The organism is Dactylosporangium sp. NPDC051087 (genome assembly GCF_055586325.1).
On record NZ_JBVJIJ010000001.1, the window covers coordinates 287790 to 343127 of the forward strand.

At 70.2% G+C, this 55338-nt stretch carries 56 protein-coding genes, 1 pseudogene and 1 riboswitch (2 of these 58 running past the window's edge); of the genes and pseudogenes, 31 read left to right on the forward strand and 26 right to left on the reverse strand.

Annotation, left to right across the window (positions count from 1 at the left end; translation table 11 throughout):
- A protein-coding gene (gene valS / locus ACZ6TV_RS01345) for a valine--tRNA ligase (protein ID WP_465294884.1) crosses the window boundary here: on the reverse strand, nt 1-213 show its 5' end (the start). It extends 2244 nt beyond the left edge of the window; the window shows 213 of its 2457 coding nt (coding positions 1-213); the start codon lies at nt 211-213; its stop codon lies off the left edge, out of view.
- A gap of 36 nt (nt 214-249) precedes the next feature.
- Here valS and ACZ6TV_RS01350 point away from each other — a divergent pair, with 36 nt between their 5' ends.
- Complete coding sequence (locus ACZ6TV_RS01350) at nt 250-1668, forward strand: fused MFS/spermidine synthase (protein ID WP_465294076.1); 1419 nt, start codon at nt 250-252, stop codon at nt 1666-1668.
- Nucleotides 1669-1737: 69 nt separating this feature from the next.
- On the opposite strand, the gene ACZ6TV_RS01355 is transcribed toward ACZ6TV_RS01350, so the two are convergent.
- The 3 genes from ACZ6TV_RS01355 to ACZ6TV_RS01365 all read right to left on the reverse strand — a co-directional run bounded on the left by ACZ6TV_RS01355 (nt 1738) and on the right by ACZ6TV_RS01365 (nt 5010).
- Nucleotides 1738-2586 carry an NAD(P)H-binding protein gene (locus ACZ6TV_RS01355; protein ID WP_465294078.1) on the reverse strand — a complete coding sequence of 283 codons (849 nt, stop codon included), beginning with the start codon at nt 2584-2586 and terminating at the stop codon, nt 1738-1740.
- Complete coding sequence (locus ACZ6TV_RS01360; protein WP_465294080.1) at nt 2586-3581, reverse strand: cobalamin B12-binding domain-containing protein; 996 nt, start codon at nt 3579-3581, stop codon at nt 2586-2588. The genes ACZ6TV_RS01355 and ACZ6TV_RS01360 overlap by 1 nt, the downstream gene beginning before the upstream one ends.
- A 103-nt stretch (nt 3582-3684) precedes the next feature.
- Nucleotides 3685-5010, reverse strand: a complete 1326-nt coding sequence (locus ACZ6TV_RS01365) for a PP2C family protein-serine/threonine phosphatase (protein WP_465294082.1) — start codon at nt 5008-5010, stop codon at nt 3685-3687.
- Nucleotides 5011-5146: 136 nt separating this feature from the next.
- Between ACZ6TV_RS01365 and ACZ6TV_RS01370 the strand changes: the two genes are divergently transcribed.
- Nucleotides 5147-5488 carry an STAS domain-containing protein gene (locus ACZ6TV_RS01370; protein ID WP_465294084.1) on the forward strand — a complete coding sequence of 114 codons (342 nt, stop codon included), beginning with the start codon at nt 5147-5149 and terminating at the stop codon, nt 5486-5488.
- Between the two features lie 7 nt (nt 5489-5495).
- Here ACZ6TV_RS01370 and ACZ6TV_RS01375 read toward each other — a convergent pair whose 3' ends face one another.
- Nucleotides 5496-5879, reverse strand: a complete 384-nt coding sequence (locus tag ACZ6TV_RS01375; RefSeq protein ID WP_465294086.1) for an ATP-binding protein — start codon at nt 5877-5879, stop codon at nt 5496-5498.
- A gap of 144 nt (nt 5880-6023) precedes the next feature.
- Here ACZ6TV_RS01375 and ACZ6TV_RS01380 point away from each other — a divergent pair, with 144 nt between their 5' ends.
- Nucleotides 6024-6404 carry a TraR/DksA family transcriptional regulator gene (locus ACZ6TV_RS01380; protein ID WP_465294088.1) on the forward strand — a complete coding sequence of 127 codons (381 nt, stop codon included), beginning with the start codon at nt 6024-6026 and terminating at the stop codon, nt 6402-6404.
- Nucleotides 6405-6459: 55 nt separating this feature from the next.
- On the opposite strand, the gene ACZ6TV_RS01385 is transcribed toward ACZ6TV_RS01380, so the two are convergent.
- Nucleotides 6460-6687 carry a hypothetical protein gene (locus tag ACZ6TV_RS01385; RefSeq protein ID WP_465294090.1) on the reverse strand — a complete coding sequence of 76 codons (228 nt, stop codon included), beginning with the start codon at nt 6685-6687 and terminating at the stop codon, nt 6460-6462.
- Between the two features lie 74 nt (nt 6688-6761).
- Here ACZ6TV_RS01385 and ACZ6TV_RS01390 point away from each other — a divergent pair, with 74 nt between their 5' ends.
- The 5 genes from ACZ6TV_RS01390 (at nt 6762) to ACZ6TV_RS01410 (ending at nt 12035) form a co-directional block, all read left to right on the forward strand.
- Nucleotides 6762-9446: a response regulator gene (locus tag ACZ6TV_RS01390; RefSeq protein WP_465294092.1), complete on the forward strand. Its 2685-nt coding sequence runs from the start codon at nt 6762-6764 to the stop codon at nt 9444-9446.
- On the forward strand, nt 9424-9801 hold the full coding sequence (locus ACZ6TV_RS01395) for a response regulator (protein ID WP_465294094.1): 378 nt from the start codon (nt 9424-9426) through the stop codon (nt 9799-9801). The genes ACZ6TV_RS01390 and ACZ6TV_RS01395 overlap by 23 nt, the downstream gene beginning before the upstream one ends.
- A gap of 103 nt (nt 9802-9904) precedes the next feature.
- The gene (locus tag ACZ6TV_RS01400; RefSeq protein ID WP_465294886.1) at nt 9905-11539 is read left to right on the forward strand and encodes a sodium:solute symporter family protein; all 1635 of its coding nucleotides are present in this window, start codon (nt 9905-9907) and stop codon (nt 11537-11539) included.
- An 18-nt stretch (nt 11540-11557) separates the two neighbouring features.
- Nucleotides 11558-11842 (forward strand): hypothetical protein, encoded by a 285-nt coding sequence (locus ACZ6TV_RS01405; protein WP_465294096.1) that lies wholly within the window; start codon nt 11558-11560, stop codon nt 11840-11842.
- A gap of 43 nt (nt 11843-11885) precedes the next feature.
- Nucleotides 11886-12035 carry a hypothetical protein gene (locus tag ACZ6TV_RS01410; RefSeq protein WP_465294098.1) on the forward strand — a complete coding sequence of 50 codons (150 nt, stop codon included), beginning with the start codon at nt 11886-11888 and terminating at the stop codon, nt 12033-12035.
- Here the strand turns inward: ACZ6TV_RS01410 and ACZ6TV_RS01415 are convergent.
- Nucleotides 12032-12346: a hypothetical protein gene (locus ACZ6TV_RS01415; protein WP_465294100.1), complete on the reverse strand. Its 315-nt coding sequence runs from the start codon at nt 12344-12346 to the stop codon at nt 12032-12034. The genes ACZ6TV_RS01410 and ACZ6TV_RS01415 overlap by 4 nt on opposite strands.
- Before the next feature lie 3 nt (nt 12347-12349).
- Here ACZ6TV_RS01415 and ACZ6TV_RS01420 point away from each other — a divergent pair, with 3 nt between their 5' ends.
- Genes ACZ6TV_RS01420 through ACZ6TV_RS01430 form a run of 3 tightly spaced genes read left to right on the forward strand, consistent with a single transcriptional unit; the run spans nt 12350 to nt 15486 of the window.
- Nucleotides 12350-13357, forward strand: coding sequence for a hypothetical protein (locus tag ACZ6TV_RS01420; protein ID WP_465294102.1), 1008 nt, complete (start codon nt 12350-12352; stop codon nt 13355-13357).
- A gap of 18 nt (nt 13358-13375) precedes the next feature.
- Entirely contained in the window at nt 13376-14071 is a 696-nt protein-coding gene (locus tag ACZ6TV_RS01425) for a response regulator transcription factor (RefSeq protein ID WP_465294104.1), read from the forward strand.
- Nucleotides 14068-15486: a sensor histidine kinase gene (locus ACZ6TV_RS01430; RefSeq protein WP_465294106.1), complete on the forward strand. Its 1419-nt coding sequence runs from the start codon at nt 14068-14070 to the stop codon at nt 15484-15486. Before ACZ6TV_RS01425 ends, ACZ6TV_RS01430 begins: the two co-directional genes overlap by 4 nt.
- Here the strand turns inward: ACZ6TV_RS01430 and ACZ6TV_RS01435 are convergent, their stop codons facing one another.
- Nucleotides 15487-18300: a carbohydrate-binding protein gene (locus ACZ6TV_RS01435; protein ID WP_465294108.1), complete on the reverse strand. Its 2814-nt coding sequence runs from the start codon at nt 18298-18300 to the stop codon at nt 15487-15489.
- A gap of 248 nt (nt 18301-18548) precedes the next feature.
- Here ACZ6TV_RS01435 and ACZ6TV_RS01440 point away from each other — a divergent pair, with 248 nt between their 5' ends.
- Nucleotides 18549-19019: an alpha/beta fold hydrolase gene (locus ACZ6TV_RS01440; RefSeq protein WP_465294110.1), complete on the forward strand. Its 471-nt coding sequence runs from the start codon at nt 18549-18551 to the stop codon at nt 19017-19019.
- Here ACZ6TV_RS01440 and ACZ6TV_RS01445 read toward each other — a convergent pair.
- From ACZ6TV_RS01445 to ACZ6TV_RS01465, 5 genes and pseudogenes are all read right to left on the reverse strand, one after another.
- Nucleotides 19000-20088, reverse strand: coding sequence for a TolB family protein (locus ACZ6TV_RS01445; protein WP_465294112.1), 1089 nt, complete (start codon nt 20086-20088; stop codon nt 19000-19002). The genes ACZ6TV_RS01440 and ACZ6TV_RS01445 overlap by 20 nt on opposite strands.
- Nucleotides 20085-20602, reverse strand: a pseudogene (locus tag ACZ6TV_RS01450) (SigE family RNA polymerase sigma factor). The gene ACZ6TV_RS01445 and the pseudogene ACZ6TV_RS01450 overlap by 4 nt, the downstream one beginning before the upstream one ends.
- A gap of 237 nt (nt 20603-20839) precedes the next feature.
- Complete coding sequence (locus tag ACZ6TV_RS01455; RefSeq protein WP_465294114.1) at nt 20840-21304, reverse strand: Rieske (2Fe-2S) protein; 465 nt, start codon at nt 21302-21304, stop codon at nt 20840-20842.
- A gap of 16 nt (nt 21305-21320) precedes the next feature.
- Nucleotides 21321-21899, reverse strand: coding sequence for a DUF6529 family protein (locus ACZ6TV_RS01460; protein ID WP_465294116.1), 579 nt, complete (start codon nt 21897-21899; stop codon nt 21321-21323).
- Nucleotides 21900-21915: 16 nt separating this feature from the next.
- A complete protein-coding gene (locus ACZ6TV_RS01465) occupies nt 21916-22632 on the reverse strand; it encodes a hypothetical protein (RefSeq protein WP_465294118.1) in 717 nt (238 codons plus the stop codon).
- Nucleotides 22633-22776: 144 nt separating this feature from the next.
- Here ACZ6TV_RS01465 and ACZ6TV_RS01470 point away from each other — a divergent pair, with 144 nt between their 5' ends.
- The 8 genes from ACZ6TV_RS01470 to ACZ6TV_RS01505 all read left to right on the forward strand — a co-directional run bounded on the left by ACZ6TV_RS01470 (nt 22777) and on the right by ACZ6TV_RS01505 (nt 32131).
- Nucleotides 22777-24684, forward strand: a complete 1908-nt coding sequence (locus ACZ6TV_RS01470) for an adenylate/guanylate cyclase domain-containing protein (protein WP_465294120.1) — start codon at nt 22777-22779, stop codon at nt 24682-24684.
- Nucleotides 24681-25337 (forward strand): Crp/Fnr family transcriptional regulator, encoded by a 657-nt coding sequence (locus ACZ6TV_RS01475; RefSeq protein ID WP_465294122.1) that lies wholly within the window; start codon nt 24681-24683, stop codon nt 25335-25337. The genes ACZ6TV_RS01470 and ACZ6TV_RS01475 overlap by 4 nt, the downstream gene beginning before the upstream one ends.
- A gap of 210 nt (nt 25338-25547) precedes the next feature.
- A complete protein-coding gene (locus tag ACZ6TV_RS01480; protein ID WP_465294124.1) occupies nt 25548-27893 on the forward strand; it encodes an immune inhibitor A domain-containing protein in 2346 nt (781 codons plus the stop codon).
- A gap of 51 nt (nt 27894-27944) precedes the next feature.
- Nucleotides 27945-28394, forward strand: a complete 450-nt coding sequence (locus tag ACZ6TV_RS01485) for a hypothetical protein (RefSeq protein WP_465294126.1) — start codon at nt 27945-27947, stop codon at nt 28392-28394.
- Nucleotides 28395-28428: 34 nt separating this feature from the next.
- Nucleotides 28429-28947 carry a peroxiredoxin gene (locus tag ACZ6TV_RS01490; RefSeq protein ID WP_465294128.1) on the forward strand — a complete coding sequence of 173 codons (519 nt, stop codon included), beginning with the start codon at nt 28429-28431 and terminating at the stop codon, nt 28945-28947.
- Nucleotides 28944-29498 (forward strand): DsbA family protein, encoded by a 555-nt coding sequence (locus ACZ6TV_RS01495; RefSeq protein WP_465294130.1) that lies wholly within the window; start codon nt 28944-28946, stop codon nt 29496-29498. The genes ACZ6TV_RS01490 and ACZ6TV_RS01495 overlap by 4 nt, the downstream gene beginning before the upstream one ends.
- Nucleotides 29499-29946: 448 nt before the next feature.
- A complete protein-coding gene (locus ACZ6TV_RS01500) occupies nt 29947-30573 on the forward strand; it encodes a GOLPH3/VPS74 family protein (protein WP_465294133.1) in 627 nt (208 codons plus the stop codon).
- 112 nt (nt 30574-30685) lie between these two features.
- On the forward strand, nt 30686-32131 hold the full coding sequence (locus tag ACZ6TV_RS01505) for an APC family permease (protein ID WP_465294135.1): 1446 nt from the start codon (nt 30686-30688) through the stop codon (nt 32129-32131).
- A 66-nt stretch (nt 32132-32197) separates the two neighbouring features.
- Here the strand turns inward: ACZ6TV_RS01505 and ACZ6TV_RS01510 are convergent, their stop codons facing one another.
- From ACZ6TV_RS01510 to ACZ6TV_RS01520, 3 genes are all read right to left on the reverse strand, one after another.
- Nucleotides 32198-32392, reverse strand: a complete 195-nt coding sequence (locus ACZ6TV_RS01510; protein ID WP_465294137.1) for a hypothetical protein — start codon at nt 32390-32392, stop codon at nt 32198-32200.
- Entirely contained in the window at nt 32392-33459 is a 1068-nt protein-coding gene (locus ACZ6TV_RS01515) for a LacI family DNA-binding transcriptional regulator (protein WP_465294139.1), read from the reverse strand. The genes ACZ6TV_RS01510 and ACZ6TV_RS01515 overlap by 1 nt, the downstream gene beginning before the upstream one ends.
- Nucleotides 33460-33599: 140 nt before the next feature.
- Nucleotides 33600-34709: an MBL fold metallo-hydrolase gene (locus ACZ6TV_RS01520; protein WP_465294141.1), complete on the reverse strand. Its 1110-nt coding sequence runs from the start codon at nt 34707-34709 to the stop codon at nt 33600-33602.
- Here ACZ6TV_RS01520 and ACZ6TV_RS01525 point away from each other — a divergent pair.
- Both ACZ6TV_RS01525 and ACZ6TV_RS01530 read left to right on the forward strand, forming a co-directional pair.
- On the forward strand, nt 34708-36570 hold the full coding sequence (locus ACZ6TV_RS01525) for a helix-hairpin-helix domain-containing protein (protein WP_465294142.1): 1863 nt from the start codon (nt 34708-34710) through the stop codon (nt 36568-36570). The genes ACZ6TV_RS01520 and ACZ6TV_RS01525 overlap by 2 nt on opposite strands.
- Nucleotides 36570-37622, forward strand: coding sequence for an OmpA family protein (locus ACZ6TV_RS01530; protein ID WP_465294143.1), 1053 nt, complete (start codon nt 36570-36572; stop codon nt 37620-37622). The genes ACZ6TV_RS01525 and ACZ6TV_RS01530 overlap by 1 nt, the downstream gene beginning before the upstream one ends.
- Nucleotides 37623-37680: 58 nt before the next feature.
- On the opposite strand, the gene ACZ6TV_RS01535 is transcribed toward ACZ6TV_RS01530, so the two are convergent.
- A complete protein-coding gene (locus ACZ6TV_RS01535; protein WP_465294145.1) occupies nt 37681-39279 on the reverse strand; it encodes an alpha/beta hydrolase in 1599 nt (532 codons plus the stop codon).
- Nucleotides 39280-39424: 145 nt separating this feature from the next.
- On the opposite strand from ACZ6TV_RS01535, the gene ACZ6TV_RS01540 reads away from it, so the two are divergent.
- Together ACZ6TV_RS01540 and ACZ6TV_RS01545 are read left to right on the forward strand one after the other, a co-directional pair.
- Nucleotides 39425-40210, forward strand: coding sequence for an RNA ligase family protein (locus ACZ6TV_RS01540; protein WP_465294147.1), 786 nt, complete (start codon nt 39425-39427; stop codon nt 40208-40210).
- On the forward strand, nt 40207-41337 hold the full coding sequence (locus ACZ6TV_RS01545) for an AAA family ATPase (protein ID WP_465294149.1): 1131 nt from the start codon (nt 40207-40209) through the stop codon (nt 41335-41337). Before ACZ6TV_RS01540 ends, ACZ6TV_RS01545 begins: the two co-directional genes overlap by 4 nt.
- Here the strand turns inward: ACZ6TV_RS01545 and ACZ6TV_RS01550 are convergent.
- From ACZ6TV_RS01550 to ACZ6TV_RS01560, 3 genes are all read right to left on the reverse strand, one after another.
- Nucleotides 41327-42070: a hypothetical protein gene (locus ACZ6TV_RS01550; RefSeq protein ID WP_465294151.1), complete on the reverse strand. Its 744-nt coding sequence runs from the start codon at nt 42068-42070 to the stop codon at nt 41327-41329. The two genes, ACZ6TV_RS01545 and ACZ6TV_RS01550, sit on opposite strands and share 11 nt — an antisense overlap.
- A gap of 83 nt (nt 42071-42153) precedes the next feature.
- Nucleotides 42154-42435, reverse strand: coding sequence for a hypothetical protein (locus tag ACZ6TV_RS01555; protein WP_465294153.1), 282 nt, complete (start codon nt 42433-42435; stop codon nt 42154-42156).
- Nucleotides 42436-42464: 29 nt separating this feature from the next.
- Complete coding sequence (locus ACZ6TV_RS01560) at nt 42465-42746, reverse strand: hypothetical protein (RefSeq protein ID WP_465294156.1); 282 nt, start codon at nt 42744-42746, stop codon at nt 42465-42467.
- A 145-nt stretch (nt 42747-42891) separates the two neighbouring features.
- Between ACZ6TV_RS01560 and ACZ6TV_RS01565 the strand changes: the two genes are divergently transcribed.
- From ACZ6TV_RS01565 to ACZ6TV_RS01575, 3 genes are read left to right on the forward strand one after another with little or no spacing between them, the layout of a single operon-like run.
- Nucleotides 42892-43935, forward strand: coding sequence for an App1 family protein (locus tag ACZ6TV_RS01565; protein WP_465294158.1), 1044 nt, complete (start codon nt 42892-42894; stop codon nt 43933-43935).
- Between the two features lie 41 nt (nt 43936-43976).
- Nucleotides 43977-44402: a MarR family winged helix-turn-helix transcriptional regulator gene (locus tag ACZ6TV_RS01570; protein WP_465294160.1), complete on the forward strand. Its 426-nt coding sequence runs from the start codon at nt 43977-43979 to the stop codon at nt 44400-44402.
- The gene (locus ACZ6TV_RS01575; protein WP_465294162.1) at nt 44399-44791 is read left to right on the forward strand and encodes a hypothetical protein; all 393 of its coding nucleotides are present in this window, start codon (nt 44399-44401) and stop codon (nt 44789-44791) included. The genes ACZ6TV_RS01570 and ACZ6TV_RS01575 overlap by 4 nt, the downstream gene beginning before the upstream one ends.
- An 80-nt stretch (nt 44792-44871) precedes the next feature.
- On the opposite strand, the gene ACZ6TV_RS01580 is transcribed toward ACZ6TV_RS01575, so the two are convergent.
- Nucleotides 44872-45801, reverse strand: a complete 930-nt coding sequence (locus ACZ6TV_RS01580) for a DHH family phosphoesterase (RefSeq protein ID WP_465294164.1) — start codon at nt 45799-45801, stop codon at nt 44872-44874.
- Between the two features lie 87 nt (nt 45802-45888).
- Nucleotides 45889-46863: a coiled-coil domain-containing protein gene (locus tag ACZ6TV_RS01585; RefSeq protein ID WP_465294167.1), complete on the reverse strand. Its 975-nt coding sequence runs from the start codon at nt 46861-46863 to the stop codon at nt 45889-45891.
- Between the two features lie 69 nt (nt 46864-46932).
- Nucleotides 46933-47076, reverse strand: a riboswitch (cyclic di-AMP (ydaO/yuaA leader).
- 419 nt (nt 47077-47495) lie between these two features.
- On the opposite strand from ACZ6TV_RS01585, the gene ACZ6TV_RS01590 reads away from it, so the two are divergent.
- Both ACZ6TV_RS01590 and ACZ6TV_RS01595 read left to right on the forward strand, forming a co-directional pair.
- Complete coding sequence (locus tag ACZ6TV_RS01590) at nt 47496-48629, forward strand: hypothetical protein (protein ID WP_465294169.1); 1134 nt, start codon at nt 47496-47498, stop codon at nt 48627-48629.
- Nucleotides 48630-49257: 628 nt separating this feature from the next.
- Nucleotides 49258-50373, forward strand: a complete 1116-nt coding sequence (locus ACZ6TV_RS01595; protein ID WP_465294171.1) for a glycoside hydrolase family 19 protein — start codon at nt 49258-49260, stop codon at nt 50371-50373.
- A 13-nt stretch (nt 50374-50386) separates the two neighbouring features.
- Here the strand turns inward: ACZ6TV_RS01595 and ACZ6TV_RS01600 are convergent, their stop codons facing one another.
- The 3 genes from ACZ6TV_RS01600 to ACZ6TV_RS01610 all read right to left on the reverse strand — a co-directional run bounded on the left by ACZ6TV_RS01600 (nt 50387) and on the right by ACZ6TV_RS01610 (nt 53710).
- Nucleotides 50387-51619 carry a reverse transcriptase family protein gene (locus tag ACZ6TV_RS01600; protein ID WP_465294173.1) on the reverse strand — a complete coding sequence of 411 codons (1233 nt, stop codon included), beginning with the start codon at nt 51617-51619 and terminating at the stop codon, nt 50387-50389.
- 161 nt (nt 51620-51780) lie between these two features.
- A complete protein-coding gene (locus tag ACZ6TV_RS01605) occupies nt 51781-53106 on the reverse strand; it encodes an NAD(P)/FAD-dependent oxidoreductase (protein WP_465294175.1) in 1326 nt (441 codons plus the stop codon).
- A gap of 97 nt (nt 53107-53203) precedes the next feature.
- Nucleotides 53204-53710: a mycothiol transferase gene (locus tag ACZ6TV_RS01610; RefSeq protein WP_465294177.1), complete on the reverse strand. Its 507-nt coding sequence runs from the start codon at nt 53708-53710 to the stop codon at nt 53204-53206.
- 125 nt (nt 53711-53835) lie between these two features.
- On the opposite strand from ACZ6TV_RS01610, the gene ACZ6TV_RS01615 reads away from it, so the two are divergent.
- Nucleotides 53836-54192 carry a hypothetical protein gene (locus ACZ6TV_RS01615; RefSeq protein ID WP_465294179.1) on the forward strand — a complete coding sequence of 119 codons (357 nt, stop codon included), beginning with the start codon at nt 53836-53838 and terminating at the stop codon, nt 54190-54192.
- A 43-nt stretch (nt 54193-54235) separates the two neighbouring features.
- Here the strand turns inward: ACZ6TV_RS01615 and ACZ6TV_RS01620 are convergent, their stop codons facing one another.
- A complete protein-coding gene (locus ACZ6TV_RS01620; protein WP_465294181.1) occupies nt 54236-55090 on the reverse strand; it encodes a hypothetical protein in 855 nt (284 codons plus the stop codon).
- Nucleotides 55091-55118: 28 nt separating this feature from the next.
- On the opposite strand from ACZ6TV_RS01620, the gene ACZ6TV_RS01625 reads away from it, so the two are divergent.
- Nucleotides 55119-55338, forward strand: partial view of a GNAT family N-acetyltransferase gene (locus tag ACZ6TV_RS01625; RefSeq protein WP_465294183.1) — the 5' portion only. Its footprint extends 215 nt past the window's final position; the window shows 220 of its 435 coding nt (coding positions 1-220); it begins with the start codon at nt 55119-55121; its stop codon lies off the right edge, out of view.

Sequence of the window (55338 nt, forward strand, 5' to 3'; positions counted from 1 at the left end):
GCCGCGCATGCGCTGATAGCGGGCGATCGCGTCGGTCTGCGTGTAGGAGAACACGTGACCGATGTGCAGCGCCCCGCTCACCGTCGGCGGCGGCGTGTCGATCGAGAAGATGTCCTCGCGCGTCGCGGTCCGGTCGAACCTGTAGGTCCCCTCGACGTCCCATACCTTTACCCAGCGCGCCTCGAGGCCATCGAGGGTGGGCTTGGCGGGTATGCGCGTCGAATCGGACATGTGCCCCATGCTAGAGCGGTGACTGCCGCGACACCCCTCAATAACCGCATCGCCGCCGGCCTGGTGTTCCTGACCAGCGGCGCCGTGCTCGTCCTGGAGATCGTCGGGCTGCGGCTCGTCGGCCCGTACGTCGGCGTGACGCTGTCGAGCAGCACGGCCATCATCGGCGTGGCCCTTGCCGCCATCGCATACGGCGCCTGGACCGGCGGCTGGCTCGCCGACCGCCGCATCGACCAGCGCAAGCTGCTGTCGCCGCTGCTGCTGCTCGGCGCGGCCGCGACCGCCGCCACCCTGCCGATCATCAGGGTCGCCGGCGAGTGGCTGCGCGGCACCGAGCCCACCAGCGTGCTGCTCCTGGCGGCGATGGCCCTGTTCGTGCCGGCCGCGCTGCTCTCGGCGGTCACGCCGCTGGTGGTCAAGCTGCAGCTCGCTGACCTCGCGCACACCGGACGGGTGGTGGGCCGGCTGTCCAGCGTCGGCACCCTCGGCGCGATCACGGCGACGTTCGCGACCGGGTTCGTGCTGGTGGCCACCGTGCCGACCAGCGTCATCCTGCTCGGCCTGGCAGGTGTGCTGGCCCTTGCCGGGTTCGCGTTCGGCGGGTACTGGCGGCGCCGCGGCAACCTGTCGGCCGCCTTCGCGTTCGTCGCCATCGGCGTGCCCATCGGGATCGTCACGCCCAACCCGTGCGACGTGGAGACCGCCTACACCTGCGCCGCGGTGAAGGACGGCACCCTGTTCCTCAACGGCGCCCAGCACTCCTATGTGGACGTCGACGACCCGACGCACCTGGAGTACTCCTACACCCAGTGGATCGGGTCCTACGTGGACGGTCTGCCGCCGGGCCCCCTGCAGGTGCTGCACCTGGGCGGCGGTGGGTTCACGCTGCCGCGGTACGTCGCCGCGACCCGGCCCGGCAGCGACAACCTCGTCCTGGAGCTCGACCCGGCACTCGTCGACCTCGACCGGCGCAGCCTCGGCCTGCGGACCGGGCCGCTGCTGCGGGTCGAGACCGGCGACGCCCGCGCCAACCTGCGCCGCCTGCCGTCCGCGTCGCGGGACGTGGTCATCGGCGACGCCTTCGGGCACCTCGCCGTGCCATGGCACCTGACCACCCGCGAGCTGGTCACCGACGTCCGCCGGGTGCTGCGCCCGGGCGGCGTCTACGCGCTCAACGTCATCGACGGCCCGGCCCGCCGCTTCGTCCGCGCCGAGGTCGCCACGATCGCCGCCGTGTTCCCGTTCGTGACGCTCGTGGCCCCGGCGGCGGCGCTGCGCGGCGAGACCGGCAGCAACTTCGTCGTGTTCGCCTCCACCGCGCCCCTGCGCCCCGCGCCGGACTCGCTGACCGGCGCCGAGCTGCGCGCCTTCACCGGCGACGCGACGGTGCTCACCGACGACCACGCGCCGGTCGACCAGCTGCTCACCTGGGACTGAAAGGCCTCGCGGTGTTGCTCATCGGGTGCTGAAGGGTTTTCGGCCCGGCCCGTCAGGCGCGGGTGGTGCTCATCGGGTGCTGAGGGGTTTCGCGGCCCGGCCCGTCAGGCGTGGCACGTCGTCGCTTACGGCCGCGAGCTCGCCGTTGGCGATCGCCTCGTAGGAGCTGACCCACCCGGCGACCTCGAACGCCGGGGCGCCGTAGTGGGCGCGGTCGCTTACGGCCGCGAGCTCGCCGTTGGCGATCGCCTCGTAGGAGCTGACCCACCCGGCGACCTCGAACGCCGGGGCGCCGTAGTGGGCGCGCGACGCGTAGGCCTCCTCGACGGTCTCCGGCTCGTAGCGGACCCCGAGCCGCTCGGCGACCTCGTGCATGCTCAGCGCCTCGGGACCGGTCAGCTCGTAGGTCCTGCCGTCGTGACCGTCGCCGGTGAGCGCGGCGACCGCGCAGGCGGCGACGTCGTCGTAGCTGACCGCGGCGAGCCGGCCGTCGCCCGCCGGCCCGCGGATCACGCCGTCGGCGCCGGTCAGCGCCGGCAGCATCTCCTGGTAGAGGTTGTCCCGCAGGAACGTCCAGCGCAGGCCGGTCTGCCGGATGTGCTGCTCGGTGTGCCAGTGGTCCCGGCCGAACGTGAACGTGCAGTCCGGTGCCGCGCCGGCGAACGACAGGTACACGATCCGCTGGACGCCCGCGCCGACCGCGGCGTCGACCGCGCTGCGGTGCTCGGTGAGCCGGTCCGCGGACTCCCGCCCGGATACCAGGAACAGGGTGCCGACCCCGTCCAGCGTCTGGCGCATCCGGTCCGTGTCGCGGTATTCGGCGTCCTTGCGCGTCAGCCGCCGGGCGACGGGCAGCGCCGCGGCCACCCTGCCACCGACCTGGCCGGCCGAGCCGGTGATCGCGATCGACGGGACCATCACAGCGACTTCAGGTGCCGGGCCGCCTCGGGCAGCGGCTCGCCGACGGTCTGGTGCAGCGACCGCCACAGGCTCTCCACCGCGCCGACCGGCTCGCCCCGGGCCGCGAACAGGGCCGTCAGCCAGTCGCTCGCCTCCCGCAGCAGCCTCGGGTCGTCGGTGAGCAGCGCCGCGGACAGCGAGTGCAGGGCGTGGTCCATGGCGTCGTCGGCCAGGCCGTGCCCGTCCGACGGGTCGCCGGGCGCGTCGAGCCAGCGGTGCCGGGCGGCGGCGCGGAACTCGGCGAAGCGGATCACCATCTCGGCGTGCTCGTCCGCGCCGGCGTGCCGGGTGCGGTCCGTGGTCCAGGCCGCCGCCTCGCTCGCGGCGACGATCTCGGCGAGCACGGTCGCCGCGCCGCGGGCATCCCTGGCCCAGCCGGAAGCGCCCAGCGCCCTGGCCCGGGTGTCGTCGGGGCCGAACGCGCCGCCGCCGACCAGCACCGGCAGGCCCGCCTCGCGGGCGGCGTCGATGAGCCGTCGGGCGGCGGGCAGTGACGCGGCGACGGAGCAGCTGATCGCGACCGCGTCGGCGTCGACGTCGTCGAGGAACCGGGCGAACTGCCGGGCCGGCATCGACGCGCCGAGGAACGTGGTCCGCCAGCCGGCCGCCTGCAGGCAATAGCCGACCAGGCGGGCGGGCAGCCCGTGCCACTCGCGCTCCGCGCAGGCGAGGATCACGTGCCCGAGCGGGGCGGCCGGGACGGGGATACGGGCGCCGACGGCCACCGCGACGGACTCGCTGATCGCGGTCGCGGCGTGCTCGTGCGCGACGGTCCACGAGCCCTCCGCCCAGCGCAGGCCGACCTGCTCCTGCGCGGGGGCGACCACGTCGAGCAGCACGCCGACCGGGTCGGCGCCGCCGTCGATCAGGTCGAGCACGTGCCGCACGGCGCCGTTCGCGTCGCGGCGCTCGAGGTGGTCGAAATACGGCCGGAAGTCGAGTGCCGGGGTCACGAGCCGCCCATCCGCAGCGTCAGGCCGCCCGGAGCTTTCCCGGTCGCGAGGCGGCCGTTCGGGGCGCGCTCGGTCGCGTGCCGGGTGCCTGCGGTGCTCCTGGTCACGAGTCGGCCGCCCGGAGTGCCAGGACGGCCAGGTCGTCGCGCTGCATGCCGTCGGAGCCTTCGAGCACCGCGATCTCGATCGCCTCGACCAGCGCGGCGAGGTCGACCTGCGCATACTGCGCCAGCAGGTCGGCGAGCCGCCGGGTGCCGTCGCGGACGCTGTGGTGCCCGGCCTCGGTGACGCCGTCGGTGTAGAGCACGAGGGTGTCGCCGGGCGCGAGGATCACCTGGGCCGGCGTGTATTCGACCCCGGCGACGAGACCCGCGGCGAGGCCGCGCACCCGCACCTCCTCGACGTCGCCGGACGCGCGGACCACCAGCGGCGGCGGATGGCCGGCGGAGGCGACCGTCACGTGCAGCCCGCCGCCGGCGGACCGGCGGACGCGGCCGTAGAGGGCGGTGACATAGCGGCCGGAGGTGGTGCCGTCGAGCATCGTGTTGAGGGCGCGGAGCACGGCGGCCGGCTCCCGGTCGACCGCGGACGCGCCGCGGACGGTGTGCCGGGCCTGACCGGTGACGACGGCCGCCTCGACGCCCTTGCCGGAGACGTCGCCGAGGACGAACGCCCAGTCGTCGGACTCGCCCCACGCGTCATAGAAGTCGCCGCCGATCTCGGCGTCGCCGGAGGCCGGACGGTAGCGGGCGGCCAGCAGGCTGCCCTCCAGGTTCGGCAGCTCCGGCGGGCGGAGGCTGGCCTGCAGGACGGTCGCGACGTTGGAGCGCTCCGCATAGCGCCGGGCGGCGTCGATCGCCAGCGCGATGCGCACCGCCAGCTCCTCGGCGACGGAGATGTCCTCGGCGACGAACCCGTAGCCGGAGCGCCGGGCGAGGGTCAGTGTGCCGAAGGTGGTGCCGCGGGCGGTCAGCGGCAGGCCCAGCACGTCGGCCGGGCGCAGCGCCGCGACCTGCGCGCGCATCTGCTCGTCGGGCACGAGGGCGACCAGGCCGTCGGGCTCCAGCGGGTCCTGGTCCAGCGAGACGTGCAGCAGCTCGGGGCGACCGGTCATCAGCAGCCTGACCTGCCCGCCGACCCCGTCGAGGTCCGGGTGGCGCCGGGTGGTCGACGTCGTGCCCGACCTGCCGACGACGAGGCCGGTGTACGCCGCGCTGTCCTTCCCGATGATCATGATCTGCGCGAAGTCGGCGAGGTGTGGCACGCACGCGGCGAGCGACCGCCGCACGGTGTGCGGCAGGTTGAGAGAGCCGGAGACCTGGAGGCTGGCATCGGCGAGGAACTGGGCCCGGCGCTGCGCGACGGCCAGCATCGCAGCATCGTCGAGCGAGGTCGGGGCCCGCCCCACGAACTCGAGATCGCTGCTCATCCCCCGAGTCTGCGTCGTTGCCCGGACCGGGTCAAACGGTGTGAGCGTTTGAAGTCCACCCAATGGGTACCACACACTGTTGACCAGCGATCAGTAGCAGGTCCGCAGCTCGGTTCGCGAAAGGACATGGCGCAACGTGGTCAACGACGAGACAGTCTGGGAGCTGTCGGTGCACCGCGAGGGTGAGCGGGCACGACTCGACGCGGTGGGTGACCTGGATCTGGACACCGCACCGAAGCTGCTCACCGAGGTGGTCGAGCAGCTGGACGCCGGCGCGACGGAGCTGGTCATCGACCTGACCGCGCTGGCCTTCATCGACTCGAGCGGGCTCGGCACGCTGGTCGGCTGCTGGCGCCGGGCACAGCAGAAGGGCGCGACCCTGATCGTCGCCAACCCCAACGACGACGTGTCGATGACGCTGGAGATCACCGGGCTGGACCAGATCCTGCCGATCCGGGACGAGCGGCAGGCCGCCTAGGCGACGGTCAGCCGAGCTCGGCCCAGACGATCTTGCCGGTGGGTAGGGTGCGCACGCCCCACGAGCGGGCCAGCCGCGACACGATGAACATGCCCCGCCCCGAGGTGCTGGTCTCGTTGTCGATCTCGGCGATCCGGGGCATCGCGGGACTGCCGTCCCCGACCTCGATGAGCAGCACGCCGTCGTGGCGCAGCAGGCGCAGCGCCGCCGGGGGCATGCCGTGGCGCAGCGCGTTGGCGACGAGCTCGTGGCCGACCATCACCGCGGTCCGGGTGAGATGTGGCAGGCCCCAGGCGTTCAACGCGCGCGTGATGACCCTCCTGGCCTGACGGGCCTCACCGGCCGGCACCTCGACGGTGACCGCTTCGGTGTGGGGATCCACGGTGAACACGTCACTCATGGTGCCCGGTCGGGGCGGTGTTGAACAGTGACACGGCCTGCAGAGTCGGCCAAGAGACAGGTTTGCGCCACGTCACGGAGGGGCAAACCGGAACCCAGCCGAACGCGGTGACCGCGCGATTACAGGGGGCCCACGATGCTCGTCCAGCCAGAAATGTCGATTGCCGGCGGCGCGCAGCGCTCTTCGGACCTTCGTGCCGCACTGGCCGCGCGCCACCAGGAGCTGTCCGGCGAATACGCCGAGGCGGTCGCCGAGATGACGCTCGCCGGGGTGGCCGACGCCGGTGACGATGTCGCCGATCTGGGCACCAAGGCGTTCAGCCGGGACCAGGAGTTCGCGCTCGCGCTGACCATCCGGGGCCGGATGGACCAGGTGGAGCGGGCCTTGGAGCGGCTCGACGAGGGCACCTACGGCCGCTGCGAGCGCTGCACCGAGGACATCCCGGTCGCGCGGCTGACCGCCTTCCCGTCGGCCACGCTCTGCGTGCGCTGCAAGAGCCTGACCGAGCGCCGCTGACCCGCCGAGGCGAAGGCGGCCCCGCCTGGCGAACGCCGCACGCAGCCGGGCCGCCTCAGCGAGCGCCGCTGGCGCTGAGGCGCTCGACGACACCGAGCGCCCGGTGCGCGGCCCTGGTCAGGTGCGGGAGGTAGTCCGCGGCCGCCGGGTTGTCGCCGAGATCCTCGGCCAGAAACGCCACATAGTTGAGAATCGCGCCCAAAGCATTGGAAAGGTCGTGGGCGCCGTCGGCGATCTCGGCCCGGAGCAGGGCGAGCTCGTCGGCCGGTTCTGTCTCGCCCATCCGTCCCCCTGGCTAGAGTGAGTCCCGTTCGAATCGTTACGGGGCGTAGTCGAATGATAACTCTAGTCACAGCTGTGCTGGTATTCGCGGTGTTCCTGCGCGCGCTCGGTGGTTATGTCGCCAGCCGGGATCCCATGCAACGGGACATCACGCTCATCTTCCTGCCGCAGGTGGCGGTGGGCGTCAACGGGCTGGTCCGCGAGATCGTCGACCGGCCGCTGCCGATCGCGGTGAACGCCACCGCGACCGCGTTGCTGATGCTGCAGCCGTACCTGACGCTGCGGCTGACCGCCCGGCTGCGGCACGTGCCGGTCTGGCTGGACCGCCTCCTGCTGATCTCGCTGGTGGCGAGCATCGTGGCCGTCGCGGCGGCGCCCCGCCCGCTCGACATCGGGTATTTGCTGCTGGCGTCCGGCACGTTCACCGCGACCGAGCTGATCGCCGGCACCTTCCTGCTGCTCGGCGCGCAGTCCCGCTCCGGCGCGGCCCGGGGCAGGCTCCGGCTCGCGGCGGCCGCGACCTACGCCTTCGTCGTGATGATGCTGATGCTGTACACGGGCGCGGCGCTGTACCCGGACGAGACCAGCTGGCTCGCCCCGGCCGGGCGGATCGTCGCGCTCGTCTCCGCCATCGGCTACCTCATCGCCTTCATGCCGTCGGCCTGGCTGCGCCGGATGATGTCGGCGACCGTCTGGTACGAGGCGACCGAGGACCTCCAGCGGCTGCCGGCGGCGGTGAGCACCGGCCAGGTGTGGCGCCGCTTCGTCCAGGTGGTGCACGAGACCACCGGCACCGACGCGGTGGTGCTGCTCCGCGTCACCCACGGCGGCGCGGTCGAGCAGGTCGCCGCGGTCTGCCGGTCCGGCACCAGCCTGCCGCACGGCCCGATGCCGCACGTGGCCGGCTCCGAGCTCGACCCGTTGCTGGCCGTCCGGCAGCCGATCGCCGCGACCCGCAGAGCCGCACCGGCGCTGGCCGCGTACTACGGCCAGCAGACCGGGGCCCGGCTGGTGACCGCGCTGGACCTGCCGCTGGGTGACGACGAGCGCGGCGCCGTGCTGCTGCTGGACCGGTACCAGGCCCTGTTCACCGCCGATGACCTGCGCCTCGCCGTGGTGCTAGGCGCGCAGGCGCAGGTGCTCGCGGAGCGCAGCGAGATCTCCGCCGAGCAGCGCCACCTCGCCGAGCAGCTGACCGAGTCCGTCGACGCCCTCACCCACGCCAGTCAGGCCAAGAGCGACTTCCTGGCGGGGATGAGCCACGAGCTGCGCACCCCGCTGAACGCGATCATCGGCTTCAGTGACCTGATGCGGGCCGAGCAGCCCGAGGGTGACCGGCGCTCGGTGCCCGCCGACTGGGTCGACCACATCCACAACAGCGGCCGGCACCTGCTCGGCCTCATCAACGACATCCTCGACCTGGCGAAGGTCGAGGCGGGCCGGCTGGAGCTCAACCCGGAGCCCCTGGCCCTGGACGCCGCGGTCAACGACGTGATCACCGGGCTGCGCCCGCTCACCGACCGCAAGCGCCTGGAGGTGGTGGTGGAGGTGCCGCAGCTGGCGGTCCGCGCCGACCCGCTGCGCTTCCGGCAGATCCTGGACAACCTGCTGTCCAACGCGATCAAGTTCACCCCGGAGGGCGGCCGGATCACACTGACCGCCGAGCAGGAGACCGGCGAGGTGGCGCTCTGCGTCGCCGACAGCGGGATCGGCATCGCCGCGGAGAACCATGCCAAGGTGTTCGAGGAGTTCCAGCAGGTCGGCAACGCCGCGCAGCGGCAGGCGGGGACCGGGCTCGGGCTGGCGCTGACCCGCCGGCTGGTCGAGGCGCACGGCGGCTCCATCGTGCTGCGGTCCAGCCTCGGTGAGGGCAGCCGGTTCACCGTACGACTGCCGGACGCGACCGCCGAGATGCCCGCCGCCGCGCCGGCCGCCCCACTGGCCGCGGAGCTGATCGGCACCGCCCGTGGCCGGGTGCTGATCATCGACGACGACGCCAGGTCCGCCGAGCTGCTGCGGACCTACCTCGCCGCGGCCGGCTACCAGGTGCGCGTCGCCCCCAGCGGCGAGAACGGCCTGGCCGTCGCCCGGGCCTGGGTGCCCGACGCGATCCTCCTCGACGTCGTCATGCCCGGCATCGACGGCTGGGACGTGATCCGGGAGCTGAAGCGGGAGGAGGCGCTGTGCCGGATCCCGGTCTTCTTCGCCTCGATCATCGACGACCGGAAGGCGGGCATGTCGCTCGGCGCCACCGACTTCTTCGTCAAGCCCGTCGATCATGACCACCTGCTCGCGCAGCTCGCCCGGCACGTGGTGCCGGCCGGGGCGGGGCCCGCGTCGGTGCTCGTGGTCGACCGCGACGACCAGACCCGGCAGGTGGTCGAGCAGCACCTGCGCGACGGTGGGTTCGACGTCGTCACCTGCGACGACGGGCCGGAGGGGCTGCGATTGTCCCGGGACCGGCGCTTCGACCTGATCATCTGCGACCTGCAGATGGCCGACATCGACGGGTTCGCGCTGCTGGCCGGCCTGGAAGGGGATCCGTCGACGCGCGGGATACCCGTCCTGGCGCTGGCCGAGCCGGACCTGTCCGACGCCGACCGGGTCCGGCTGACCGGCAAGGTCATCGGCACCATGCCCCGCAGCGCCGCCGCGTCCGACGGCGTCCGCGAGTGGGTCGACCTGGCCGCGGTGGCCAGCACACTGTCCGAGGCGAGGGGGAACGGGGGCAGCAGGCGTGAGCAAGGTCTTGCTTGTTGAGGATGAGGAGCTGAACCGGGTGCTGGTGCGGGCGATCCTGGCCCGCGCGACCGACGACGCGATACGCGAGGTCGAGCTGCTCGAGGCGGGCAGCCTGGAGGTGGCCCGCGACACGCTCGCGGCCGACGCCGTCGACGTGATCCTGCTGGACGTCAACCTGCCCGATGGCAACGGGCTAAGCCTCGCCGCCGACCTCAGCACCCAGCCCGACCGCCCGCAGGTGATCGCGCTGACCGCGAGCGTCCTGCCGCACGAGCGGGCCGCGGCGATGAGCGCGGGCTGCGACGCCTTCCTCGACAAGCCCTACGGCGCGCAGGACCTATTGAAGATTCTCGCTACTCATCTCCCCTCCTGACGGGGTTTGAGCATCACCTACCGGTGGGTAGGTGGGTTGATGCTCACTCGTCGTCGCAGGGGAGGAACGGGTGGAGACGCTCGCTGAAGGTCTACGCCTGCAGATGGACGCGCTGGACTACGTCCTCCTGTCGCTCTACTTCATCACCGTCCTCGGCGTGGGCCTCGCCGCCCGCCGCTCCATCAAGAACAGCGCCGACTTCTTCCTCTCGGGCCGCTCGCTGCCCGCCTGGGTGACCGGCCTCGCGTTCGTCTCCGCCAACCTGGGCGCCCTGGAGATCCTGGGCATGGCCGCCAACGGCGCCAAGTACGGCATGATGACCGTCCACTACTACTGGATCGGCGCCGTGCCGGCCATGGTGTTCCTCGGCATCGTGATGATGCCCTTCTACTACGGCTCCAAGGTCCGCAGCGTCCCCGAATATATGCGGCGCCGCTTCAACCGCCCGGCCCACCTGCTCAACGCCCTGTCGTTCGCCCTCGCCCAGGTCCTCATCGCCGGCGTGAACCTCTACGCCCTGGCCCTGATCATGCAGGCGCTGCTCGGCTGGCCGCTGTGGACCGCCATCGTGGTCGGCGCGGCGATCGTCCTGGCGTACATCACCCTCGGCGGTCTCTCGAGCGCGATCTACAACGAGGTCCTCCAGTTCTTCGTGATCATCGCCGGGCTGCTGCCGATCGCGATCATCGGCCTGGTGAAGATGGGCGGGATCGACGGGCTCTTCGACGCGGTCCGCGACACGAAGCTCGGCGAGGCCGGCCTGCACACCTGGGCCAACACCGGCGGCAGCGACAACCCGCTCGGCGCGTCGTGGTGGGGCATCGTCTTCGGCCTCGGGTTCGTGCTGTCGTTCGGCTACTGGACGACGAACTTCGCCGAGGTCCAGCGCGGTCTGTCGGCCCGCAACATGAGCGCCGCCCGGCGCACGCCGATCATCGCGGCCTACCCGAAGCTCCTCATCCCGTTCGTCACCGTCATCCCCGGCCTCGTCGCCCTCGTCACGGTCAAGGGGCTCGGCGCGGACAAGGGCGACCTGCAGTACAACAACGCCATCCCCCTGCTGATGCGCGACTTCCTGCCCAACGGGGTCCTCGGCATCGCCGTGACCGGTCTGCTCGCGTCCTTCATGGCGGGCATGGCGGCCAACGTGTCCGGGTTCAACACCGTCTTCACGTACGACATCTGGCAGGAGTACGTGAAGAAGGACAAGCCCGACGGCTACTACCTGAGCATCGGCCGGTGGATCACCGTCGTCGGCGTCATCATCGGCATCGGCACCGCGTTCATCGCCTCCGGCTACAGCAACATCATGGACTACATCCAGGCGCTGTTCTCGCTGTTCAACGCCCCGCTGTTCGCGGCGTTCATCATCGGCATGTTCTGGAAGCGGATGACCGCCTGGGCGGGCTTCTGGGGGCTGCTCACCGGCACGCTGGCGGCGTTCTTCGTCTATGCGGGCTACAAGTGGTGGGGCATCTTCACGTTCGGCTCCGACCTCGACGAGTCGTTCTGGGGGGCCGGCATCGCGTTCGTGACCGTCGCGATCGTCTCCGTCGTCGTCACGCTCTTCACCACCAGCAAGACCGACGAGGAGCTCAGCGGCCTCGTGTACGGCATCGGCAGCCACGACCTGAAGGCCGGCGCGATCGCGGGCGACCAGGCCTGGTACCGGTCCCCGGTCCTGCTCGGCGTGGGTGCCCTGGTCCTCGCCGTCGCGTTCTACCTGCCGTTCCTGTAGTGGAGAGGGTGTCTGCACATGTCTGACCAGACGACGAAAGCGGAGACCGCCAGGGCGGCCCGGCTGTTCGACGTGCGCCGCGTGATCGGCGGGCTCTTCACCGTGTACGGGGTGATCGTCACGATCCTCGGCATCTTCGACTCGCAGGAGGAGATCGACAAGGCCGCCGGGGTCAGGATCAACCTCTGGATCGGGCTCGGCATGCTCGCCCTCGGGCTGCTGTTCCTGCTCTGGCAGTGGTGGCGCCCGGCCGAGGCGCCACCGGAGAGCGACATCCCCCCGGCGGACCAGATTCGGGAGTAACGACGACTACCGGCTTCCGGGGCGGCGGTGCACACTGCGCGGCATGAAGATCGTGCTTGCGGACGCCGCTCCGGAACCGTCGTTTCTGGCCGGCACCGCCATCGTCGTGGCGCTGGTGTGCGTCGCCGCCGTCGCCGGGCTCACGGTGCTGATCGTCTGGCTGGTGCGCCGGACCAAGAACTCCCGGTACTAGAGCAGCAGCAGTCCCATGAGGACCGACACGGCGTTCGCCCCCAGGCTCGTCACCAGCAGCAGCACCGGGTCGCGGCGGCAGGCCAGCCACAGCACGGCCGCCTCCACCACCACGACCGCCGCCTCCGCGCCCCAGAACCGGCCCGCCGACGGGCGCGGCGCGAGGAACCACCACAGCACCGGGTGCGTCAGCAGGTTGACGAGCACGCCGAGCAGCACGGCCTTCCGCCAGGTCGCGAGGCCGAGCGCGGTGAGCGCCGACGCGTACAGCGGCACCTCCACGGCGAGGGTCAGCAGCAGCGCCCGGATCACCCGATGAAGGTAACCTGGCCGTTCGTGCTCGCCGCCGCGGCGGCGCTGGCCGTCGCGCTCGGCGCGCCACTCGCCACGACCGTGCTGGGACTGATCGCGTTCGGGGTGCTGCACAACGTCCTGGAGCTGCGGTACGTCGCCGGACGGTTCGCACCGGTGCTCAGCGGCAGGTTCCTGGCCGTGCTGTTCGGGCTGATCAGCGCGATCGTGCTGTGCCGGGTCGCCGCCATGTTCGTCGGGCAGCCCGCCCGGATCGCGGAGATCCTCGTCGGCTACGCGGTCCTCGCCGCCGGATGCGCGTACGCGCTGCGCGGATGGCTCCTCGGCCTGTCCGGTGCGGCCCTCGCGGTCGCCTGCGCGGTGTCGCTGACCTGGCCGGCGTACCACTTCGTGGTCCTCGCGCACCTGCACAACGTCGTGCCGCTGTTCTTCCTGTGGGAATGGGCCGCGGCGCTGCCGACCGTGACCCGCCGCTGGTTCCGGTCGATCCAGGTCGGCTGGGTGCTCGTGCTGCCCGCGGCCGTCCTGCTCGGCGCTTTCGACGTCTCCTCGGTCGCCCCGTCGACGGTGGCGGCCTTCGCCGGCGAACCCGCGAAGATCGTCGCGCTCAGCGCGCCGCCGGGGTCCTCCGTGGAGATCGGCGCCAGGTTCCTGGTGGTCTTCGCGTTCCTGCAGACCATGCACTACTTCGTCTGGGTCTGGTTCCTGCCCCGGCACGCCCCGGACGCGGCCCGCGCCTTCGAGGCCCGGGTCCCCTGGCTGCGCGGCCCCCGGGCCTGGGCGCTCGGGGCCGGGCTGGGCGCGTGCCTGGCGGTGCTCTTCGCCGTCGACTACGCCTCCGGGCGGGCGCTTTACAGTGCATTTGCCTCATATCACGCCTACCTGGAGTTTCCCGTGTTGCTCGCGTTGCTGCTCGGCACCGGTGCAGCGCGTTCACAGCTGGTTTTCAGGGAAACCGCATCCGGCGGTCAGCAACCGGCGGCACTCTCGACGGTGACAAGGCAATCCTGACGGAACTGGGAGCGAATCATGACGCGGCTGCTTGTGGTCGACGACGAGCCGGACATCGTCGAGCTGCTGTCCGCGAGCCTGAAGTACCACGGCTACGACGTGTCGAGCGCCACCAGCGGCCGGCAGGCGATGGAGGAGGCGCGCCGCTTCCGCCCCGACATGATCCTCCTCGACGTCATGATGCCCGAGCTCGACGGCTTCGAGGTGCTGCGCAAGCTGCGCGGCGAGGGCACCCGTGTGCCCGTGCTCTTCCTGACCGCCCGCGACGCCACCGAGGACAAGATCAAGGGGCTGACCCTCGGCGGTGACGACTACGTCACCAAGCCCTTCAGCCTGTCGGAGATCCTCGCCCGCATCCAGGCCGTCCTGCGCCGGGTTGCCGACCCCGCCGGCGGCGCCGCCACCCAGGCGTCGCGGCTGACCTTCGCCGACATCGAGCTCGACGAGGACACCCACGAGGTGTTCAAGGCGGGCCAGGAGGTCCAGCTGTCGCCGACGGAGTTCAAGCTGCTGCGGTACTTCATGACCAACCCGGGCCGCGTGCTGTCCAAGGCGCAGATCCTCGACCACGTGTGGCAGTACGACTTCGGCGGCGACGCCGGCGTCGTCGAGTCCTACGTCTCCTACCTGCGCAAGAAGATCGACACGTCCGAGCCCCGCCTGCTGCAGACCCTGCGCGGCGTCGGCTACTCCCTGCGCCTCCCGCGGACATGAGGTCCTGGCCCCTGCGGGTCAAGCTGGTCGCCCTGATGATGCTGCTGCTGACCGCGGCGTTGACCATCGCCGGCAGCATCAGCCTCTACAGCACCCGTGAATACATGGACTCAAAAGTCGACAGCCAGCTCGCCGACAGCCTGCCCCGAGCCGGCATGGACTGCAGCTACGGCAAACCGACGGACCCCGGTCGCGGCTCACCCGCGCCGCGGATCGGCTACTGGGTCGGATGCGTCAAGTCGGGTGCCATCACCGAGGCGAACTTCGCGCCGCGCACCTCGCAGCAGGGCAAGCCGGACATGCCGGCCACGGTCGCCGACCTCCCGGGAAGCGGTCCGTATTTCACCGTGCCCGCCGTGGACGGCAAGGGCCATGACTGGCGGGTGCTGCTGGGCCGTGACCACAACCAGTTCGTGCTGGTCGCGGTCAGCCTGGACGAGGTCGACGACACCGTCAACCGGCAGATCTGGGTCACTGTCGGGGTCGGGGCGGGGGTGCTGCTCGTGCTCGCGGTCGTGGCGTACATGCTCGTGCGGTCCAGCCTCAGGCCGCTGGTCGAGGTGGAGGAGACCGCCGAGGCGATCGCGGCCGGTGACCTGACCCGGCGGGTACCAGAGGCGGATCCACGGACCGAGGTCGGCGGGCTGTCGATGGCGCTCAACACGATGCTCGGACAGATCGAGACGGCGTTCGAGGAGCGGCGGTCGTCGGAGGAGGCGGCCCTCGCGTCGGAGGAGCGGATGCGGCGGTTCGTCGCCGATGCCAGCCACGAGCTGCGCACCCCGCTGACCTCGATCCGCGGGTTCGCCGAACTGCACCGCCAGTCGGGCGGCGAGGACGAGAGCATCGGCCGGATCGAGCACCACGCCACCCGCATGGGTCTGCTCGTCGACGACCTGCTGCTGCTCGCCCGGATGGATCAGCAGCGGCCGCTGGAGAAGAAGCCGGTCGACCTGCTCGCCCTGGCCACCGACGCGATGATCGACGCCAGGGTCACCGCGCACCACCACAAGCTGCGGCTGCGCACGCAGGGCGGGGACGACGACGACGTCGAGCCGGCGATCGTCGAGGGCGACGAGCCGCGGCTGCGGCAGGTGCTGCAGAACCTGATCGCCAACGCGATGATCCACACCCCGCCGGGCACCGAGATCACCGTCTTCGTCGGCACTGAGGGCCGGGACGCCGTTCTGGAAGTCGCCGACAACGGCCCCGGCATGACCGCGGAGGACGCCGTCCTCGTCTTCGAGCGCTTCCACCGGCTCGAAAAAAGCCGGACCCGCGTCGTCAGCGGGTCCGGCTCGGGACTGGGTCTGTCGATCGTGAGCGCCCTGGTGGCCGCGCACGGTGGCAAGGTGACCCTGCGCACGGCGCCCGGCGAGGGCGCCGCGTTCAGGGTCACGCTGCCGCTGATGTAACTAGGGGTGCGTCCAGGTCTGGGCGCCCGTGCCGTTGCAGTCGTAGATCTGCAACTGGGTGCCGTTGGTGGTGGTCGAGCCCGGGATGTCCAGGCACTTGTTGGCCTGGGGGTTGCGGATCGCGTTGTTCGACTCGATCACCCACTGCTGGGCGTTGGTGCCGTTGCAGGTGTACAGCTGCACCAGCGTCCCGTTGGTCGTCCCGCTGGCCTTCACGTCGAGGCACTTGCCGGCCAGGCCGGTGATCGTGCCGTTGGCGTTGATCGTCCAGTTCTGGGCGCCGGTGCCGTTGCAGTCGTAGATCTGCACCTTGGTGCCGTCGGCGGTCTGGCTGGCGTTGATGTCGGCGCACTTGCCGAGCGCCTTCAGCGTGCCGGTCCGCGTGCTGCCGGGGGTACCGATGCCGGGCCCTGTGAAGGTGTAGCTGTCCAGGTCCAGGATCGCGCCCGAGCCGCCGGTGAACACGATGTACAGGTCGTGCGTGCCGTCGTCGGGCTTGGTCACCGCGCCGCTGACCTCGGCGTAGGTCTCCCAGCCGCCCGTGTTGGGCACGGTCAGCCGGGCGACCTCGGTGCCCGTCGGCGAGTCGTAGCGGAACGAGATCGTGCCGCCGCCACCGCCGGAGGTGACCCGGGCCTTGACGCCGGTGATGTTCTTCAGCGACACGGCGTGGTGCCGCACGTACTCACCGGTCTGGATGTCGCCGAGCCGCTTGCCACCGTCGGCCGCGGCCGCGTTGATGACCTGCGGGCCGTTGAGCGACACGTAGTGCTCGCCCTGCCAGTACTTGGGCCACAGGGTGAACTCCGAGGACCCGGTCAGCGGCACCGAGCCCGCCGCGCCGTTGTCCGTGTACGTGGCACGCACGACGAAGAACAGCACCGAGTCAGGTCCGGCGTGCACCGGTCCGGTGTTGAAGGTCGCCGAGCAGCCGGTGCCGGAACCCTCGTCGTGGGCGTGCTCCTGGTGCCCGAGGGCGACCGCGATCACGATCTTCGAGCAGTCGATCGGGCCGTCCTGCGGGTCGGTGGCCGAGGCCGTGACCGTGAAGTTGTCGTTCCAGTCGAACATGCCGCCGGCCGGTACACCGGAGATCGTGACGGAAGGACGGTTGTTGCCGACCGTGATCGGCACCAGCGTGGTCCCGGTGTGGCCCGCGGGGTCGCGCACCGTCAGCCGGGCCTGCTTCGCGCCGTTCGTGGTGTACGTGTACGACGGGTTAGCGGCCGTCGAGTCCGTCGTGCCGTTGTTGTCGAAGTCCCAGGCGTACGTGATGGCGTCGCCGTCAGGGTCGCTCGACCCGGCGCTGGAGAAGGTCACCGCGAGGGGCGCGAGCCCGTTGTCCTTGTTGACGGTGGCCTTGGCGACCGGTGACCGTCCACCCTGGACATAGTTGATTTTGTACAGGCCGGCGTCGGCGGCACCGGAGAAGTAGCCGCTGCCGTACTCCAGCATGTACATCGAGCCGTCGGGGCCGAACTGCCAGTCGATCGGGTGCACGAAGGGCGCGCCCGCGTTGACCGGCTCGATCCCGCCGGAGACCGGGTTGCCGGTGGCCGGGTTGCCGTTGTCGAAGTTGACCATCTTCAGCCAGTTGCGGCAGTACTCCGAGATGATCCACTTGTTGTCGTAGTACTGCGGCCACTTCACCGACGAGTTGAGGTTGGGGTCGTAGTGGTACACCTCGGTGTGGTTCGGCGAGCCGCAGCCGCCGGGGCTGTCCAGCTGGGGCCACTGCACGCTGCCGCCGTGCTGCTCCCAGACCAGCGCCGGCTTGGTCGGCGGGAGCTGCTGCAGGCCGGTGTTGCGCGGCGAGTTGTTGACCGGGCCGGTGCTGCCACCGCAGGGGAACCAGCCGCGGGGCGCGTTGGCCGCGAAGTCCCAGTCGTTGTAGGCCACGTTCGGCCCGCCGCAGTAGGGCCAGCCGTAGTTGCCCGGCCCGCTCGCCCGGTTGAACTCGTCGAACGCCGCCGGGCCACGGTTCGCGACCGTGGCACCCGCGTCGGGGCCGACCTCGCCCCAGTAGAGGGTGTTGTTGGCCTTGGTGTCGACCCAGATCCGGTACGGGTTCCGGGTGCCCATGATGTAGATCTCGCCACGGGTCTGCGCGCTCTGCGCGAAGAGGTTCCCGGACGGGATCGTGTAGGTGCCGTTGCTCTCCGGGTGGATCCGGTTGATCTTCCCGCGCAGGTCGTTGGTGTTGCCCGAGGTGCGCTGGGCGTCGTACTGCGGGTCCCGGTTGGTCCGCTCGTCGATCGGCGCCATGCCGGCCGAGTCGCCACCGGAGTTGGTGTTGTCACCGACCGCGAAGTACAGGTTGTTGTTGCTGTCCCAGGTCATCGACCCGGCCGAGTGACAGCAGAGGTTCCGTTCGGTCGGCCACTCGATGATCATGTCCTCACTGGCGGGGTCGAGGACGTTCGTCGAGGCGTTGAACGTGAACCGGGAGATCCGGTTGACCAGCGGGGTCACCTTCGGGGAGTAGAAGATGAACACCCACCGGTTGGTGGCGAACTGCGGGTGCAGCGTGATGCCGATCAGGCCGTCCTCGAAGCGCGCGTCCAGCTGGAGCGTCAGCGCCACGGTCGTGGACTGGGTCGTGGGGTTGTACAGCCGGACCTGGCCGCCGGCGGCGGTCGTGCCCCGGTTGATGTACATGACCTTGCCGTCAGGCAGGACGGCGAGCTCGATCGGCTCGCCCATGGTGAGCCCGCCGTCCAGCTTGACCTTCTCGAAGTCGCTGGCGGGCGGTGGCGCCGCGACGGCCGGTGCGGGCGCGGCGACCTCGACGGCCGCGAACGTCGCGACACTCACGAGACTGGATGCGATCAGGGCCAGGGCAGACGTGCCGACGGTCCATCGTCGGCGGTGGGGGTGTTTCACCGGACCTCCTGTTAGCGGACAGGTCGATGGCTTCCCGCCGACTGGAAGACATCGATGTGCGCCAGACAGTAGCGTCTTTCGTTCAGAAACAACAGACTTTCCTCTATGTCTGCAAAAGTTGGTTCCCTCTTGGGTGGGCCATCTGCAGTGCTGTCGCGGCAGTTGGGTATGAAATGAGGGTGTTCGATGAACGGGTCGATCTCTGGGACGTGACCCTCCGGGTCCGCCGGGAGGGCGCCGGACCACCGGTGCTGCTCCTGCACGGCCACGCCGGCACCCTGGAGGCCTGGGATCCCCTCGCCCCGGTCCTCGCCACCCGGCTCACGGTCGTCCGTCCCGACCTGCGCGGCTACGGCGGGTCCGCCCGTGCGACCGACGAGGACTGGCCGGCGCTCGAGCACGAGATGGCGCTGGACTGCCTCGCGCTCATGCACTCGCTCGGCCACGACACCTTCGCCGTCGTCGGGCAGGACCTCGGCGGGCACGTGGCCGCACGGCTCGCGGCGGAGCACCCGACGAAGATCGACCGCCTGGTCGTCGTCGACGCCGTCGTGCTGCCCCCGCCCGCCCTGCCCACGCTCGTGCTGTGGTCGGGCGGGCCCCCGTTCACCGAGTCCCTGCTCGACTTCCTCACGCCCGGTAGAACATGACCGCGCCCGGATCGTGCGCCGGCAGCGGGTACGTGTGCATCACCTTCCACGCCTTGTCGAGCACCTTCACCTGGGTCGCGGTGACCAGGACCGCACCGCCCGCGCGGAACCACACGTGCTGGAACGTGCCCAGCGACAACCGCTTCTTGGCGACGGTGTCGTAGACCAGGACCGTGCTGTACACATGGCTCGGGTCGCTGTTGACGTTGCCCAGCGCCACGTAGCGGCCGTCGTCGGAGACCGCCTGGACCGACGAGGGGCAGCCGGCGGTGATCTGGCACTCCTCGAGACCGGCGACCGACACTATCCGCGGCGAGCTCCCGTCCACCTTCGAGACCTTGATGGCGTCGGCCTGGTGCGGATAGGCGATCGTGGCGCCGTTCGGGGAGTAGGCCAGGTACTGCGGCTCGTCCCGCACCGGCGACGAGGCGCCGGTCGCCGCGTCGTACCGGACGCCGTCCGCGATCAGGCCCGTGCCGTCAGGCGTCCAGATGACGGTGCTCCCGCCGTCCCACCTGACGTCGCGGGCGACCACCCTGCGGGCCCCGCCGCTGCTGACGACGACCAGGTCACCCGGGGCGATCTGGTCGTGGTTCGGCGACGTGTTGATCGCCAGACGGGTCCCGTCCGGCGACGGCGTCGCGTAGACGTCCTTGCCGGTCGCGGTGCCGAAGTTCACCGTCTGCGAGATGCCTCCGGCGTACCGGCGCAGCTCGATCGGGCGGCCGGCCTTCAGCGTGAGGAAGGACAGCTCCCCCGGGATGGCGTCCACAGTGGACGGCGGCACCGAGCCCGGCGAGGATGACGAGGACGGCGGCACGACGGCTGGCGCGGACGGCGCGATGGACACGCCCGGCACCAGGTCGGGCCGCCTGTCCTCGGACTGGAACCGCAGCACGGCCGCGCCGCCGGTCAGGACCGCCACCACCGCGACCGCGGCAGCGGACACGGCGATCATCCGGCGGGCCCGCAGCCGCCGCGACGTGCGGTCCACCCGGTCGCGGAGGGCGGCGAGGTCGGTGCCGGTCATCTCGCCGGCCAGGTCGTCGAACTGCTCGTGCAGGTTCATCGGAACATCCCCTCCGTCGCCAGGTCCGGCAGTGCCCTGCGCAGCGCCGCCAGACCGCGCGACACGTGGCTCTTCAGCGTGCCGACCCGGCAGCCCAGCAGCTCGGCGGCGGCGGCCTCGCTGTGGTCCTCGAAGTACCGCAGCACCAGGGCCGCGCGCTGGCGGGTCGGCAGGGTCAGCAATGCCTGCCGCAGCGCCAGCCGGTTCGCCGCGTCGCCGGCCGGGTCGCCGCCGCCACGGCCGTCGCGGCGCTCCGGCAGGTCGCCGGGGAGCGACTCCGGGACGCGTCTGCGGCGCCACCGGCTGACCTGCAGGTGGTACATGACCTGGCGGGCGTACGCTCGGGGTTGCCCCCGTCGCGCAGCTTCCGCCACGCCCGGTGCGTGCGGGCCAGGGCGTCCTGCACCAGGTCCTCGGCGAGGTGCCGGTCACCGGTCAGCAGGTAGGCCGTGCGCAGCAGCGCCGGGGTCCTGGCCCGGTAGAAGGCTTCGAAGTCGTGCTCGTCCTGTTCCATCGCCGCCGCGGCTACGCGGTGTGGAGGAGCTCGCCGGCGGGCGCCGGGAAGGTGGCGGTCACGGTCCGGGCGGTGCACGCGATGCGGTTCATGGGGTGGGGCTTCCTCCCGTGTGGTGTTCCAGTGACCGCTATAAACGCCACCTCCGCGCGATCGGATTACACAGGATCCGGAGATTCTCAAAAGCCGGCTGCCCGGGATCCGCGAGGGGATCCCGGGCAGCCGACCCTGTGGGAGCTAAGCCTTCGAGATGGCGTCGCCGTCGACCTTGATCGCGACGGCCTTGAGCGCCTTGTTCGCCGGACCGTTCGCGACCGAACCGTCGGCGACCTTGAACTTGCTGCCGTGGCACGGGCAGTTGATGGTGCCGCCGGACACGTCTCCCACGACGCAGCCGGCGTGCGTGCACACGGCGGTGAAGCACTTGAACTGGCCGGCGGTCGGCTGGGTCACCACGATCTTCTGGTCCTCGAAGATCTTGCCGCCGCCGACGGGGATGTCGGACGTCTTGGCGAAGCCCTTGTTGCCGGCCGGCGCCGGCGCGCCGGTCTCGCCGGCGGCCGTGGTGGCGGCCTCACCACCGCCGGTGTCGGCGGGGGCGGCCGTGCCGGTGTCGCCGTAGGCCGCGCAGCCCGCGAGGGCCGCGGTGAGCCCCACCGCGCCGGCGCCGGTCAGCAGGGTCCGTCGAGTCGTGTTGCTCATGGTTCTTCGATCCCTTTCAGATCTTGACGCCGAATGTGGTGAAGAACCACAGCGCGGAGGTGACGAACAGGCCGGACAGTGCGGTGAAGACCAGGCCGCCGAACAGCGGCAGCGCCCAGTTCGGCACGCCCTTCTTCGCCAGCAGCAGCATCTTCGCGGCGAAGACGCCGTAGAAGAAGCAGCCGAACAGCGAGTGCATGAGCGTACGGGTGTCGAAGTCCGCGAAGCCCAGCGCGTACAGGCAGTGCAGCGCGACCGGGATCGACGCGAGGAACGCCAGCCGGCCGGACCAGCGGTGCACCCCGCCGAGCCAGGACGCGTTGCGCAGCGGGATCTTGCCGTACATGACGAGCGCGGTGAACAGCTGCACGACGGCGAGCACGAAAGCCAGCGTGGCGAGCCACACCTTGACGGTCTGCGGGCTGGAGAAGCCCGCGACGTTCACCGCGATGCCGGTCGGCTCGTGCAGCTTGCCGTAGACGCCGAGCGCACCGGCGACGAAGCAGGCGACCAGCACGGGCACGATGAGGGTCGCGGCCGTCTTGGGGTTGGTGGGCTGGACGACCGGAGCGGTCTGGGTCTCATCCGGGGACATGGTGACGGCTCTCCTCTCAGTAACCGGAGCTGGCGTTGGGGTTGCCCGCCTCGATCGGGACCTGGGTCCCGTCGACGGTGGCGGTTTTGCTGTTCACGTCGAACGGCGGCGCCTCGCTGGTCTCGCCGTTCTTCGTCTGCACGCCGACCTGGCGCCCGTCGGGCAGCACGACCCAGCTGGCGTCGAGCTTGCCGCGCAGTGAGGCGGCCGAGCGGTACAGCCCGGACGGCGCGGTCGCGGTCTTGATCGTGAAGCCCCACGACTTGGTGCCGGCGCTGACGTTGCCCTTGGCCTGGCCGCTGCCGTAGGTGCCCTTCAGGCTGCCCTTGGCGCCGGTCAGCTCGATCTGACCGTTGGCCATGGTGCCGTTGAGCCAAGCCTCGACCTTCTTGCCGTCGCAGACGTAGGCGATCGCCTTGCCGTTGTTGACGACGATGGCGAGCGACGCGGCGCCGCCGTCGACGGACCCGGCGTAGGTGACCGTGCCCTGCTGGGCGGCGTTGCCGGTGCCGTCACCGACCGCCGCGCTGGACGCCGGGGCCGCGGCACTGGACGGAGGGTCCGCGGCCGGCTGCGAGGAGGCGGGAGCGGCGGGTGCCGCGGCCGTGGTGGCCTGGTTCGCCGCCGCGTTGTTCTTCTCGACGTCGTTGCTGAGGTCGACATTGAGCGTGTACAGGACGCCGGCCACTACAAGTCCGGCGCCGAGCGTGATGAGCGGTGCCTTGAACTTCATCGGTAACTCCCACAGTTGATCGCACCCGACAGGTGCTTCGCTGAATATGAGACCGAGGTTGGCGTACGGTGTCTGCGTCCAAAGACGCACAACGCAACTGCTGCAATGTCGCCAAAGTGACCAGCCTCGAGAATGGTGCGTTCGATGCCTCGTGTCGTCGTGTGGGCGACCCACCTCGCCCTGCCGCTCGCCGGGTTGTGGCTGCTGCTGACCAGGCCCGGGGCGGACCTGATCTGGCAGCATCACGACACGCACTTCTGGCTGGTCCTCACCGTCGCCGCGGTCAACATCGCGGTCGGCGCGGCGATGAGCGTGGCCGCCCGCCGCCGGCAGGACGGGCGGCTGTTCCTGGTCTCGCTGGTTTTCCTGTCCGGTGCCGGATTCCTTTTCGCGCACGCGATCGCCACGCCGAAGGTCCTCATCGCGCACCCGAATGCCGGCTTCGACATGGCGATGGCCGTCGGATTGATCATCGGTTCCGTTCTCGCGGTGGTGTCGTCGGTACGACTGCCGCCCGGCATCCCGAAATGGCAGCTCGTTCTCCGGCCGTTGCTGGCGCTGGTGCTGTTCGGGTGGGTCGTCGTCTCGCTGCTCGACCTGCCGCCGCTGAACCGGCAGACCCAGGTGCGCGACGTCGAGGGCCCGATGGTCTACGCCTCCTACGCCGCGGTCGCGCTCTACCTGGTCGCCGCGGTGTGCTTCTACCTGCGGTACCGGCGCACCCCCGGCGTGGTGCTGATGTCCGTGGTGACCGCGTTCGTGCTGCTCGCCGAGGCGATGCTGGCGGTGACCCTGGCGGACAAGTGGCGGCTGTCCTGGTGGGAGTGGCACCTGATCCTGACCGCCGCGTTCCTGTTCGTCGGCTACTCCGCCTATGTGCAGTACCGGCGCGAGGGCAGCGCGGCCGGCCTCTTCGACGGCATCGCGGCCGCCGAGACCACCCGCCGGATCCGGGCGCAGTACGAGACCGCCCTGGAGGAGCTGGTCACGGCCCTGCAGGAGTCGGAGGCCGGCGGCCGGCCGGAGAAGCTCGCGGCGCGGATGGCGGCCCGCTTCGGCCTCACCGAGAAGCAGGCCGAGGTCCTCGACCGGGCCGCCGCCGCGCTGCTCGCCGAGCGGGACCTGTCGGGCCGGCTCGGCGCGCTGGTCACCGTCGGCGAGCAGGCCCGCGTCGGCGCCGGCGAGGAGGAGTTCCTGCGCTCGGCGGTGGCGGCGGTCCGCCCGTCCTTCGGTGCCGTCGAGGTCGGCCTGGTCCACGACGGCGTGCCGGGCGTGGCCGGGCAGGACGTGCTGCCGCTGACGGTCAAGGGCCAGGTCGCCGGCGGGGTGCGCATCCCCGCCACCGGCCGCCCCGAGCTGCGCGCGACCCTGGCCAACCAGCTGTCCATCGGCCTGGAGAACTCGCGCCTGTATGCGGAGCTGTCGACGCTCTTCCGGCAGTACATGTCCCCGGACGTCGCGGCCGCGCTGCTCGCCGACCCCGACCAGGCGGCGCTCGGCGGCCAGCTGGTCGACGTGACCGCGCTCTTCGCCGACCTGCGCGGCTTCACGACCTTCTCCGAGGCGGTCGAGCCCGGCGAGATCGTCGAGATGCTCAACCGGTACCACGGGGTCGCGGTGCCCTGCATCCTCGACAACGGCGGCACCATCGTGCAGTTCGTCGGCGACGCGCTGCTGGCGCTGTTCAACGCGCCCGCCCGGCAGGCCGACCACGAGACCCGCGCGGTCCGGGCCGCCCTGCAGATGCAGGAGGCGGTCCGCGGGATCGCCGCCGGGCACCCCGACTGGCCGAAGTTCCGGGTCGGCGCCAACACCGGACCGGCGCTCGTCGGCAACATCGGCAGCGAGCTGCTGCGCGGCTTCAACGCGATGGGCGACGCCGTCAACGTCGCGGCCCGCCTGCAGACGATCGCCGAGCCCGGCCAGGTCGTCATCGGCGGCGCCACCTTCGACGCGCTCCGCGACGTGGTCGCCACGCCGCTCGGCGAGCTCGAAGTGAAAGGACGCCGACAGACAGTCCGGGCATATGTGGTGGAGACTCTGCACTCGTGACCGAGTTCTACGACCTGCTCAGCGCCGACGAGCAGGCCGCCCTGGAGGCGGCCGGGCATCGGCGGCAATGGAAGCGCGGCGCGGTCATCGGCCGCGAGGCGAGCCGCTCCGAGCTGGTGGTCATCCTCAAGGACGGCCGGGTGAAGGTCTCCTCGGACACCGCGTCCGGGACCGAGGTGGTCCTCGCCGTGCGGGGGCCCGGCGCGCTGCTCGGCGAGCTGTCCGCGGTCGACGGCGGCCCGATGTCGGCCACGCTCACCGCGCTGGAGCCGGTCACCGCGCTCGCCGTGCCGTCGCCAGACTTCGAGCGGTACCTGCTGAGCCATGCGCGCGTCTCGATGCTGCTCATGCGGGAGCTGATCGGCCGGCTTCGGGACGCGGACCGCAAGCGGATCGAGTTCGGCGCCTACGACACCACCGGACGGGTCGCGGCGCGCCTCGTCGAGCTCGCCGAGCGCTTCGGCGAGCAGACCGGGGAAGGGCTGCGCATCAGCCTGCCGCTGTCGCAGGACGAGCTCGCCGGCTGGACCGGATCGTCCCGTGAGGCGGTCACGAAGGCGTTGCGCACGCTGCGTGAGGAGGGCTGGATCCAGACCGGTCGCCTGCACGTGATCGTCCGGGACCTGTCGGCATTGAGAGATCGCGCTCAATAGGCCTGGTCTTCGCGAGGGTCACCCTTGCGTTGACCCTTGCAACTATGCGCATACCCCGTAGTTGATCTTTATCGACTTCGGGGAACGCCTAGTCTCTCGCGACAGGTGCATCGAGGCATCGACATCATGCCTGGGTGCTTTCGCCCCACCAGGGAGGTACCTGTGCGTAAGTTGACCGTGGGACTTCTGAGTCTCACGCTTGCGTCGGGTATGGGGGTGTTCGTCGGTGGTGGTGCCGCATTCGCGGTGCCGTCGTCCGGGGGACCGTCCGTAGCCGACGCCGCGTCACCCTCCGACGAGCTGCCTAACCCGTTGGAGGACAAGCGGCGCGAATCCCGTGAGGTCGCGATCTCGCAGATCCTGAGCGGCCAGGCGACGCCGGAGAAGCGTGGTTCCAGCACGGTCGTGAAGATCGGCAAGAAGGGCCAGACCGGTAAGGGTGGCGACACCAAGACCAAGAAGGCCCGCGTCGACCAGTACGTCGAGCTGAGCCGGGAGAAGACCGACAAGATCTTCGTCGTCCTCGCCGAGTTCGGCAACACGCGGCACCCGAGCTACCCGGACCAGGACACGAGCGCCGCCACCCCGGGGCCGACGGTGTTCGACGGGCCGCTGCACAACGCGATCCCGGAGCCGGACCGGTCGGTCGACAACTCGACCCTCTGGGAGCAGGACTTCAGCCAGCAGTACTTCTACAACAAGTACTTCGCCACCGGCAGCGGTGCGGAGTCGCTGAAGACGTACTACGAGAAGCAGTCCTCGGGTCGCTACAGCGTCGAGGGTCTCGTCACCGACTGGGTGAAGGTCCCCTACAACGAGGCCCGTTACGGACGTAGCAACGGCTACCCGTGCGCCAGCAACGTCTGCAGCAACACCTGGTACCTGATCCAGGACGCGATCAACGCGTGGGTCGCCGGCCAGCAGGCCCAGGGCAAGACCGACGCGCAGATCAAGGCCGCTCTCGCCTCCTACGACCAGTGGGACCGCTTCGACTACGACGGCGACGGCGACTTCAACGAGCCCGACGGCTACATCGACCACTTCCAGATCGTCCACTCCGGCGGCGACCAGGCCGACGGCGACCCCTACCAGGGCGAGGACGCGATCTGGAGCCACCGCTGGGCGGCGTTCCAGAACTTCACCAGCGGCCCGTCCTTCAACCAGATGGGCGGCACGCAGATCGGCACCACCGGTCTGTGGGTGCGTGACTACACGATCCAGCCCGAGAACGGCGGCCTGAGCGTGTTCGCGCACGAGTACGGCCACGACCTCGGTCTGCCGGACCACTACGACACCTCGGGCGCCGGCGGCAACGCCGAGAACCCGGTGAACTGGTGGACCATCATGGCCCAGAGCCGGGTCAGCAAGGCCGGCGACAACAACATCGGTGACCGGGCCGCCGACCTCGGCGCCTGGGACAAGCTGCAGCTCGGCTGGCTCGACTACGAGATCGTCGTGGCCGGGCAGAACAAGACGCTGGACCTCGGGCCGCACGAGTACAACAGCAACAAGGCCCAGGCCGTCGTCGTGGTCCTGCCGAAGAAGCAGATCGTGACCCAGCTCCCGGCCCCGCCGGAGGGCACCAAGTCGTGGTGGAGCGGATCCGGCGACAACCTGAACAACTCGCTGAGCCGCACCGTCGCGATCCCCGCGGGCACGACCACGCTGAGCTTCAAGGCGGCGTGGGACATCGAGGACTGCGGCCCCGACGCGTGTGACTACGCCTACGTCGAGGTGGACGACGGCACCGGGTACAAGTCGATCCCGGGCAACATCACCACCGCGGCCGAGGGCAACGGCATCGACGGGACCAGCGCGGGCTTCGTGCCGGCGACGTTCGACCTGTCCGCCTACGCGGGCAAGACGGTCGGCCTGCGGTTCCACTACTTCACCGATGGTGCCGCCGGCGGCCAGGGCTTCTTCGCCGACGACATCAAGGTGACCAACGGCGCGACCACCGTCTTCGCCGACGGTGCCGAGGCCGGTGCCAACGGCTGGACCGCGGTCGGCTTCACCGCCGTGGGCAGCACGCTGACCACCGCGTACGACAACTTCTACATCGCCTCGAACCGCCAGTACGTGTCGTGGGACCAGTACCTGCAGAACGGCCCGTACAACTTCGGCTTCGCCAGCAAGCCGGACCTGGTGGAGCACTTCCCGTACGAGCAGGGCCTCCTGGTGACCTACTGGGACACGTCCTACTCGGACAACAACACCAGCCAGCACCACGGTGGTGGCCTGATCCTGCCGATCGACGCGCACCCTGACCTGATCTACAAGCTGGACGGCACCCCGTGGCGTCCGCGCATCCAGGGCTACGACGCGACCTTCGGCACGACCAAGGCCAGCTCCTTCACCCTGCACTACGGCCCCGCCAGCACCGCGAGCTACATCCGCGGCCAGAACGGTGTCGCCACGTTCGACGACAGCAAGAACTACTACCGCGAGGACCCGGCCACCAACACGTACTACGGTGTCAAGGTCCCGAACAACGGTGTGAAGATCAAGGTCGTGTCGACCAACGGCACCACCGTCAAGGTCAAGATCACCGGCTGAGCGGTTAGTCGCCAGCTGGAACCAGGTACGGCGGGAGGAGGTCCAAGTGCTATGAAACGCACACTGGGCCTCCTCCTCGCCGTATCGGTCCTGACCGTCCTGACCGGGTGCGCCGCGAAGTCGGCGGACAACCCGGCCGCCCCCGCGGGCTCGGCCCCTGCCCCCACCGCGGCTCCCTCGTCCACCGTGGCGCCCTCCGCGTCGAAGCCCGCCGCCGACCCCTCGGTGCTCACCACCCTGCCGTCCGGGGTGCCGAAGACCACCGCGCCGCACGAGCCCACCGACGACTTCTCCGTGGTCACCGCGCGCGGCCAGGTCCGCGTCGCCGGCGCCTGCGTCGAGCTGGTCACGTCCACGATCGTGTGGGTGCTGATCGGCCCGCCCGCCGTCGGCCTGAAGGCCGGCCAGCGGGTGTCCGTCACCGGCCTGCCCGACCCGACGTTCGAGTCGCAATGCTCCGGCAGCCCGCTGAAGGTCACGACGGTCATCCCGGCGGAGTGACCCGGCCCGCCGTGCCGCGGCGAACCGTTGAGGTATGAGCGGTTCTGTATCCCAGTCGGTCCTCCACGCTGGACAGCGGGCGCCCGACTTCGAGTTGCCCGACGCACCGGACCACAAGGTCGGCACGTCCCAGTTCCGTGGCCGCCCGACGGTGCTCGCGTTCTACCCCGCCGACTGGAGCCCGGTCTGCGGCGACCAGATGGCGCTGTACCAGGCGGTCATGCCGGAGTTCGAGCGCTACAACGCCGGGGTGGCGGGCATCTCCGTGGACAACGTCTGGTCGCACCGGGCGTTCGCGGAGGACCGGGGGATCACGTTTCCACTGCTGGCGGACTTCGAGCCCAAAGGCGAGGTCGCCCGGCGCTTCGGCGTCTACGACGAGCAGACCGGGGTCTGCGAGCGGGCCCTCTTCGTGCTCGACGGCGACGGCGTGGTGGCCTGGAGCCAGGTCTCGCCGCCCGGGGTCAACCCCGGCGCCGACGGGATCCTCAACGCCCTTGAGGGGATGTCGGGCATGTCCGGGTCCGACGGTGAACGGCGGCCGGTGTTGTGACCACGACCCCGTTCCAGGTGACCGTGGCCCGGCTGGTCGTGCCGGTCGGGGCCGAGGAGCACACCCTGTCCGACGGCGCGGTGTCGCTGGTGGAGTACGGCGACTACCAGTGCCCGTACTGCGGCATGGCCCACGCGATCGTGCAGGACCTGCTGCGGCTGCGGCACGAGACGGTCCGGTACACGTACCGGCACTTCCCGCTCACCAACGTGCACCCCTACGCCGACCTGGCCGCGGAGGTCGCGGAGGCGGCCGCGGCCCGGGGGAAGTTCTGGCCGGCGCACGACTGGCTCTTCGAGCACCAGCGCAGCATCAACCCGCGCCAGCTGATGGTCGGCGTCGAGCGGCTGGGCCTGCCGTCGGACGAGATCGCCGACGAGGTCGGCGCGCACGTCCACCTCGACCGGGTCCGCCGCGACTTCGTCGGTGGGGTCCGCAGCGGGGTCAACGGCACGCCGACGTTCTTCATCAACGGCATCCGCCATGACGGCGGCTACGGCCTCGAGGAGCTCCTCGAGGCCGTCGACGAGGCAGCGGAGGCAACGGTCTGACTTTTCCCGAACGTGAGACCGGCTCCCGTTACGCGCCGTGTGGGAGCCGGTCCTCACGCGTGTCCGCCGACGGTTACCCTGCGCGATATCGACGACTGAGTTCTGTACCGCAATCAGCAGCGAACAAGGCCCAACAATGCCCCCGCCGTACGGATCCGAATGTTACCCAGGGTTGGAGGTGGTGACGTTTGGACCCGAATTAGGAATCATCACGCTCGGTAGCCTTCGCTGGCTGAGTCGGGCGTCAATGTTGCTACAAGGGGTGGTCAATTATTCAAATCTCTATTACATATGTTGCGGAGCACTGTCCCGCAGTGCATGCTTTCGCGTTGGGTCCGTGAGATCTTTCGGATCCAAACTGAGCTGAAGATGGAAGTGCGGTGACGGTGCGCGCCAGGCTGGGGTTCGTGGCGCCCTTCACCCTGCCCTCTTCGAGGAGTGCGGGCGGATGCTGCTTGCAGATGACTTCTTCCTGATCGCGCACGACGACCGGGACGGACGGTCCCGCCTGTCGCAGCGCGCGGTCGAGTTCGGCCTCGCGGGAGCGATGCTCGGCGAGCTCGTGCTGGAGCAGCGGATCGTCTGTGAGGGCGACCGGCTCCGCGTGATCAGCCGGGAGCCTCCGTCGGACCCGCTGGCGCACACCAACCTCGCCACCATGATCGCCGAGACGCAGCACCGCGAGATCCGCACCTGGCTGCTCTTCCTCGGCCAGACCGCGGTCGACGCGGTCGGCCAGCGCCTCGCCCGCGTCGGACTGGTCGAACAGACCCAGGTCCGGCGGCTGCTGCGCACCACGACACGATGGGTGTCCACCGACATCAACCTCCCGGCCGGACGGGTGGTGCGGCTGCGCCGCCTGCTCACCGGTCAGGAGCCGATGCGGGTCGCCGACACCACGCTCGCCGGACTGGCGGATGCGACCGGCCTGACCGGTCACGTCCTGTGGGACACCGACCAGACCAGCGTGCGACGACTGCAACAGGCGGTCAGCGCCCTCCCTCCACCGCTGCGCGACCTGATCCTCCAGGTCGAGTCGGCGGTCGGTGACTCGGTGCTGTCGCAGCGCGGCTAGCGGACTTTCCTCTCCCCTTCCCCCCTTTAAACCCCCTGGAGGACCGATGTCCGCAACGTCGCCTGCGCGACCGAGCGTGGTATCCCAGGCACTGGCCCGAGACCGTCTCGGCGTGCCTTCCGTCATCATGTTCGCCCTCACGGCGGCCGCCCCCCTCATGGTGGTCGGCGCGCTCGTCTCGTCGGCCTGGGCCTGGGTCGGCGTGACCGGCTTCCCGCTCGCGTTCATCATCATCGCGATCGTCCTGGCGCTGTTCAGCTTCGGCTACGTCGCGATGTCCCGGCACATCACCAACGCCGGCGCGTTCTACAGCTACATCTCTCAGGGTCTCGGCCGGCCGCTGGGCGTCGGTGGCTCGCTCGTCGCGCTGCTCGCCTACAACCTGCTGCAGATCGGCCTCTACGGCGCCTTCGGCTTCTTCGCCTCGGTGATCCTCGCCGAGAAGAACATCGCCACGGTCGACTGGTGGATCCTGGCGCTCGGGCTGTGGCTGGTCATCGCGGTGCTCGGCCTGCTGCGGGTCGACGTCAACAGCAAGGTCCTCATGGTCCTGCTCGGCGCCGAGCTGATCGCCGTGACGGTCTTCGACTTCATCTTCCTGAGCAACCCGGCCGAGGGCGGCATCACCCTCGAGCCCTTCGCCTGGGGCTCGCTGAAGGACGCGGCAGGCCCGGCGTTCGCCGTCTGCATCACGGCCTTCGTCGGCTTCGAGGCCGCGCCGGTCTTCGCCGAGGAGGCCAAGGGCAAGAACCGGACCGTCGCCGTGGCCACGTTCCTCGGCCTCGCCGTCATGGTCGTCTCCTACGCCATCACCAGCTGGGCCGCCGCGGTCAGCATCGGCGTCGACCAGACCGTGCCGCTCGCCCAGGAGACCGCCGAGGGTGGCGGCCCCTTCTTCCCGACCCTCGCGGAGAAGGGCGGCACCTGGGCCGCCGACCTCGGCCTGATCCTGCTCACCACCAGCATCGCGGCCGCGGCCCTGAGCTACCACAACACGACCGCGCGCTACGCCTTCGCGCTCGGCCGCGAGCGGGTCCTCCCGGCGTTCTTCGGCCGCACCCGGGCCCGCTCCGGCGCCCCGGCGTCCGGCTCGATCTTCCAGACCGTGATCGCGCTCGTCGTGCTGGTGCTCTTCGCGGTCCAGGGCTGGGACCCGATGCTCAACCTGTTCTTCTGGCTGGGCACCTCCGGCGGCGTCGGCGTGCTGTTCCTGGTCTTCGCCACCTCGCTGTCGGTCATCGGGTACTTCCTCAAGGACGCCCGCGGCGAGGGCGCCTGGTCGCGGCTCATCGCCCCGATCCTGTCGTCGGTGGCGCTGGCCTACATCATCTGGCTCGTCGTCGACAACTTCGGCGGGCTGCTCGGCTTCCAGCCCGGCACCGAGAACGCCGCCGTCTGGGCGTTCCCGGCGGCGTACGGCGCGGTCGCGCTCATCGGCATCATCTGGGCGCTGATCCTGCGGGCCACCAGCCGGCAGGACTACGACTCGATCGGCCTCGGCGCCCGCGCCAACGCCGCCCGGTCGGACAACCCGGACTTCGCCTCGTCACAGCGGTAACCGATCCAGACACACGAAAGCGCCCGGGGCATCCGCCCCGGGCGCTTCTCGTTGCGCTACCCGCGATTACCCGTAAGTGAGGGCAGGCGTGGGCTCGACTCGGTCGGCCGCGCGGCGCAGCGTGCGAGCCGTGAAGTTGCGCATCTTGCCCATGGTCACCGACTCACGGCGACGGTCGTCGACGACCGGGGCGTTGGGCATCGCCGAGTTGGCCTCCAGGCGGACGGCCTCCAGCGACATGATCAGGGCGATCGGGGTCATTACTTCTCCTTGGCGGTGTTGGGTCCGGTGGTCGACCTGACCACCAGGGATACGGGCAGCGTCAGGCGACGCAGTGCCGGGTCCTCGGGCGGGTCGAGCAGCAGCTCGCCCGCGAGCCGCCCGCGCTCGACGCTGGGCTGGCGGATGGTGGTGAGCCCGGTGGCGCCGGCCTCCGGGATGTCGTCGAAGCCGGTCACCGAGACGTCCCGGCCGGCCTGCAGGCCCCGCACCCGCAGCGCGTCGAGCACGCCGAGGGCCAGGACGTCGGACGTGCAGAGGATCGCGGTCGAGCGGTCGAGCCGGTCCAGCGCGTGGGCCGCCGCCTCGGCGCCCTCCTCGCGCTGGTTGCCCGCCGCGTTGATCAGCACGACCTTCTCCCACGGCACCCCCGCGGCCAGCAGCGCGTCGCGGAAGCCGCGGACCCGCTCGCCGGTCACGTAGTAGCGCAGGTCGTCGGGGTCGGCGTGGACCTGTGAGGTGACCCCGTCGTCGACGATCCAGTGCGCCACCACCGCGATGTCGCGGTGGCCGAGGTTGACGACGTGCTCGCCCAGCCGCCGGGCCGCCGCGCGCTCGTCGATGCCGACGTAGCTCGCCTCCGGCCCGAACGCCTGCGGGTCCTCGCCGATCACGACAGGCACTCCGCGGGACCGGACGAGCTCGAGCGCCGAGTGCCAGTCGGGCACGCAATACAGGCAGAAGGCGTCGACGGCCGCGTTGCTGATGACGCGCCGGCCCGCTGCCTCGTCCTTGGGCAGGTTGAGCAGCAGCAGCGAGGTCTCCCGCGCCGAGGCCGCCTCCGCGAGCCCGCGCAGGTAGGCCACCGCATAGGGATCGGTGAACGCCATCGACAGGTTGTCGGTCAGCAGCACACCGATCGCGTTGACCTTGCCGCTGCGCAGCGAACGCGCCGTCGGGTTGGGACCCGCGTAGCCCAGCCGCTGCGCCGCCGAGAGGATCCTGGCGCGCAGCTCGGGGGAGAGCTGATCCGGCCGGCTGTAGGCATTGGACACCGTGCTGCGCGACACGCCGAGCTCGTCGGCGATGGTCTGCAACGTCGCTTTCATGGCTCAGGTCCCTCCCTTCTCTGCATCGATCCAGTTCCTTCTGTATCGATACAGTACGTCGAGAGGGCCGTCCTCGCCAGTGTTTTGTCGGGTCCTGGCGTGTGTGCCCCGACACGTGCGCTGAGCTGCGCTTTTAACCCTTACGCAATAGCGCGCCACCACGGTTCAACTGCCGGCAACGCGTCGATGTTGATCCGGTCACCCGGGCGCGGGATCGCGAGCGTGATGTCGCGGGCCGCGGCCTCGTCGAGCAGCCGCTCGACCGGCTCCGACCACGCGTGCACCGCCAGGTTGAACGTGCACCAGTGCAGCGGGATCAGCACCCCGGCCCGCACGTCGAGGTGCGCGCTCGCCCCGTCCTCGGGCTTCATGTGGATGTCCGGCCACGCGTCGCCATACGCACCGACCTGGATCAGCGACACGTCGAACGGCCCGTGCTGCTCGCCGATCTCCTTGTAGCCGCCCCAGTAGCCGGAGTCGCCGGTGTAGAACAGGCTGCGCCGCTCGCCCTTGACCGCCCACGACGCCCACAGCGTGCCGTCCCGGCTGAACCGCCGGCCGGAGAAGTGCCGCGCCGCCGTCGCGGTCAGCGTGACGTGCCGGACGTCGAACGACTCGTCCCAGTCCAGCTCGATGATCCGGTCCAGCGGCACACCCCAGCGCTCCAGGTGCGCCCCGACGCCCAGCGGCACCAGGAACGGCGCCTGCTGGGTGCGCGCGAGAGCCTTGATGGACGCGAGGTCCAGGTGGTCATAGTGGTCGTGCGAGATCACGATCGCGTCGATCCTCGGCAGCTCCTCGAGCCCGAGCGGCATCGGGTGCAGGCGCTTCGGCCCGACGAACGACGTCGGCGAGCACCGCTCGCTCCACACCGGGTCGAACAGCACCCGCACGCCCTCGACCTCCGCCAGCGCCGTCGAGTGTCCCAGCCAGGTGATGTGCAGGTCGCCCTCCTGCTTCGCGGGGAACGCCGGCCTCACCACCGGAATCACCCCCTTCGGGCGCCGGGGCTGCTGGCCAAGGAGCAGCTCGCGGAACGCGCCCGCCATCGCGCCGTCGGGCAGCACCTCACGCGGCACAGGATTCACGAACCTGCCGTCCCCATACTGCGGGGACCGCCGCATCCGCTCCGCACGCGCACCGGAGGCCACCGCACCCAACTGCGCCGGAAGATCACGCAGCGCCCACGCCACCCCACCCGCCGCAGCGGCGATCGCCGCCAGCGTCAGGACCCGTGTCGTCTTGCCCATGCTCCGTCGACCTCCAGTTCACCTGCCATGTCGTGAGCTTGCGCACCAAGCTTTCCATCGGCACGACACCCACGGTTGCACGGATTTTCCGACCGACTGGCCGTCACGGCCCGTCACATGCCCTCTCATCAGCGCAAATGCTTCCGAGGGTGAGATATGGGCGCGGCGCCCGCGTGAGCGAACAGACAGAACCGGCAGGTCGTGCCGTCTTTCCGGCTCTGTTGCCAAGCATCGAGGTATGGAAGGCTGCCCGCAAACTTCCCCCAATCACGCGTCGGTCACTTTCCCCCGGAGGCCCGTCGTGACCTGGTTCATCAACCAGTCACTGCTGTTCATCGTCATTGCCTTCCTACTCGGCCTGCTCGTCGGTTACCTCTGGTGGGGCCGTCAGGTGCGCCGGGTCCGTTCCCAGGAAACCACCACCTCCCCTGCCGTGCCGGCTGTTCAGCCGCTGGTCGCGTCGACCGCCGCGCCGGTCGAGCCGGTCGCGTCGGCCGAGCCGGTCGCCTCGGCCGCGTCACCCGAGCCGGTCGCGTCGGCCGAGGACGAGGCGGACTCCGTGTCGGCGGCCGAGCCGCTGCCGGCCGAGCCCGCCGCCACCGACCCGATCGTCGAGGACCCGGCCCCCGTCGCGGTCGCCGAGGCCGAGCCCGTCGCCGAACCCGAGCCGGCCGTCGAAGCCGAGCCCGAGCCCGTCACCGAGCCTGTTGCAGAGCCTGTCGCGGAGGTCGAGCCGGTCGTCGAACCCGCGCTTGTTGTCGAACCCGAACCTACTCCCGAACCCGAGCCGGTCGCCGAGATCGAGGCGCCCGCTGTGGACAACCCGGTCCATGTGGACGACGAACTGATCGCGGACGTCGAGTCCGCGTTCGCGGCGGCCCCGGTCGTCGACGACGCCCCCAAGGCCGAGGACGACCTCGCGAGGATCGAGGGCATCGGCCCGAAGATCGCCGCGGCGCTCAAGGCGGCGGGGATCACCACGTTCGCGGCGCTGGCCGACGCCGAGCGGTCCACTTTGGAGGACGCGCTCGCCAATGCGAATCTGCGGTTCGCTCCGAGCATCGGTTCGTGGAGCCGGCAGGCGCGTCTCCTCGCCGACGGCAAGGAGGAGGATTTCAAGGCGCTCACGGATTACCTGATCGCCGGTCGTGAACCCACCCCGAAGAAGACCGCCGCCGCGCCGGTCGCCGAGCCCGAGGCCGCCCTGGCCGCCGAGCCGGTTGCCGAGCCCGTCGCGGAGCCCGTCGCCGAGCCCGAGCCGGTCGTAGCGGCCGAGCCGGTGGTCGAGCCCATCCAGGAGCCGATCGCCGCCGAGCCGGAGCCGATCGCCGCCGAGCCCGAGCCCGAGCCGGTTGTCGTCGAGCCCGAGCCCGAGCCCGAGCCGGTTGCCGTCGTCGAGCCGGTCGTGGTGTCCAAGGCGCCGGTCGAGGCGGAGCCGGTCGTCGCGGCCGTCGCCGTGGATGACGGGCCGCCGGACAACCTGCAGCGGATCGAGGGGATCGGACCGAAGATGTCGGCCGCGCTCCTCGCCGCGGGGATCCGGACCTACGTGAAGCTCGCCGACTCCGACGTCGACACGCTGCGCACCGCGATCGAGGACGCGAACCTGCACTTCGCCCCGAGCATCGTCACGTGGGCCCGGCAGGCGCGGCTGCTCGCCGAGGGCAAGGAAGAAGAGTTCAAGGCGCTGACCGACTGGCTGATCGCCGGCCGTGAGCCCACGGACAAGCCCTTCATCAGCACCGAGGCAAGCACCGAGGCAAGCACCGAGGCAAGCACCGAGCCAAGCACCGAGCCAAGCACCGAGGCAAGCACCGGCGCGAGCGCCGCAGCAAGCACCGAAGCCGGCGGCGAAGCCTGATGGCGGGCACGACGACGACCCGGACCGTGCGGCACGAGCTGCGCAGGGTCAACCCGTTCGTGCCGATCGTGGTCGGCGTGGTCGGGCTGGCCGCGCTCGTGGGTGGCATGGAGGTGCCCTTCCGGCACCACATCGAGGCGGTCCTGACCGACCACACCAAGGTCGCCCTGAGCGATGCCGGGATCGACGCCGAGGTGTCGTTCACCGGGCGCGACGGCACCGTCCGCGTCGACTCCGCCGACGAGAAGCAGAAGGCCGAGGACGTCTCGCGGGCCGTCGAGGGCGTCCGCGTCGTCACGGTCATCGCGCCGCCGAAGGTGGAGGTACCGCCGTCGCCGGTCGCGGTGAAGCTGCTCGTCGACGAGGGCAAGGTCACGCTGACCGGTACCGTCGCCGACGAAGCCGCCAAGTCGGGGCTGGCCGACGCGGCCAAGGCCGGTTTCGGCGCGGAGAACGTCCTCGACGAGGTGACCGTCGACGCGAAACGCAGCAGCGACGGCGTCAAGGTCGCGGCGCTCGCGCCGGTGCTGGTCGCGCTCGGCAAGGACACCAAGGCCGGGGTCGTCGACCTGCAGGGCGGCACCGTGACGCTGACCGGCACAGTCGCCTCGCAGGAGGTGAAGGACCGGGCGGAGCTGGCGGCCCGTGAGGTGACCGGCATCGTGCGCAACGAGCTCGCGGTCGGCGAGGCCAAGGCCGAGCAGGTGCAGACGCAGTTGGTGGCGCTGCCGACGGTCGAGTTCGAGAACAACAGCGCGACGCTGACCCAGCAGGGTCAGGCGGTCGTCGCCAACGTCGCGTCGATCCTCAAGGCCAACCCGAGCATCCGGATCAGCATCGAGGGTCACACCGACAGCACCGGCACCGAGGCGAGGAACCAGACGCTCAGCGAGGCCCGCGCGAAGACGGTGCTCGACACGCTGATCGCCCAGGGCATCGCCGCGGAGCGGCTGAGCTCGAAGGGCTTCGGCGAGTCCCGCCCGAAGGTCCCCGACACCAGCGACGCCGCCAAGGCGATCAACCGCCGGGTCGAGTTCATCGTCCAGCAGTAGGAAGACTGGAAGACAAGGAAAAGGGGGGCCGCAAGGCCCCCCTTTTCATGAGCGACGATCAGTGGTGCACGGGGTACAGCGGCTCACGCACCGCGGTGGTGCTGTCCGCCCGCAGCGACTTCGCCGAAGCCGCGGCCGAAGCCGCCGTCGGGTCGGGCTGCGGCAGCGCGTCGCAGGTCGCGTCCGGCTTGTCGCCGGCCTTGCGCTTCGGCAGCTTGCCCGTCGCGAGGTAGTCGGCGATCACGTTGTCCACGCACTCGTTGCCGTTGAGCGAGTTGGCGTGCGTGGTCTGGCCGACCTCCGCCAGCAGGGCGCCGTGCGGGAAGCGGCGGCGCGCCTCGAGGCTGCCCTCGAACGGCGTGGCCGCGTCCAGCGTCGTGCCGACGAAGAGCACGCTCTGCACCTTCGAGCCGTCGACCTTGACCGGCTTGGAGACCTTGCCGGGCCAGTAGAGGCAGGCCGCGTTGTACCAGGCGTTGTCCCACGTCATGAACGGCGCCTTGAGGAACGTCTTCCAGTTGTCCCGTTCCCAGGTGTTCCAGCTCTGCGGCCACTGGACGTCGGTGCACTGCACCGCGTTGTAGACCGCGAAGCCGTTGTCGTCGCCGGGGCCGACGTAGTTCTCGTACGCCGCGACGATCAGGTCGGTGTTCTTGTCGTTGGCCCAGCCCGCGAACGCCTCCGCCAGCTCCAGCCACGTCGACTGGTAGTAGCCGGAGTAGAGGAAGATGTCGGCGAACTCGTCGGGGCCGACGACGCCGCCGGCCGGCTTGCTGCGCAGCTTGTTCTGCTCCGCGTACCAGCGCAGCTGTACCTCGGTGCCGGTCTTGCCCAGGTGGTAGACGGAGTCGTACTTGGCGACCCAGTCGAACCAGATGCGCACGTTGCGCTCGAAGTTCACGTCCTGGTCGAGGTTGGCCTGGTACCAGACCTTCCGCACGTCGACGTTGCCGTCCAGCACCATGCGGCGCACCTTCTGCGGGTGCAGGGTGCCGTAGACCTGGCCGAGGTACGTGCCGTAGGAGAAGCCGTAGAAGTTGATCTGGCTGGCGCCGAGCGACTTACGGATCGACTCCATGTCGTTGACCGAGTCGACCGTGGTCATGTGGTCCAGCAGCGCGCCGCCGGCCTTGCCGCAGGCCTTGGCGTAGTTCTTGGAGCGGTCGAGCCAGGTCTTCTCGATGCTCTGGTTCCAGGGGATGTACTCCGGACGCGGCCCGTTGAAGTAGTCGTTGTCGCACGACAGCGCGGGGACGCTGGAGCCGACGCCGCGGGGGTCGAAGCCGATCCAGTCGTAGGCCTCGCCGGCGCCGTTGGGGACGTACTCGCCCAGCACCGACAGCGTCAGCCCGGACCCGCCGGGGCCGCCCGGGTTGACCAGCATGATGCCCTGGTAGTCCTTCGCGGCGACCTTCGCCTTGATCCGCGAGACGGCGATCTGGATCTTCTTGCCGTTGGGCTTGCTGTAGTCGAGCGGCACGTCGAGCAGGCCGCACTCGGCGCCGCGGCGCTGCAGACCCGGGCTCTCGCACTGCCCCCAGGTGATCTTGGCGGCGGCGGCCTCGGCGGTGGGCGCCGCCGACGCGCCGGTGGCGGGGACGACGACCAGTGCCGTCGCCACCGAGGTGAAGAGGGCGAAGCCCCTTCTGAAGTTCATAGATCCTCCCAAAGTTGCCCCAATGGGTGTCTTCGGGCAACTGATTCGGGCAAAACAATGTCACGCTGATGGTTTCGGGCGCGCCTGACGCGCGGAAGGCAAAAGACCCTTTCCTCCACCCGAGCAAAAACCGCTAGGCGGCCGAGTGAGGGTGGGCTACAACGGTCAGGTGCTGCGCAAATACCCGAGAACGCCTCATCTGCAGGGCTCCCGCCTGCAGCCGGGCGACCACGACCTGGCCCAGGTCCCGTTCGCGCAGCTCGCCGGGGAGGACCTGGTCGTCGAGGAGAAGCTCGACGGCGCCAACTGCGCGGTCAGCTTCGACGCGGCCGGTGAGCTGCTGCTGCAGTCCCGCGGCCACTACCTCACCGGCGGGCCGCGCGAGAAGCAGTTCGGCCCGCTGAAGGCGTGGGCCGCGACGGTCCGCTACCAGCTCCAGCCCGTCCTGACCGATCGATACGTCATGTACGGCGAATGGCTCTACGCCAAGCACACCGTCTTCTACGACGCGCTGCCGCACCACTTCTGCGAGTTCGACGTCTACGACCGCACGACCGATGCGTTCCTGTCCACCGACCGGCGCCGGGCGCTGCTCGACGGGCTGCCCGTGAGCTCCGTGCCCGTGCTGTACACCGGCCGCGTCGGCAAGCTCGCCGAGCTGACCGCGTTCGTCGGGCCGTCGACCTGCCGCACCCCCGCGTGGCGCGACGCGCTGCGTGAGGCGGCCGTCGCCGGTGGCGCCGACCCCGACCAGGTCGTCAAGGAGACCGACATGTCCGAGGACATGGAGGGGTTGTACCTGAAGCTGGAGTCCGCCGGCACGGTGCTCGGCCGCTACAAGTGGGTGCGGCCCAGCTTCCACACCGCGATCCTCGACTCCGGCAGCCACTGGCAGGACCGCCCGATCGTCGCGAACCGGGTGAGATCGTGAACGCCTTTGAGGGGTTCTGCCCGACCGGTCCTGACTGGTCGGTGCCGTGGGCGGAGATCCACGCCGAGTTCGACTGGGTCCGCCGGTTGGATGGTGTACCGCAGGACGCGGTGCACCATGCCGAGGGCGACGTCGCCACGCACACGCGGATGGCCTGCGAGGCGCTCGCCGCGCTGCCCGCCTGGCGCGAGCGGCCCGAGGACGAGCGGGTCCGGCTCTTCGCCGCCGTCCTGCTGCACGACGCGGCGAAGCCGTACTGCACCCAGGTCGAGGACGACGGGCGGATCACCGCGCACGGCCACTCGCGCCGCGGGGACCTCATCGCGCGGCGGGTCCTGTGGGAGGCCGGCGTGCCGATCGCCTGGCGGGAGCACGTCGCCGCGCTGATCCGCCATCACCAGGTGCCCTTCTGGGCTTTGGAGCGGCCGCGCGGTGAGCTCGACCGGATCGTCCACCGCGTCAGCCTGCTGGCCAGCAACACCGACCTGAGTGTTCTGGCTACGGCGGACATCCTGGGCCGCTCCTGCGCCGACGCGTCGGGGATGCTCGAGAATGTCGAACTGTTTCGGCAGTACACCAGCGACGACGGCTGCCTGGAGCAACCGCGGCGCTTCCCGTCGGACCACGCGCGGTTCACCTATTTCCGGAACCCTTCGCGGGTCGCCGACTACGACGCCTACGACGACACCACGGTCACCGTCACCGTCATGTCGGGGCTGCCCGGCTCCGGCAAGGACCACTGGATCGCCGCCAACCGGCCCGGCGTGGCCGTGGTCAGCCTCGACGACTGGCGCGAGCGGCTCGGCGTGAAGCCCACCGACGACCAGGGCCCGGTGGTCGCCGCCGCGACCGACCAGGCCAAGGTACTGCTCAGAGCGCGGACGCCGTTCGTCTGGAACGCCACCAACCTGACCCGCCAGTTGCGCGCCCGCTGCATCGGGCTGGTCGCCGACTACGGCGGGCGGGTGGAGATCGTCAGCGTCGAGGCGCCGCCCGACGTCATGCGCCGGCGCAACCGCGCCCGTCCGCGGCCTGTCCCCGACGGCGTGATCGACCGGATGGCCGGGCGTTGGGAGACGCCCGACCCCACGGAGGCCCACCGCGTGGACTGGGTGCTCAACGCCTGATCGGGCCCATGCCGCCCGTGGCGGTGACCCGCTGGCGCTGCATCGCGAGCGCCTGCAGGGCCGAGGACCGCACCAGCAGCAGCGGGTTGAGCGGCTCGTTCGCGGCGATCGCCGTGGCGTAGGGCCGGTTCTCCACCGACCAGCCGTTGTGCAGGTCGTACTCGACGGAGAAGCTGCGGTCCCGTGCCCTGGAGTAGTCCAGCAGGATGCCGGGGCCCAGCGCCCTGGTCGCGACCTCGCCGGCCATGTGCGGGATCGGCGAGAAGAAGAACGCGACCTTCGGGATCGGCTGGAACAGGTCCACGTCGACGAGGTCGAAGATGCCGATCGGCTGATACATGCCGTGCGTGTCGTGGATGCACATGCCGGCGCCGAGCTCGACCCGCCCGGTGTTGTCGATCTCCATGTGGCCGGCCGGGCCGCCGGGCGTGACGATGCCCGCGCCGTCGTTGCCCGCGACCGTGAGGACGCTGCCCAGCGGCGCCGGATAGTTGTGCGTCGGCACCACCTTCGTGCTCGGCGCCAAGGTCTTGTGGCGGGCCGTGAACATCGAATACGTCTCCTGCCACGTGACCTCGAGATGGCGTTCGAGGTAGTGCACGGAGAGCCAGATGGTCGGGGTGCCGCTCGCCGAGGTGGCGATCGCGTGGAGGCCGAAGAGCGCGAAGTGGTGGTCGCGCAGCTGTTCGATCGTGGCGTCGCTCATGTCGATCGTGAGTTTGTGCTGCTCCACGGCAGTCCTCCAAGGTCCGGCGGCGGTAGGACCTCAGTGTGGAGCGGTTGGGTTGCACGATCGGGGCATTTCGTGAAAGTCGCTCACGACCCGGTTCGGGCGGCTTCGATGACCGCTCTGGCGGCCTGGTCGAGCTCGGCGGGGTTCGGCGCGAAGGCGGCGGCGATGTCCGGGTGGAGGCTCGACTTCGCGATCTCCAGCAACCGGTCGGCGACCTCGGCGGCGGTCTCCCCGTGGTAGTCCTGCTCCACGACCTCGGCGGCGCGCTGCAGCGCCGAGCTCAGCTGGGCTTCGAGAGGCTCCTGCAGCTTCTGCGCCGCCGGGCTGAGCTGAGCGTCGTCGAGTGAGACGTGAAGTTCCTGCATGTGCGCGCGATACCCATCTTCGATGTTTTTCACGCGCTGCGGGTCAGCAGTTGAACCGACCGCGGCGCGTTGCGGTGGGCCGGGTAGGTCGAGCGGACCAGCGCGAGGGCCCACGCCATCCGCGCCACCGCCGTGTCCGGGTGGTCGCCGAACTCGCCGGCGACCTGGGTCGCGCAGCCCTTGATGCCGACCCGCCGCAGCGTGGTGGCCACCGCCGCACGGATCTCGTCGCGTCTCGGAGCCTGCGAGCACTGCAGGTCCGAAACGAACAGCGCCTCGGCTCGCACCGCCTCGAACGTTGTAGTTGCCATCTCTCACCCCTTGGTGTGTGTTCCTGCTAACACCAACGCTAGAAGCGCGGGATGTGTTCGGGCTCACGGATTCATGCCACCGTCGTGTAACTGTCACCATCCGTGTGATGGTGCGGCACCGGGGGCGCTGTGACAGGGTTGGCGCGTGTCGTTGACCCCTTCAGGTCCCGTCCGCCTGCACCGCGCCGCGCGCATCGAGGACGCCTTCCACGACGTGCTGGAGCGGCGGCTCCGGCTGCGCGGGTGGAAGGTCGCCGTCACTCCGTACACCGGCTACGGCGGCCCCGGCTGGGTCCGTGTCCTCGGCCGGGTGCTGCTCGCGCGCCTGGACCCGAAACCCGGCAAGCGGCTCAAGAAACTGCGCGGCTGGCGCTCGTTCACCGCCGTCTCCGTGGCGAACGCGCCGGTCCGGATCACGGCCGGCGACCGGACGTGCGAGGTGCGCTGCGACCGCGGCGGCTTCATCGACACCGTCATCGAGGCGGACCTGGCCCCGGGCTGGGCGACCGTCACGCTGCAGAGCGAGGACAGCGCCCCGGTCGAGGCGCCGGTCCGGATCATCGACCCCACCGTGCGCTTCGGCATCGTCTCCGACGTCGACGACACCGTCATGATCACCACGCTGCCGCGCCCGCTGCTGGCCGCGTGGAACACGTTCGTCCTCGACGAGCACGCCCGCGCGTCCGTGCCCGGGATGGCCGTGCTCTATGAGCGCCTCGTCAACGCCAACCCCGGCGCCCCGGTCTTCTATCTCTCGACCGGCGCGTGGAACGTCGCCGCGACGCTCACCCGGTTCCTTTCGCGGCACCTGTACCCGGCGGGCCCGCTCCTGCTGACCGACTGGGGGCCGCAGCCCGACCGGTTCTTCCGCTCCGGCCAGGCGCACAAGCGAGCGTCCCTGGCGCGGCTCGCCTCGGAGTTCCCCGACGTCCGGTGGCTGCTCGTCGGCGACGACGGGCAGCACGACCCGGAGATCTACGCGGAGTTCGTCGCCGAGCACCCGGACAGCGTCGCGGCCGTCGCGATCCGGCACCTCTCGCCGACCCAGGCGGTCCTCGCCGGCGGCTTCCCGACCACGGTCGAGAGCACCCGCCGCCTGCCGTCCTCGTCCTTCGCCGCGGGGCGCTGGCTGCGGGCGCCGGACGGCGCCGGCCTGTGGCGCCTCCTGCGCGACACGGAGATCCTCTGACTTAGTAGCCATGGCTACTATAGCCATGTACTGTTTCTCCCATGAGTGGTCCGACTCCTGGGTTCCTGGTCTGGCGGCTGTCGATGAAATGGCGGGTCGCCGTCGACCGTGCCCTGGCGCCCGTCGGGCTCACCCACGCGCAGTATTCGCTGCTCGCCACCCTCTACGGGCTTGCCGGCACGGAGCGGCCCAGCCAGAAGCGGCTCGCCGACCACACCGGTCTCGAGCCGCTGTACGTGTCGAAGCTGGCCCGGACCCTGGAAGCGGCCGGGCTGCTCGACCGGCTCCCCGACCCGTCGGACACGCGGGCGGTGCAGCTGGCGCTGACCCCGCGCGGCCACGAGACCACCGGCCGGGCCGTCGGCATCGTCCGCGACCTCATGGAGCAGCTCCTCGCGCCGCTGCCCGCCGATCGCCGGTCAGCGTTCGTCGACGACCTCAACGCCCTACTCAAGGAGACCCCGTGACCACATTGAACGGCCGCATCCTCGGCCAGGCCGAACGCGCCACCCGCGCCGTGCTCGACCGCCTGCTGGAGCGCACCGGCACGACGTTCGAGCAGTGGGTGGCGATCAACCTCACCCATGGCGAGCGGCTCTCCCGCGACGACCTCGTCGCCCGGATGGTGACCGGGCTGCGCACCGACCCGGCGCTCGTCGCCGCCGTCGTCGACGACCCCGCGCTGTTCACCGGGGACATCTCGCTCACCGCGCTGGGCCAGGAGCGCTACGACGAGATCAGTGCCGGCATCGACGGGATCACCGCCGCGCTGTACGGCGACCTGACCCCCGAGGAGCTCGACATCGCGGGCCGGGTGCTGCTGCACGTCACCGACCGGGCCAACGCGCTGGTCTAGTTGCTCAGCCCTAGTTGCTCAGCCCTAGTTGCTCAGCCCTAGTTGCTCAGCCCTAGTTGCTCAGCCCTAGTTGCTCAGCCCTAGTTGCTCAGCACGGCGGCTCTGGGAGCGCCCACCTTGGCGACGATCTCCGCGAGCACCCGCTCCGACTCGTCGTGCGGGACCTGGCAGGTGCCGGCCGCGAGATGGCCGCCGCCGCCGTACTGCAGCATCACCGAGCCGATGTCGGTCGGGGACGTGCGGTCGAGGATCGACTTGCCCACCGCGAACACCGTGTTGAGCTTCTGCTTGCCCCAGATCACGTGGATGGAGACCCGTGCCTCGGGGAACATGGCGTACACCATGAACCGGTTCCCGGCGTAGATCACCTCCTCGTCGCGGAGATCCACGACGACGACGTCCCCCTCGACGTGGCTCACCCGCCGCAGCTGGTCCACGAAGAGCTCCTGCTGCTCGCGGAACAGCTCGGCGCGCTCGGCCACGTCCGGCAGGTCGAGGATCTCCTCGACGTCCTGATGATCGATGCACGCGTCGATGAGCTGCATCATCAGCTGGTAGTTGGAGATCCTGAACTGCCGGAACCGGCCCAGCCCGGTGCGGCTGTCCATGAGGAAGTTCAGCAGCGTCCAGCCGACCGGCTGCAGGATGTCCGTGATGTCGTACTGCGCGGAATCGGCCTTGTCGACCGCCTCCATCAGCTCGTCCGACACGTTCGGGAAGCGCGGGGCGCCGCCGAAGTGGTCATAGATGACGCGGGCCGCGGACGGCGCCTCGGCGTCGATGATGTAGTTGCTCTTCTCGCCCGGGTTGCGCAGCGTCTCCGAGTGGTGGTGGTCGAAGACGAGATGGGCGCCCGGCGCGTAGGGCAGGTTCGTCAGGATGTCGTTGGGCCCGATCTCGGCCGTGCCGTCCTGGACGTCCTTCGGGTGCACGAACGTGATGTCGCCGATGAGGTCCAGGTGACGCAACAGGACGGCACACACCAGACCGTCGAAGTCGCTGCGCGTCACGAGTCGGTGCTTCACTTCGGTTTCCCCTCACGCTGCGTCGGCCGGTCGACAGTTGCCCTATCGGCCGGCCGTCCGCTGACGTGAGGGCTACAGCATGGACAGGTGCACGTGGTTCGTGTGGTCGCTGGAGGGGTCCCCGCCGACGCCGCTGTAGTGGTGCCAGCCGACCGCGGGTGTCCACACCTGTTTGAACCAGATGACGTACATGACGCCCAACCGGTCCGCGTTCTTCACGAAATAGGTCGCCAGGTTGGCCCCGTAGACCTTGTCCTCCCCGGCCGCGACCCCGCCGAAGCCGGACTTCGCCTGCACCGAGAAGTCACACGCACGGCCCTTGGGGTGCTCGTACGGACCGCTCGGCCGGTAGCAGGAGACGAACCGCTTGAAGCCCGCACCCTGCGCCTGCTGCATCGCGTGCAACGTCCGCATCGTGATGCAGCCGCTGGTCGTGGGGTCGTTCTGCTTGCAGCTCTCGGCCGACCAGCCACCGCTGGAGTTGCGCGGCGAGGGGGCGGCGAACGGCAGGTTGGCGGAGACGAAGCCGTTGCTCGGGCCGCCCGCCTGGGACAGCCCCTTCTCGGCTTCCTTCTTCTTCGCGGCCATCACGGCCACCTGCTCCTGCTGGAGCTTGACCTCGCCCTCGAGCGCGGCCTTCTGCGCCGCCTGGTCCTTCTTCAGCTGGTTGAGGTCGCGCAGCAGGTTGTCGTTGTGCCGCGCGATCTCGTCGATCGACCCGGCCCGCTCCGCGAACCCGGTCGGACTGCCCGAGTCCATCAGCGCCACGAACGTGCTCAGCGGCCCCGTCTGATACGCCGCCACGGCGATCGCGGACACCTGCTCGGTGACCCTCGCGAGCTCCGTCTCGGTCGCGGCGAGCTTGGCGGTGAGATCGGCCTGGCTCTTCACCGAGGCGTCGAACTTGTCCTTCGCCTCGATCCACGCGCGGGTGCTCTCGTCGAGGACCTGAGCGAGCGTCGCGTTGGATCCTTCGTCGCCCGTGTCGTCACCCGGCTCGGCGCCGGCGGGCGCGGCGGCCACCGCGCACAGGGCGACCGTCGTCATGGCCGTCACGGCCGCCATCAGGGCGGCGGAAATCCGCCGTCCGGGATGTCGTGATGACATCTGGCTCGTTGTTCCTTCCGTCGGCCGCCGACCGGGTTAGCTGACGGGTTCGGGACGGAACGATCCCTACCGCGGTCACCCGCGGATTCACCCCAGTTACGGTTGGGTCCCCGATTCGCCGGGTTCGCACCGGCGATTAGGCGGCAGTCCTGTCCGGCGCCGCGGGGGCGGCGCCCTGTCGGACGAGACCGACGGCCAGCCTACCCAGGGCTATTCGCCCGCGCAGCGCACCGATTGTGCGCCGCTGTGACGCACCTCTCGAAACGGTGCCATCCCAGCAGGTCGCCTAAGCCTGCCAAAAGAAAACCACGTGACGCAAATCACTGAATCGATGCTGCGCGTTGCGCAACCGCCGTCGTTCTACGCAACCCGGTGATCGCTCAGCGTCACTGCTGACCTGCTCTTCTTCGAACACGCCAGCTCTTTTTCGAACACGAACGGGTGCGATACCGGGCATTGTGCTTGCTGGCTCCCCGGTCGGGTACGGGTCCTGGTTGACGCGCTTGCGTGGCTTCGCGCGGGTGCTCTTCGTCGATCGTTTCGTCGATCCGTTTCGTTGATCGGCCCATTCGTTGATCGACCTCTTCGAGCAACTCGCGGACTTCCAGCCGACCGAGATCAACCGATCGGAGCAGGAATACGGACTGCAGGACCGCTCGACCACGTTCTCAGACGCCATCGAAGAGCTCAACGGCAAGATTTCCAACACGACGCTCACCCACGTCCTCGGCGACATGAACCACAGCGCCCAGGCGCCCTGTGGGGTGCCGCCGACCGCGGACTCGACCCAGTTCTGCTGGAACGACGAGGACAACGACGGCACCACCTGGATCCCGCAGGGCATCACCGGCTCGTGGGACGCCGACGCCGACGGCCGCTGGAACGGGCACCGGGTCATCGCGGCCACCTGGTATGACGACAAGGGCCGCGACGGCACGAACCGAGGCAGCCGCATCACGTTCGTCAACTACGACGACTCCGGCAAGCCGGAGTACCGGCACGTCCTGCTCGTCGTGCCCTTCCGCAACGGCAACAACTTCCAGGCCGTGAAGTCCCACGTCGGCGGCATCGCGTGGGTCGGCCACCACCTGTACGTCGCCGACACTTACGCCATCCGCGTCTTCGACCTGCACACCATCTGGCGCACCAGGGCCGACGCGTCGCGCAAGAAGATCGGCATCCACGACAAGAAGGCCTACGCGGCGGACTACCGGTACGCGATTCCGCAGATCGGCTACTACACGCCGCAGGTGCAGCCGCCGGACCGCCGGCTGCGCATCTCGTCGATCAGCCTCGACCGCAGCAGCTCACCGAACTCCCTGATCACCGCCGAGTTCAAGAAGGATCTCGGCGGCGTCAACTCGCCCAAACCGGCGAACGCCCGGATCGTCCGCTGGGACCTCGACAAGGACGGCAAACTCACCGGGTCCAGTGCCGCCTACGTGACGTCCCGCGCCAACATCAACGGCGCCCTCACCATCGGCGACGGCCCCGATTTCGTCCTGAGCACCAGCGAGTACGGCCGCCGACCCGGCTGGCTGCACCGCGCGGACATCGGCTCCTCGAACCAGCACACGAAGGTCCTGCTCGGCGGCCCGGAAGACCTTTCCTACCAGCCCCAGGGCAAGCGGGTCTGGACCCTGACCGAATACAACGGCAGACGCACCGTCTTCGCCATCCCGCTTTCCTCGATCGGCAACGCGTGACCTGTGCTGCGCCGCTCGACGGCGAGCCGCGGGGCGGGTGATCCCCACCCGCCCCGCACCGTCGGTGCGCAGAGGTTCTGCGCCTTCACTCTGCGGTGATGTCGACGCCGCTTCGCCGCGTCGCTCAGGCTGATCGGACGGGGGTCGGCGCCTTGGCCACGGCCAGGGCCGCCGGGATCGGGGGCGCCGAGGCGCGGAAAACTGCCGCGCATCGCGCAGGCGATGACCACGTCATGGACGACGCTGAAGGCCGTGATCATGGACGAGACGCCCGCCGCGTGAGCGTCTGACCTCGGCGGGTGAAAGCATTCGATGCTGCCCGACAAGGCCGCCTCCCACACCGGGGCTCTGCCGTGTCGTGCCGGTCACCCGACGGGCAGATGTAGGCGGCCCGAGCCGCCGGGATGGCGCGCGGAAGCGCGGAAGCTGCCGCGCGTCGCGCAGGCAGTGCGCCGCTCGCGGCGCATTGGGGGTGCGGGGTGAGAATCCCCCGCCCCGCGGCCGCGCCGCGGAGAGGCACAGCGGCTTAGGGAAACCGTAAAGATTGTTCATTAATTGATGTTGTTGGTGCTGTTGAGGGCCGCGGGCTGGTCGGATGGACGGAGTCGAGCTGAACGGAAGTGATCTGGTGTCCAGAGTGCGTCTGCTTGCGGGGCTGGCCGCGACCGCCGTCGTCGGTGGTGTCGTCGCCGTCTTCAACATGCTGCCGGCGTCGGCAGCCTCCTGCTCGCCCGCGTGGCAGGCGTCGTCGGTCTACACCGGGGGCGCGACCGTGTCGCGGAACGGGCGCAACTTCCTCGCCAAGTGGTGGACGCAGAACGAGGCGCCGCCCGGGAACACGGGAGTGTGGCAGGACCAGGGGGCCTGTGGCGGGAGCACGCCGCAGCCGCCGACGCAGACCGGGTCCGCCGGCGGGTGCAGCTTCCCGGCGTGGCAGCAGGGGCGCAACTACGTCACCGGGGACATCGTCAAGTTCACCGACGGCAAGTACTACATCGCCGAGCACGAAAACCCGGGGTACAGCCCCACGATCAGCACCTGGTACTGGGACCCGTACACCTGCAACGGCGGCGGAACGACGAACCCGCCGACGAACCCGACCACCAACCCGCCGCAGAACGGGGCGTTCGTGGTCAGCGAGGCCCAGTTCAACCAGATGTTCCCGAGCAGGAACCCGTTCTACACGTACAACGGCCTGGTCGCGGCGCTGAACGCCTACCCCGCGTTCGCCAAGACCGGCTCGGACGCGCAGCGCAAGCAGGAGGCTGCGGCGTTCCTAGCGAACGTGAACCACGAGACCGGTGGCCTGGTGTACATCGTGGAGCAGAACACCGCGAACTACCCGCACTACTGCGACACGAGCCAGCCGTACGGGTGCCCCGCCGGGCAGGCCGCGTACTACGGCCGCGGGCCGATCCAGCTCAGCTGGAACTTCAACTACAAGGCCGCCGGTGACGCGCTCGGCATCGACCTGCTGCGCAACCCGAACCTGGTGCAGACCGACCCGGCCGTGGCGATGAAGACCGCGCTCTGGTACTGGAACACGCAGACCGGCCCGGGCACGATGACGGGGCACAACGCGATGGTCAACGGGGCCGGCTTCGGCGAGACGATCCGCAGCATCAACGGCAGCCTCGAGTGCGGCGGGCGCAACCCGGCGCAGGTGCAGAGCCGGGTGGCGGCGTACCAGCGGTTCGTCGGCATCCTCGGCGTCGGCGTCGGAGCGGGCAACCTGAGCTGCTGATCCGAAGAACAGGCTAGGAGGGCGCCCCGGGGAGTGGGGCGCCCTTCTCTGTCACGGAACGAAGCAGGCGCTCCAGCCGGGCGGCCCGCACCGGGTGACCGTGCGCGGCCCAGGCGACCAGACCCGCGAGATGCGCCGCGAAATCCGGATGCCCGTCCCGGTTGGCGGCCTCCAGACCGTCGCGGGCGGCGGAATGAAGAACGGCCCGCAACCGGTCGTAGTCGGCGCGGGGAATCGCCGGACGTGAATTGACGACCAGGCCGGCCAGCCGTTGCTGGGCACCGCGCCCCCGGATGCGGGTCTTCGCCGGATTGACCCGGAAACCTTCCTCCGACGCGACCGCGCTGACAGCGGCGACCAGCCGGCCGGGATTCGAAAAGGACCCCGAGAACGCGAGGTCGTCGGCGTAACGGCTGTAGCCGGCGCCGAACCGGGCGGCGAGCCCTGAAAGCCGGCGGTCCAGCCGGAACGCCACCAGATTCGCCAGCGCCGGCGACGTCGGCGCGCCCTGCGGCAGGTGCGGGGTGCGGTGCTCGATCCGCCCCGAAACCGCATGCGGCGTCCGTGTCGTGCACAGCCCGGTCAGCGCGTGCGCGACCGGCTCCGGATATCCGGCGGTGCGGAACAACCCGTGGATCCGTCCCGCGGTGATGCTCGTGAAGAACGCCCGCAGATCCAGCCGCACCAATGTCGATTGCGAGGCGTGCGGCGCGGCGAACGTGTGCACCGACCGCCCCGGCACGAACCCGTGCGCCGCGTCGTGCACCGGCAACGGCCCGAGCACCTCGTCCAGGACACGGCGCTGGATCGCCTTCAGCCGCGATTTCGGTGCCTCGATCAGTCGTTCGCCGATCCAGGTGTACGAATAGTGCCGCACCTTCTGGTCGCGGTGCTTCCGGTTCATCCCGCGACGGTCGGCGAACCAGTCCAGCTCGTCCGGGGTGACGTCGAGGAACTCGGCGAGCGCCGCAAGGTCGTCGATCCGCGGCGAGTCCCACCGCTGCCGGACGGTGCGGGTGGCGGTCGCCCGGCGGACCTTGACCGGCTGGTACGCCGGAGCGCTGATGAACCCGGCCAGCTCGCGAGGCCGGTCGGCGGGCGCCACCCGATAGGCGCGCAGGACGGCGGTGACCACGGGGCCGAGCCAGCGCGGCCGCCGCCCCAGCACCTCGTAGCCCACCTCGAGCAGCGGCCCGCGCGCCCACTCGACGGTCAGGAAGGCGTCCGCGAGCGCGCCGGCGACCACATGGGCAGCGTGCCCCGACGAATCCCGGTCGTGCCTGCGCCGGGTCGCGCGAAGCGCGAGGGCGCGCCGGCGATGTGCTGCCGTGCTCAATCCTGCGTCCCCGGGGTTACCCCGGAGCGACCATCGCTGGTCTGCTCGGGACACGCTGCCACGCCGCCACTCTAGGGGAGATGCTCCCGGTATTCCTGCAGCGCGCGCCGCGCGAAGACCTGCTGGAACGTGGCGACCCGCTCCGAACGGCCACGGCCGATGAAGCTGACGAACCAGTGCATGACCGCGGTGACCCGGTTCTTGAACCCGACCAGATACAGCAGGTGCACCGCGAGCCACATCAGCCAGCCGATGATCCCGGAGAAGTGCAGCTTGCCGACGCTCGCGACCGCCGAGAAGCGGGAGATCGTCGCCATGCTGCCCTTGTCGAAGTACTTGAACGGCTGCCCGGTCGGCTCACCCGCGAGCCGCTTCTTGATCTGCCCGGCGGCGTGCCGGCCGCTCTGGATCGCGACCTGCGCGACGCCCGGCAGCCGGTCGAGCGACATCATGTCGCCGACGGCGAAGATCTCCGGGTGGCCGGGGACGGTGCAGTCGGGGTTGACCTCGAGCCGCCCCGCGCGGTCGGTCGACGCGCCCGTCGCCTTCGCCAGCTGCGTCGACAGCCCCGGCGCGGCCACGCCGGCCGCCCAGATCTTCGTCATCGACTCGATGCGCCGGCGCCCGTTGCGGGTGTCCACCTCGATGCCGGTCTCGTCGACGTCGACGACCTTGGTGCCGAGCTCGACCTCGACACCCATCTTGTGCAGCTGCCGCAGCGCCTTCGTCGACAGGTGGTCGCCGAACGTCGACAGCACCGTGTCCAGCGCGTCGACCAGGATGATGCGGGCCTGTTTGGGGTCGATGTTGCGGTACTGACCGGGCAGGTGCCGGTGGGCGAGCTCGGCGATCTGACCCGCCATCTCCACACCGGTCGGGCCGGCGCCGACCACGACGAACGTCAGCCACCGCTCGACCGCCGCCGGGTCGGTCTCCAGCTCCGCGAGCTCGAACGCGCCGAAGATCCGCCCGCGCAGCTCCAGCGCGTCGTCGATGCTCTTCATGCCGGGCGCGTGCTCGGCGAAGCGGTCATTGCCGAAATACGACTGCGACGCGCCGGCGGCCACGATCAGCGAGTCGTATTCCACCGTGTAGCTGGTCCCGGGCGCGACCGCGGTCACGGTCCTCGCCTCCGGGTCGACCTCCGTGACGGTCCCCAGCAGCACCTTTGCGTTGTCCTGCCGCTTCAGGATCTCCCGGATCGGCGGCGCGATCTCGCCCTCCGACAGGATGCCGGTGGCAACCTGATACAGCAGCGGCTGGAACAAATGGTAGGCGGTGCCGTTGATGAGGGTCACGTCCACTGGCGCGTTCTTGAGCGCCTTCGTGGCGAACAGACCGCCGAAACCCGCGCCCACGACGACGACGCGGTGACGTCCTTGTGCACGCTCGTCCATCTACATCTCCCGATCAGAGTGTGGATCGTGCAGATCAAGTACACCACTGGAACGCGCCGCCGGCCGTGTGTCGTCCATGACGTTTCCGCGGGCCCGGTCAGGGAATCAGACCTCGTACGTACGCAGCCTGGCCCACGTGCTGGGTGTCGTCGTCCAGGACGCTGACCAGGCGGACGCCGAGCGTCACCGGCGGATCCCATCGCTCGTCGACGATCCGGTCCAGGTCCTGCTCCGTCAGCGTGCCCAGCCACTCGACCGTGCGCGCCGACACCGCCTCGAAGTACCCGATCAGCGCCTCCGGCCCGTCCGCCCGCACCGCCTGGACCTGCTCCGCGGTGTGCCCGTAGCCGGTGTCGTCCGGGTCGGGCCGCAGGCCGAAACGCGGCGCCCAGTCCCCGGTGACGTACAGCTGCCCGGCGCCGTCGATCAGGTCCGCGACGTGCTCGTCCTGCACCCGCGTGAGGTGCCAGACCAGCCAGCCGACGGTGTTCGCGCCCGGCGCCGGCGCCCACCGCAGCTGCTCCGCGCTCAACCCCTCGACCGCGCCCCTGACCAGATCGGGCAGCCGGCCGAACCCCTCGACGAGCAGTTCGCTGACCCGCATCGCGCACTTCCTCTCGTGGCACGTTTCCGGGATTTGACCTCCCGGCGGCGTCCGTAGTGTTCAGCACATCGCAAGAACGCACCGAACACCACATAAACGCCAGCTTTCACAAAAGGGGAAATGACATGAGCGAGTACGGCGAGTTCGAGACCGGCGAGCAGCACGAGTCCCTCGACCAGCTGCACGAGGTCGACGCCAGCGAGCAGGACTACCAGTCGCAGTTCGGCGTGTACGAGCAGGACCACGCGTCCGCCGAGTCGACGTCCTTCGACCAGGGCCACCACGTCGAGTACACCGACCCGAACGGCGCGCACTACGAGGAGTCGGACTTCACCTCCTACGACCACTCCGCCGCGGAGACCGACCACATCTTCGCCGCCGAGGGCTCCGAGTCCTACAGCGCCAGCGAGTTCCACCAGCTCGACGCGCTGCAGGCCCGCCTCGACGCCACGTTCGCCGAGGGCACCTTCGCCTCGAACTGACGCTGTTCCTCCAAAGGGGCGCCCTCCGGGCGCCCCTTTCTTTTCAGAATTTCGCCGGGATTATCGCGGCCAGTGCGCTCACGACGAACGGGCTGATGATGACCATCCCGCTGCGCAGCTCCCCGAACGTGGTCTGGTCGATGCCGAGCAGCTTCTCCAGCTTCGCCCGCTCGTCCGCCTTGTCCACCAGGTCCTCCAGCGCGACATCCGTCAGCGGGAAATGCCTGTCCACGAACAACGCGCACCGGCGACGCAGTGTCGTGCTCGCCGGGACGTACATGACGCCGACGACGAACGAAGCGACGGCCCCGGAGAACAGCACCGCCGCCTTCGGTAGCTCCGCACCCCATCCCGTCGCGGCCCCGTTGACCAGCGTGACGAGCAGCACGAGGAAGCCGAGCTGGTTGAGCAGCCGGCTCACCAGCCGCCGCATGCTCAACAGCGTGTTGAGCTGCTGCCCCGGCGACCCCTGAATCCTGCGCCGCGCGACCCGCTGCACCGCGCCCAGCGTGGCCGCCGACGGCAACGCCCCGCAGATCGCGATCGCCGACAGCGCCAGCCCGCGGCTCGTCAACCCCTGCTCACCCAGCACGAACGGTGTCGCCGCCACCAGGCCGACCGCCACCGCCACCGACGCGAGCACCAGATGCAGCACGTGGAACAACCGGACCCGGTGCACCGTGCCGAGATCCCGCCACCGGGCCGCGCCGAACCCGAACGCCTCCCCGCTGGCCGCCCCGAGCACCGCCGCCAGGACCGCGAACAGGACCCACCGCGGCTCGTGCCCATGCTGCGGGCTCGTCCACGCGATCCACGTCCCGAGCACCGCCCCGAGCAGCATCGCGAGCAGCCGCAGCTCCCCGGTGATCGTCTCCTCGGCATCCTCCGTCACCGCCACGCGGGACATCCTTCTATAGGGTCAATTTATGATCACCATCGCGCCGCTCCGCCCCGAAGACCGTGCCGCGTGGGAAGTTCTCTTCACCGGCTACAACACGTTCTACGAGCGCGTCCTACCCGCCGACCGCTTCGACACGGCGTGGGCCGGCTTCCAGGAGGACACCCGCATCCACGCCCTCGGCGCCTTCCTGGACGGCTCGCTGGTCGGCATCGCCCACTTCCTCGTCCACGCGAGCACCACCACCG

Bases quoted from the DNA above. Each gene is read 5' to 3' on its own strand.
- ACZ6TV_RS01560 (WP_465294156.1), bottom strand. From the start codon at position 42,746: ATGGCAACTACAACGTTCGAGGCGGTGCGAGCCGAGGCGCTGTTCGTT.
- ACZ6TV_RS01465 (WP_465294118.1), bottom strand. From the start codon at position 22,632: ATGAAGTTCAAGGCACCGCTCATCACGCTCGGCGCCGGACTTGTAGTG.
- ACZ6TV_RS01405 (WP_465294096.1), top strand. From the start codon at position 11,558: ATGTCTGACCAGACGACGAAAGCGGAGACCGCCAGGGCGGCCCGGCTG.
- ACZ6TV_RS01535 (WP_465294145.1), bottom strand. From the start codon at position 39,279: ATGAACTTCAGAAGGGGCTTCGCCCTCTTCACCTCGGTGGCGACGGCA.
- ACZ6TV_RS01445 (WP_465294112.1), bottom strand. From the start codon at position 20,088: ATGAACCTGCACGAGCAGTTCGACGACCTGGCCGGCGAGATGACCGGC.
- ACZ6TV_RS01365 (WP_465294082.1), bottom strand. From the start codon at position 5,010: ATGAGCAGCGATCTCGAGTTCGTGGGGCGGGCCCCGACCTCGCTCGAC.
- ACZ6TV_RS01470 (WP_465294120.1), top strand. From the start codon at position 22,777: ATGCCTCGTGTCGTCGTGTGGGCGACCCACCTCGCCCTGCCGCTCGCC.
- ACZ6TV_RS01400 (WP_465294886.1), top strand. From the start codon at position 9,905: ATGGACGCGCTGGACTACGTCCTCCTGTCGCTCTACTTCATCACCGTC.
- ACZ6TV_RS01380 (WP_465294088.1), top strand. From the start codon at position 6,024: ATGCTCGTCCAGCCAGAAATGTCGATTGCCGGCGGCGCGCAGCGCTCT.
- ACZ6TV_RS01455 (WP_465294114.1), bottom strand. From the start codon at position 21,304: ATGAGCAACACGACTCGACGGACCCTGCTGACCGGCGCCGGCGCGGTG.
- ACZ6TV_RS01615 (WP_465294179.1), top strand. From the start codon at position 53,836: ATGAGCGAGTACGGCGAGTTCGAGACCGGCGAGCAGCACGAGTCCCTC.
- ACZ6TV_RS01355 (WP_465294078.1), bottom strand. From the start codon at position 2,586: ATGGTCCCGTCGATCGCGATCACCGGCTCGGCCGGCCAGGTCGGTGGC.
- ACZ6TV_RS01570 (WP_465294160.1), top strand. From the start codon at position 43,977: ATGAGTGGTCCGACTCCTGGGTTCCTGGTCTGGCGGCTGTCGATGAAA.
- ACZ6TV_RS01425 (WP_465294104.1), top strand. From the start codon at position 13,376: ATGACGCGGCTGCTTGTGGTCGACGACGAGCCGGACATCGTCGAGCTG.
- ACZ6TV_RS01420 (WP_465294102.1), top strand. From the start codon at position 12,350: ATGAAGGTAACCTGGCCGTTCGTGCTCGCCGCCGCGGCGGCGCTGGCC.
- ACZ6TV_RS01510 (WP_465294137.1), bottom strand. From the start codon at position 32,392: ATGACCCCGATCGCCCTGATCATGTCGCTGGAGGCCGTCCGCCTGGAG.
- ACZ6TV_RS01500 (WP_465294133.1), top strand. From the start codon at position 29,947: ATGCTGCTTGCAGATGACTTCTTCCTGATCGCGCACGACGACCGGGAC.
- ACZ6TV_RS01430 (WP_465294106.1), top strand. From the start codon at position 14,068: ATGAGGTCCTGGCCCCTGCGGGTCAAGCTGGTCGCCCTGATGATGCTG.
- ACZ6TV_RS01530 (WP_465294143.1), top strand. From the start codon at position 36,570: ATGGCGGGCACGACGACGACCCGGACCGTGCGGCACGAGCTGCGCAGG.
- ACZ6TV_RS01410 (WP_465294098.1), top strand. From the start codon at position 11,886: ATGAAGATCGTGCTTGCGGACGCCGCTCCGGAACCGTCGTTTCTGGCC.
- ACZ6TV_RS01585 (WP_465294167.1), bottom strand. From the start codon at position 46,863: ATGACGACGGTCGCCCTGTGCGCGGTGGCCGCCGCGCCCGCCGGCGCC.
- ACZ6TV_RS01525 (WP_465294142.1), top strand. From the start codon at position 34,708: ATGCTCCGTCGACCTCCAGTTCACCTGCCATGTCGTGAGCTTGCGCAC.
- ACZ6TV_RS01480 (WP_465294124.1), top strand. From the start codon at position 25,548: ATGGGGGTGTTCGTCGGTGGTGGTGCCGCATTCGCGGTGCCGTCGTCC.
- ACZ6TV_RS01520 (WP_465294141.1), bottom strand. From the start codon at position 34,709: ATGGGCAAGACGACACGGGTCCTGACGCTGGCGGCGATCGCCGCTGCG.
- ACZ6TV_RS01485 (WP_465294126.1), top strand. From the start codon at position 27,945: ATGAAACGCACACTGGGCCTCCTCCTCGCCGTATCGGTCCTGACCGTC.
- ACZ6TV_RS01605 (WP_465294175.1), bottom strand. From the start codon at position 53,106: ATGGACGAGCGTGCACAAGGACGTCACCGCGTCGTCGTCGTGGGCGCG.
- ACZ6TV_RS01490 (WP_465294128.1), top strand. From the start codon at position 28,429: ATGAGCGGTTCTGTATCCCAGTCGGTCCTCCACGCTGGACAGCGGGCG.
- ACZ6TV_RS01555 (WP_465294153.1), bottom strand. From the start codon at position 42,435: ATGCAGGAACTTCACGTCTCACTCGACGACGCTCAGCTCAGCCCGGCG.
- ACZ6TV_RS01610 (WP_465294177.1), bottom strand. From the start codon at position 53,710: ATGCGGGTCAGCGAACTGCTCGTCGAGGGGTTCGGCCGGCTGCCCGAT.
- ACZ6TV_RS01385 (WP_465294090.1), bottom strand. From the start codon at position 6,687: ATGGGCGAGACAGAACCGGCCGACGAGCTCGCCCTGCTCCGGGCCGAG.
- ACZ6TV_RS01460 (WP_465294116.1), bottom strand. From the start codon at position 21,899: ATGTCCCCGGATGAGACCCAGACCGCTCCGGTCGTCCAGCCCACCAAC.
- ACZ6TV_RS01515 (WP_465294139.1), bottom strand. From the start codon at position 33,459: ATGAAAGCGACGTTGCAGACCATCGCCGACGAGCTCGGCGTGTCGCGC.